The sequence below is a fragment of the Micromonospora sp. NPDC047467 genome, from assembly GCF_040643095.1.
Lineage (GTDB): Bacteria > Actinomycetota > Actinomycetes > Mycobacteriales > Micromonosporaceae > Micromonospora.
Window position 1 is genome coordinate 150,278 of the sequence record NZ_JBEYTO010000009.1, and the last position, 56,280, is coordinate 206,557.

Here is a 56,280-nt window from a genome sequence, read left to right on the forward strand (position 1 = left end):
CGGCGACCACCACACCGCCATCAGCGACTACAAAGAACTCCTCACCGACCGACTCCGCATCTTGGGCCCCAACCACCCTGGCACCCTGACCACCCGCTCCAACATCGCCCATTCCAAAGGCGAAGCCGGCGACCACCACACCGCCATCAGCGACTACAAAGAACTCCTCACCGACCGACTCCGCATCTTGGGCCCCAACCACCCTGGCACCCTGACCACCCGCGCCAACATCGCCTTCTGGAAGGGCAGCACCGGCGACCATCACACCGCCATCAGCGACTACAAAGAACTCCTCACCGACCAACTACGCATCCTCGGCCCCAACCACCCCCACACCTTGACCACCCGCGCCAACATCGCCCGCTGGAAGGGCGAAGCCGGCGACCACCACACCGCCATCACTGAATACGAAGAACTCCTCACCGACCAACTACGCATCCTCGGCCCCAACCACCCCGACACCCTGACGATCCGCGCCAACATCGCCTATTGCAAGGGCAGCACCGGAGACCACCACACCGCCATCACCGACTACGAAAAACTCCTCGCCGACCAACTGCGCATCTCGGCCCCAACCACCCCGGCACCCTCACCACCCGCGGCAATCTGGCGCGAATACTGCTGGGGCGGGGTGCGGTGTTAGCAGCACGAACACAGGCCACGGCAAAGCTCGAAGCAGAGAGACGGCTGTTCGGACAAGGCGACCATCGGACACAGCGAACACAGGAACTACTCAACGAGATCAAGATGCGCATGGGCGGGCGGGTACGCCCGTCAAACAACAAACGAAGAAAGCACTGATAAACACCGATCAGACCGCTTTCCGGCTGTCAGACGAGACGCTTGAGTCGTACCTTCGGGCGCTCGTTTCTCAGGTGACCATGCTTGTGTTGGCGAACCTGCTCATCCCAGACCTCCTGGTCGTAGTCCGGGTCGGGCGGGATCCACTTGTGCGACCCATCGCTGTAGTGGAACTTCTCGTCACCCGCACGGAGGATGCTCACCGCACCCAGCCGAGAAAGCGCCGGTGCAGCGCGCCGGCCGGCACCCAGGTCAGGTCGGCGGAGGCGCGGACCAGTTGCGCACCCATGTAGAGCGCAAGTGACACCGACGCGCCGCCGAACTCCGCGCTGAGTTCCCGGCGTCGCGTTGGGCAGGGCCAGGGCGCGTCGCATCCGCCGCAGCTCCAGATCGGCAGGACCGGGCCGTGGCTGCTCACCGCGAACCTCCGAGCAGCAGCAACGTGAGCAACCGGGCCCGCCGGCTGGTCGTGTTCACCGCTCCTCCTCCCTCGGCCAGTGCCTACGGCTGATCGGGATGCGGTGCCGGACCCGGCAGGGTAGGTCTGCGCCGCATCGGCAGGCGCGGCGCCACTTTCGCCACGACCACACGGGTCGGTGCCGCCGCGCCAGAGTCATCACCACCGCCAGCAGGTACTGGTCGTAGGAGACCTGTCGCTCCTGTTGACCCTGGCCGGCGCTCACCGGGTCGTTCCGTCGGGCACAGGACAGCAGACGGCGCCCCTACGGGCAGGAGTTCGGGCGGTCAGACGCATGCGGGGACTCTGCCGCCGGCCATCGGCCCTCGACCATGTCCACGGATGATGTCACGGCGACATCACTCGTCTCGACCTGCGCACATTCGCACCCATAAGCTGCGGAGTACCCACCTTGGGTAGTCAGTCCGCGACACTGGGAGCTGTCGTGCTGCTCGATCCGCTTCGCATTCCAGACGTCGCCTGGTCCGACCCGGCGGTACGCGACGCCCTGGGCCAGCGCGACGTCGGCGCACTCTTCCGACGAATCGGCCAGTTGTCCGGCGCAAGCCAGACCCGGATCGGCGCTGCCGTGAATTTGGAGCAGGGGTACGTCAGCCGAGTGATGGCGGGCAGGAAGGTCACCTCCATCGACGTGCTGGAGCGCGTCGCCGACGGGCTACGCATGCCCGACGAGGCGCGGATGGCACTCGGCCTGGCACCTAAAGATCACTCATGTCACCTCGACATGGCCTTGCCATCGAGGCAACGGCAGAGTGGCCTGCCAAACAACCGATCCTGGCGCGAGGACGTGCGCGCCGCCGCGCAGCTGTGGGAAGGCGACGTGAACCGTCGAGACGTGATCCGGCAGGTGGCGTTCACCTCCGCTGGCTACACCCTGCCCGCCCTGCGCTGGTTCACCGCACCCGCCACACGGGCAGTTGAACAAGCCGGCTCTCGAACCGTCGGGCAGCCCGACATCGAGACCATCCGCGAAATGACCGCGACCTATCGCCGGCTCGACAATCAGTACGGGGGCGGCCACGCCAGAGCCGCCGTGGTCCGCTACCTCCACCAGGAGGTGACGCCACTTCTGCACAACGGCCGCTACGAGACGTCAACCGGGCAGAAGCTTCTCAGCGCGGTCGCCGAACTGACCCAGCTCGCCGGTTGGCAGGCGTACGACGTCGCCGATCACGGGGTCGCCCAGCTCTACCTGACTCATGCTCTGGACCTGGCCCGGGCGGCAGACGATGCCGGGTTGGGCGCGGAGATCCTGGCCGCCATGAGCCACCAAGCCACCTACCTCGGACACGGCGTCACCGGCATCGACCTCGCCCGCGCCGCCTGGCAGACGGCACATCAGGCCGGGTTCACCGTCTTGGCGGCGGAAGCCTCCGTCATGGAAGCTCACGGGCATGCCGTCCTCAAGGACGAACGGGCATGCGCAACCGCTCTCCACCAAGCGGAGAAGGCGCTCGACCGGGCTGACCGCAGCAGCACGCCACAATGGCTCGGGTACTTTGACGAGGCATATCTGTCGGCCAAGTTCGGTCACTGCTTCAAAGCGCTCGGCAAGCCGGTCCAAGCCGAACGCTTCGCAGCCCGGTCTCTTCGGATGGACGAGCAGTACGTCCGCGGCAAGGCCTTCAACCTCGCGCTCCTTGCCAGCGCCCAGGCACATCAGGGAGACCCGGAGCGTGCCTGCGTCGTCGGGGCCCAAGCGTTGGTCCTGACCTCACGGCTCCAATCAGCCCGGGCCGCCCGCTACGTACGCGACCTACAGATCGAACTCGCACCGCATCGCCGGCAACCCGCCGTACAACAGTTCATCCGCCGGGTCGATACGGTCCTGGGCTCTCGGCGTTGACGCCTACAACTCTCCGCGTGCCTGCCGCGCGACCAGCTCCAGCACCGCGATCACCGTGCCGGCCCCAACGATCTCGCCCCGCGCCACAAGCTCGCGCGCTTCGGCCAGTGAGAACCAGGCGACCCGCTCAGCCTCGTTCACATCGACCGGACCGCCCGTGTGCTCCGCCCTCCGGGAGAGGAAGAGCATGTTCTCGGCGTCCGCGGTGCCCACCCACGGTTGGAACGACAGAAGCGGCTCGACCTGGTGCGGACGCCAGCCGGTCTCCTCCTCCACCTCTCGTACGGCGCACACCTCGGGCAGTTCATGGCCGTCGACGTAGCCACCGGGCAGCTCCCACACCCACCGGTCGAAGACGAAGCGGTGCCGCCGCATCAGCAGCAGCCGCTCCCGCTCGTCGAGCACCGCGACCATGGCCGATCGGGGCGCCCGAATCACGTACTGCTCAAACCGCACTCCGTCGGGCAACTCCACCTCGGCGATACTCAGCCGCGCTCGCCGGGTGTCGTCGACGACCCGCTCGCCGTGGATGGTCCACCGGGTCAGCTCGGTCGGCTGCTCCTCCGTCATCGGCCCAGTATCGACTCTCCGCATCCGTCTCGGTCAGCCGCCACACCTCGAACGCCGAGGCTCGCGGGCACCACGGACAGGGCCGACACCGCCTTTGCTCTGCTTCACTCCACGCACCACCGACCGTCCGGATATCGGACACCGGGTGGTGCGTGGGTGTAAGCAGAGCAAAGGGGGCAGCGAGGGTAGGGCCACCGCCTCGCTGGTCGGCCCGCCACCGTCGACCGTGTTCGGACGTCCGCGCCCTGGATCTGGCCGGCTCAGGGCTGGGGCCGCGTCGGCAGTCGGCCGACACGGCCCCAGACGGGCGTGATCAGGCCGGCGCCCCTACTGGCGTCGCCGGCTCGTCGGACCGGCGCGCCGCCGACCCGTCCTCGTCGTTGTCGTGCTCGTCGAGCATGGTCGCCTCGTCGAACGGGTCGTCGCCGCGCAGCACCCCGACCGCCCGTTCCCGGTCGAACTCCCCGGTCCACGTCCCCACCAGCACCGTCGCCACCGCGTTGCCGGCGAAGTTGGTCAGCGCCCGCGCCTCCGACATGAAGCGGTCGATGCCCACGATCAGCCCGACCCCGTCGACGAGATCCGGGCGGTGCGACTGGAGCCCCCCGGCCAGCGTCGCCAGCCCGGCGCCGGTGACGCCGGCGGCACCCTTGGACGCGATGATCATGAACAGCAGCAGCGAGATCTGCTCGCCGATCGACAGCGGCTTGCCCAGCGCGTCGGCGATGAACAGCGACGCCATCGTCAGGTAGATCGCCGTGCCGTCCAGGTTGAACGAGTACCCCGTCGGGACCGTGATGCCGACGACCGGCTTGCTCACGCCGAAGTGCTCCATCTTGGCGATGAGGCGCGGCAGCGCCGACTCCGACGAGGAGGTCGACAGGATCAGCAGGAACTCCCGGCCCAGGTAGCGCAGCAGCGAGAAGATCGAGATCCGGGCGATGAACCAGAGCAGCGCGCCGAGGACCACCAGCACGAAGATCAGGCAGGTCGCGTAGAAGCCCAGCATGATCTGGGCGAGGCTCTTGAGTGCGTCGACGCCGGTGGCGCCGACCACGGCGGCCATGGCGCCGAACGCGCCGACCGGCGCCAGCCACATGATCATGGCGAGGACCTTGAAGACCACCCGCTGGATGACACCGATGGCGCTGAGCACCGGCTCGCCACGGCGGCCCATGGCCTGGACGGCGAAGCCGACCAGCAGGGCGACCAGCAGCGTCTGGAGCACCTCGCCCTCGGTGAGCGCGGAGAGCAGCGTGGTCGGGATGATCCCGAGCAGGAAGTCCGCCGTACCGCCGGCCTCGTCGCCGGCTGCGGCCTTGCCCGCGCCGGCGAGGTCCTGACCGAGGTCCAGGCCGGAGCCGGGGTGGATGAGGTTGCCGACCACCAGGCCGATGGCGAGCGCGACGGTCGACATGGTCAGGAAGTAGCCGAGGGCGAGGCCGCCGACCTTGCCGACCTTCGCGGCCTGCCGGACGGAGCCGACGCCCAGCACGATCGTGCAGAAGATGACCGGGCTGATCATCATCTTGATCAGGTTGACGAAGCCGGTGCCGATCGGCTTGAGTTCCTTGCCGAATTCGGGGGCGACCAGGCCGACCACGATGCCGGCGAGCACGGCCACGATGACGGCCAGGTAGAGGTAACGGGTACGGTCCCGGCGGACCGGCGGTGCCGGTGTGGTGGTGGAGTCGGTGGTGTTCATGTCGACAATGTGAAGCCCGTCTCACCCGTTGACAGCCTTGCGGTCATTCTGTTCACCGCGAAAACCCGAGGAGGTGGTGGAGGTGACCCGACGTCAGTGGAGCATCGCGGGGCAACTCTTTGCCCTCCAGGCGATGGTGGTGACGCTGCTCGTGCTGGCGGGCGCGGCTGGCGCCTTCTGGCTGGCCCGCAGCGACGCCCGCCAGGCCGCACAGGAGGAGGTGCTCGCGGTGGCGCAGACCGTGGCCCGCTCCCCCGACGTCCGCGCGGCCCTCACGACCGCCGACCCGGCCAGCATCCTCCAGCCGTACGCCGAATCGACCCGGCTGGCGACGGGCACCGACTTCGTCGTGGTGATGGCCCCCGACCGGACCCGCTTCTCGCACCCCACCCGGGAGCTGATCGGCCAGCCGTTCGTCGGGGAGATCGGGCCCGCCCTGGCGGGCCGCCCCTTCACCATCACCAACGTCGGCACGCTCGGCGAGTCGGTGCGCGCGGTCGTTCCGGTGTACGACGACCAGCGGCACATTGTCGGCCTCGTCTCGGTGGGCATCACCACCCGGGCGATCAACCGCAAACTGCTCGGACAACTGCCGGTGTTGCTCGGTGTCGCCGCACCGGCGCTCGCCCTCGCCGCGACCGGCTCCTGGCTGCTCAGCCGCCGTCTGCGCCGCCAGACGCACGGCCTGGGGCCAGCGCAGATGACCAGGATGTACGAGTACTACGACGCGGTCCTGCACTCGGTGCGCGAAGGTCTCGTCGTGCTGACCACCGACCGGCGGGTGGCCCTGGTCAACGACGAGGGGCGCCGGCTGCTGGGCCTCGACGCGGACGTACCCGTGACCGATCAGCCGGTCGCCGGGATCGACCTGCCACCCGCGGTGGCCGAACTGCTCAGCTCCCAGCGCGACGCCCGCGACGAGCCCATCCTCGCCGGTGACCGGGTGCTGGTCGCCAACCAGCGGACCACCCGCTTCGAGGGCGCGGTGCTCGGCACCGTGCTCACCCTGCGCGACCAGACCGAGCTGCGCACCCTGGCCAGCGAGCTGGACTCGGTCCGCGCGCTGACCGAGGCGTTGCAGGCGCAGACCCACGAGTCGGCCAACCGGCTGCACACCGTGCTGACCCTGGTGGAGCTGGGCCGCACCGAGGAGGCCGTCCGGCTCGGCACCCGGGACCTGGCCCTCGCCCAGCAACTGACCGACCGGGTGGTCGGCGCGGTGACCGAGCCGGCGTTGGCCGCGCTCCTGCTCGGCAAGTCGGCGCAGGCCGGCGAACGCGGGGTGGACCTCGTGATCGAGCCGGACTGCCGGCTCGACGACAGCCCACTGCCCACCGGCGACCTGCTCACCGTCGTCGGCAACCTCGTCGACAACGCCCTGGAGGCGGTGGCCGGCACGCCCGCGCCGCGCCGGGTGCGGGTCTTCGTCGGTGAGGTCGACGACGAGTTGGTGGTACGGGTCGCCGACAGCGGCCCCGGGCTGGCCCCCGAGCGGGTCGCGGACGCCTTCCGGCGCGGCTGGTCCACCAAGAAGAGCACCGGCCGGGGCCTCGGTCTGGCGCTGATCGGGCAGGTGGTCCGTCGCCACGGAGGCAGCTCCGAGGTGGGCCGCTCGGCCGACGGCGGCAGCGTGTTCACCGTCCGCCTACCCGTCGTCGGGGCACGCCGATGACCGACATCCGGGTGCTGGTCGTCGAGGACGAGCCGCTGCTGGCCGAGGCGCATTCCGCGTACACCGAGAGGGTTCCCGGTTTTGTGGTGGTCGGGGTGGCGCACACCGCGCGGGCGGCGATGGCGGCGCTGCGCGCGGGCGGCGGCGGCGACGTGGACCTCGTACTCCTCGATTTTCGGCTGCCCGACCTGCACGGCCTCGACGTCTGCCGGGCGCTGCGCGCGGCGGGCAGCAGCGTCGACGTGCTGGCGGTGACGTCCGCGCGGGACCTGGCGGTGGTACGCACCGCGGTGTCCCTCGGGGTGACGCACTACCTGCTCAAGCCGTTCACGTTCGCGGCGTTCCGCGACAAGCTGGAACGCTACGCCGACTACCGTGCCCAGGCGCTCGCCGACGGTGAGGTGGCCGCGCAGCACGAGGTGGACCAGATGTTCGCCACCCTGCGCGGCACCGCCGGGCACAGCCTGCCCAAGGGGCTCGACGCGCACACCCTCGATCGGGTACGCGCCGCCCTGGCCGACGGGACTCGCGGGGCGGGGCTGTCCGCGACCGAGGTGAGCGCGCTGACCGGCATCTCCCGGGTAACGGCCCGCCGCTACCTGGAATACCTGGTGAACGTCGACCGAGCAGCCCGCAGCCCTCGCTACGGCACCCCCGGCCGCCCCGAGGTCGAATACCGACCCCGGTAGCGGAGCTCGACCTCGACAGCCGGCCGCGACGTGCCGTGTATCGATGTCGGAAGTGCGAGAATCGAAGACGACCCGATAAGCAGGAGGCAAGCCGTGACGTCGAGCAACGCCGAGCGGGTGCCCGAATGGCCAACGGCTGAGCACGTGCCAGCCGAGGAGTTGGCCCGTCGTCAGGGCATACGACCGATCGCCTCCGTGGACGACCTGGCCCGTCCGGACCTGTTCGAGTCGGACGACGAGTTGGATGACTTTCTCGCCGATCTGTACACCTCTCGGCGGGCCGGTGCCGTGTGAGCCTCGTCGTCCTGGACACCGACGTGGCATCAGCGATCCTGCGGGGCCGGCTACCTGACCGTCTGCGTGCCCGTCTGACCGGGAAGACCCTGTGCATCACCTTCGTGACACTCGGGGAGCTGACCAAGTGGACGGCGCTGCGCAGTTGGGGGCCACGGAAGCTGGCTGACCTCGCGCAATGGCGGTCCGGGATCGTGCTGCTCCCCTTCGACGAGGCGGTGGCGGTGACCTGGGGGCAACTCCAGGCGCGGGCTCAGCACCGGGGGCGGCCCCGGCCGACAAACGACTCCTGGATCGCGGCGTGCTGCCTGGTCGACCGGCTACCGCTGGCGACGTTCAACGGCAAGGACTACGCCGACTTCGCTGAATATGACGGGCTGCATCTCTTCGACGTCTCCTAGATCCGCGGCGTCGAGCACTCTGTCCGCTGCGGGAACCTGGTGGCGGGGCGAAGATCCGTTGTTAGACTCGGCCGCGTTGGGTGTCAACGAATGACCAGGGAGACCAGACATGGCGGGTGACGACGACATCTCCGGGTGAGACCGGATGTGTTCGGCCACCGTTCGGCGCGTCCGCGCAGCCGCCGTGGCCATGTTGTCGTTCCACCGGTCCCCGTTGTCGTCGGGCGGCTCTGGCGCGCCCACCCCACCTCTGAGGTCACTCGCATGTCTGATGCGTTCATCGTCTGCTCGAACCTGTCCTTCTCCTGGCCGGACGACACCCCGGTCTTCTCGGAGCTGTCCTTCACCGTCCCGGGCGGTCGCACCGGCCTGGTCGCTCCCAACGGCGCCGGCAAGAGCACCCTGCTGCGGCTGATCGGCGGGGAGCTGACGCCCAGCGGCGGCAGCGTCACCGTCGACGGCGTGCTCGGCTACCTCCCGCAGACCCTGCCCCTGGCCGGTGACCTGGCCGTGGCCGAAGTGCTCGGCGTCGCCGAGCGGATCGCGGCCCTGCACGCCATCGAGGGCGGCGACGCCAGCGAACACCACTTCGCCACCATCGGCGACGACTGGGACATCGAGGAGCGCACCCGCGCCGAACTGGACCGTCTCGGCCTGGGCGAACTGTCGCTCGACCGGCGGCTGCACACCCTCAGCGGCGGCCAGGTCGTCTCCCTCGGCCTGGCGGCGCAACTGCTTCGACGCCCGGACGTGCTGCTGCTCGACGAACCCACCAACAACCTGGATCTGGAGGCCCGGCACAACCTCTACGACGTGCTGACCGACTGGAACGGGTGTCTGCTGCTGGTCAGCCACGACCGGGAGTTGCTGGACCGGATGGACCGCATCGCCGAGCTGGACCATGGCGAGATCCACTGGTACGGGGGCAACTTCACCGCGTACACGCAGGCGGTGCAGGCGGCGCGGGAGGTGGCCGAGAGCAACCTGCGCAACGCCGAGCAGGAGGTCAAGCGGGAGAAGCGCGAGATGCAGCAGGCCCGGGAGCGGGCCGACCGGCGGGCCAGCAACGCCTCCAAGAACCTGAAGAACGCCGGCCTGGCCCGGATCGTGGCCGGCGGGCTCAAGCGCAGTGCGCAGGAGTCAGCGGGCAAGGCGCAGGAGACGCACTCGGCCCGACTCGGTCAGGCCAAGTCCCGGCTCGACGAGGCCGGCCGGGCGCTCCGCGAGGAGGACCGGATCGTCGTGGACCTGTCGGACACCACCGTCCCGGGCGGTCGCACGGTCTTCTCCGGTACGGGGATGCGGGCCCGCTTCGACGACCGGGAGTTGTTCGGCGGCGACGGCGCCGACCTGGTGATCCGGGGGCCGGAGCGGATCGCGCTCACCGGGGCGAACGGCGTCGGCAAATCGACCCTGCTGCGCCTCGTCAACGGTGACCTCGAACCCGCCGGGGGCGACATCCGCCGAGCCGACGGGCGGATCGCGTACCTGTCGCAGCGGCTGGACCTGCTGGACCTCGACCGTACGGTGGCGGAGAACTTCGCCGCGTACGCGCCGAGCCTGCCGGACGCCAAGCGGATGAACCTGCTCGCCCGGTTCCTGTTCCGGGGCGCCCGGGTGAACCTGCCCGTCGGGGTCCTCTCCGGCGGCGAACGGCTCCGCGCCACCCTGGCCTGTGTGCTCTGCGCCGAACCGGCGCCACAGCTGCTGCTGCTCGACGAGCCGACCAACAACCTGGACCTGGTCAGCGTCGCCCAGTTGGAGAGCGCGCTGACCGCGTACCAGGGAGCGTTCGTCGTGGTCAGCCACGACGAGCGGTTCCTCGCCGAGATCGGCGTGCAGCGCTGGCTGCGGCTCGCCGACGGCCAACTACGCGAGATCGCGGCCCCCAACCGGGCCTGAGCCGACGGCGTCCTACGGCCCGGTCAGGTCACGTTGGTTGGGCCGAGGACGCTCTTCAGGTCACCCATCAGCGCGGTGGTCGCCGCCACCCGGAACGGGCCTAGCCGCAGGGTGGTGGTGCGACCGCCGTTGAGCAGTTTGACGTGCACCTCGGTGTCGCCGGGGTGCAGCACCAACGTTTCCTTGAGCTTCTCCACCAGCGGTGGCGTGCAGCGGTGCACCGGGATGGTGAGGGTGACCGGTTTGTTGGTGGCGCTGGTGCTGACGTCCGGCATGGACATGTCCATCGCCATGATCCGTGGGGTGTCGTCGCGGCGGTCCACCCGACCCTTGACCACCACGATGGCGTCCTCGGCGATGTACTGCCCGATCACCTCGTAGGTGTTGGGGAAGAACAGCGTCTCCACCCCACCGGCCAGGTCCTCCAGGGTGGCCGAGGCCCAGGCCCGGCCCTGCTTGGTGACCCGCCGCTGCACCCCGGAGAGGATGCCGGCGAGGGTGACGACCGCCCCGTCGGGCACCGCGCCGTCCTCGGCAAGGGAGGCGATGGTGGTGTCGGCCGCCGCGCCGAGGATGTGCTCCAGGCCGAACAGCGGGTGGTCGGAGACGTACAGGCCGAGCATCTCGCGCTCGAAGGCCAACTTGTCGCGCTTGTCCCACTCGCTGTCACCGATGACCGGCATCACCGTCGTGCTGCCCGTGTCGGCGTCACCGAAGCCGGCGCCGAAGAGGTCGTACTGGCCGACCGCCTCCTTGCGCTTCACGTCGGCGTACGCGTCGATGGCGTCCGCGTGCACCGCGAGCAGGCCCTTGCGCGGATGCTCCATCGAGTCGAACGCGCCCGCCTTGATCAGCGATTCAATGGTCTTCTTGTTGCAGACCACCGCGTCCACCTTGGACAGGAAGTCGTAGAAGTCGGTGTAGTCGCCCTTCTCCTGGCGGCACCGCATGATCGAGGCGACCACGTTCGCGCCGACGTTGCGCACCGCCGCCAGGCCGAAGCGGATGTCCTTGCCGACCGGCGTGAACGGCCCGGCCGACGTGTTCACATCCGGCGGCAGCACCTGGATGCGCATCCGGCGACACTCGGACAGGTAGAGCGCCATCTTGTCCTTGTCGTCACCGACGGAGGTCAACAGCCCGGCCATGTACTCGGCCGGGTAGTGCGCCTTGAGGTACGCCGTCCAGTAGGAGACCAGGCCGTACGCGGCGGAGTGCGCCTTGTTGAAGGCGTACCCGGCGAACGGCACGAGGACGTCCCACACCGCCTGGATCGCCTCGTCGGAGTAGCCGCGTTCGCGGCAGCCGTCCCGGAACGGGATGAACTCCTTGTCGAGGATCTCCTTCTTCTTCTTACCCATCGCCCGGCGCAGCAGGTCCGCCTGGCCGAGCGTGTAGCCGGCGAGGATCTGCGCGGCGCGCTGCACCTGCTCCTGGTAGACGATCAGGCCGTGGGTGGGTGCCAGGATCTCCCGCAGCGGCTCCTCCAGCTCCGGGTGGATCGGCGTGATCTCCTGGAGGTTGTTCTTGCGCAGCGCGTAGTTGGTGTGCGAGTCGACGCCCATCGGGCCGGGTCGGTACAGCGCCAGGACGGCGGAGATGTCCTCGAAGTTGTCCGGCTTCATCAACCGCAGCAGCGACCGCATCGGCCCACCGTCGAGCTGGAACACACCGAGGGTGTCACCCCGGGCCAGCAGCTCGTACGCGGCCTTGTCGTCCAGCGGCAAGCCGAGCAGGTCGAGCTTCGTACCGTGGTTGAGCTCGATGTTCTTGACCGCGTCGTCGATGATCGTCAGGTTGCGCAGGCCGAGGAAGTCCATCTTCAACAGGCCGAGCGACTCGCAGGTCGGGTAGTCGAACTGCGTGATGATCGCCCCGTCGGCGTCGCGGCGCATCAACGGGATGTGCTCGATGATCGGTTCGGCGGACATGATGACGCCGGCGGCGTGCACACCTGTCTGCCGGATCAGCCCCTCGATGCCCTTGGCTGTGTCGATCACCTTGCGGACGTCCGGGTCGGAGTCGTACAGGCCACGGATCTCGCCGGCCTCGGCGTAGCGGGGGTGCTTCGGGTCGAAGATGCCGGTGAGCGGGATGTCCTTGCCCATCACGGCCGGCGGCATCGCCTTGGTGATCCGGTCGCCGACCGCGTACGGGAACCCGAGGACCCGGGCCGAGTCCTTGATCGCGGCCTTCGCCTTGATCGTGCCGAAGGTGGCGATCTGGGCGACCTTGTCCTCACCCCACTTGTCGGTGACGTACTTGATCACCTCGCCGCGCCGACGCTCGTCGAAGTCGATGTCGACATCCGGCATCGACACCCGCTCGGGGTTGAGGAACCGCTCGAAGATCAGGCCGTGCAGGATCGGGTCCAGGTCGGTGATGCCCAACGCGTACGCGACAAGCGAGCCGGCGGCGGAACCACGACCCGGGCCCACCGAGATGCCCTGGCTCTTGGCCCACTGGATGAAGTCGGCGACCACGAGGAAGTACGACGGGAAGCCCATCTGGTTGATGACGCCCAGCTCGTACTCGGCCTGGACGACGTGCCCCTCCGGGATGCCGTTCGGGTAGCGGCGGGCCAGCCCGGCAAAGGTCTCCTTGCGGAACCAGGACTCCTCGGTCTCGCCGTCGGGCACCGGGAAGCGCGGCATCAGGTTGTGGAACTCGAACATGCCCTTCGGGTCGACCTTCTCGGCGACCAGCAGGGTGTTGCGGCAGCCCTGCTGCCACAGCTCCGACGAGTCCACCGCGCGCATCTGGTCGGCGCTCTTGACGAAGTAGCCACCGCCCTCGAAGCGGAACCGGTTCGGGTCGTCGATGTTGCTGCCGGTCTGCACGCAGAGCAGCACGTCGTGCGCCGTGGCCTGCGCCTCGTGGGTGTAGTGCGAGTCGTTGGTGACCACCGGCGGGATGTCGAGCTTGCGGGCGATCTCGGTGAGCCCCTCACGGACCCGGCTCTCGATCGAGAGGCCGTGATCCATGATCTCCAGGAAGTAGTTGTCCTTGCCGAAGATGTCCTGGTAGCTCGCGGCGACCTTGAGCGCCTCGTCGAACTGACCCAGCCGCAACCGGGTCTGCACGGCGCCGGAGGGACAGCCGGTGGTGGCCATGATGCCCTCGGCGTGCTCGGCGATCAGCTCCATGTCCATCCGGGGCCACTTGACGTAGTGGCCCTCCATTGACGCGCGCGAGTTGAGGGTGAACAGGTTCTTCAGGCCCTGCGCGTTCTTCGCCCACATGGTCTTGTGGGTGATCGCGCCGTTACCGGAGACGTCGTCGCTCTTCTGCTCCGGCCGACCCCACTTGACCCGCGCCTTGTGATAGCGCGACTCCGGCGCCACGTACGCCTCGACGCCCAGGATCGGGGTGATCCCGGCGGCCATCGCCTGGTTGTAGAAGTCGTTCGCGCCGTGCATGTTGCCGTGGTCGGTGATCGCCACCGCCGGCATGCCGAGCCGGTTGGCCTCGGCGAACAGGTCCTTGAGCCGGGCCGCCCCGTCGAGCATCGAATACTCGGTGTGCACATGCAGATGCGCGAACGAATCGGCCATGTGTGGCGCCCCCCGGCGTTGTGGATCTTGTTGGTCGGAGCCGACCGGCACCTACCCTACCGAGGTGATCTCGACGGCTCCACCGTCCGCGCCGAGGGTGGTCCGTGTCTCCCCCACAGCTAGTCTCGGGAGATGGCGAGGTACTACGACGTGCACCCGGAGAACCCGCAGCCCCGGATCATCGGCCAGGTCGCCGACCTGATACGCGGCGGCGGGCTGGTCGCCTATCCGACGGACTCCTGCTACGCGCTCGGCATCCAGCTGGGCAACCAGGACGGGCTGGACCGGATCCGGCAGATCCGTCACCTCGACGACCGGCACCACTTCACCCTCGTCTGCCGGGACTTCGCGCAGCTCGGCCAGTTCGTGCAGATCAGCAACTCGGTCTTTCGCCTGGTGAAGGCGTCCGCCCCGGGCAGCTACACCTTCATCCTGCCGGCCACCCGCGAGGTGCCGCGCCGGATGCTGCATCCCCGTAAGCGCACCGTCGGTGTTCGCGTACCCCGGCACACGGTGACCCAGGCGCTGCTGGCCGAGCTGGGTGAGCCGCTGGTGTCGAGCACCCTGACCCTGCCCGGCGACGAGGAGCCGATGACCCAGGGCTGGGAGATCAAGGAACGGCTCGACCACCAAGTCGACGCGGTCCTCGACGCTGGCGAGTGCGGCAAGGACCCGACGACGGTCATCGACCTGTCCGGGTCGGAGCCGGAGATCCTGCGCCGGGGCGCGGGAGACGTGTCCCGCTTCGAGTAGCGCGCCCGCGCACACACCTCCACCAACCCGCTCCCGGCACCGGCCGGAGCCGGGTCACTGCCGCGCGCCCTTTGCTCTGCTTCAACCGGCGCACCAGGGACGGCGCTTACCTGTTGCGTGGGTTGAAGCAGAGCAAAGGGCGACCACCACACCAGCCGACCAGGGATCCCCCGCGAGCCGCCGAGCCGGCACAACGTTATTGGCGTAGACAACAGTGTGTGGCACACAGTATGGTGTGACACATGGTTAGCGAGGACGTTCTACGGACGCACCTACAGGAGTTGCGTCGAGGCACCGTCGTGGTGGCCAGCCTGGTCGCGCTGCGCCGACCCGACTACGGCTACGCACTGCTGCAACGGCTCACCGACCACGGCTTCCCGGTGGACGCCAACACGCTCTACCCGCTGCTGCGCCGCCTGGAGGACCAGGGCCTGCTGACCAGCGAGTGGAACACCGAGGAGAGCCGGCCGCGCAAGTTCTACCGGACCAGCGACGAGGGCGAGTCGATGCTGAGCCGGCTCCTGGACGACCTCGCCGCCGTACAGACCTCCATCACCGGGCTGATCCAAGGAGTGGACCGATGAACACCCTGACCGACCGTTATCTCGCCGCCACCCTGCGATCAGTGCCCGCCCAGCGCCGCGGCGAGATCGCCACGGAGCTGCGCGCCTCGATCCAGGACATGATCGAGGACCGGACCAGCGGCGGCGAGGACGCCACCGCCGCCGAGCGGGCGGTGCTCACCGAGCTGGGCAACCCGGACCTGCTGGCCGCCCAGTACGCCGACCGTCGGCTCCAGCTCATCGGCCCGACCTACTACCTCGTCTGGCTGCGGCTGCTGAAGCTGCTGCTCAGCTTCATCCCGGCGCTCGTCGGCGCGATCGTCGCCATCGTCGAGGTGGCCGAAGGCAAGGGTTTCGGGGCCATCGGGAGCGGCATCGGCACCGCCATAGAGGTTGCCGTGCAGATCGCCTTCTGGCTCACCCTGACCTTCGCGCTCATCGACCGCTTCCAACCCGCCGCCGACCTGCCCGACTGGAACGTCGACCAACTGCCCGACGTCCCCGCCCACAAGGACGTCTCCCTCACCGACACCGTCGCCGCGGTGGCCATGCTGGTGTTGACCATCGGCTACCTGCCCTTCCAGCATTACCGGTCCTGGGTGAACGGCACCGACGGCGAGAACATCCCGATCCTCGACCCGGCTCTGTGGTCGTTCTGGCTGCCGGCGCTGATCGCGGTGCTGGTCGCCAGCCTGGTGTTCGAAATCGTCAAGTACCGGATCGGGCGCTGGAACTGGGCCCTGTTCGGGGTGAAGGCCCTGATCAACGTCGCGTTCACGGTGCCGGTGATCTGGTTGGCGCTCTCCGACCGGCTGCTCAACCCGGCCCTGGCCGACCGCCTGAGCTGGCTGGCCGAGCCGGAGAACACGAACATCCTCGGCGCTGTCATCGCGATAGGCTCGGCGGTGGTGCTGGTCTGGGACCTGATCGACACCGCCATCAAGACCCGCCGCCAGACGGCGTGAGCTGATCCGGACACGGCGGCCCGGCGCGGACTCCGCGCCGGGCCGCCGCGCGCCGACGCGAAGGAGCCACAGCACACAGGCCTGACCAGGTCACCTTCGCCCTGTCCGGTTAGCGGACGCGGCGGGTGACGTGGCATCGTTCCCGGATGACCGTGGCACAGCGTGACGGGTGGCGCCGCCCGGGTCCGACGCCGGAGCAGCGCCGGATCGACCTCTGGATCGGGCTGGGCGTGACCCTGCTGGCCCTGGTGAGTCTCACCCTGGCCCGCAGCACCGGGGCGTTCCTGCTGGGCCCGCCACCGTCCGGGCCGGAGCAGTTGCTCTGGACCGTCGCGGTGACCCTGCCGCTGATCTGGCGGCGACGTTGGCCGGCCACCACCCTGCTGGTCGTCTCGGTGGCGTTCATCGCGGCGCAGGCCCGGTCGGCGCCGGAGACCCAGCTCTCCTCGTGGGCGCTGTTCTGCGCCCTCTACACCGTCGGCGCCTGGGGACAGGATCGCCGGCTGGCCCGCCGGCTGCGCATCGGTGTGATCGTCACGATGTTCGCCTGGCTGGGCGTCTACTACGCGGTCAGCATCGAGCACATCCCACCCGGCGCCTTCGCCAACGCCGTCGGGCCGGTGCCACCGCTGCTCGCCGCGATGGTCACCGGAGTCCTGATCAACGGCTTGTACTTCGGTTTCGCGTACTTCTTCGGGGAGACCTCCTGGGTGGCCGCGCGGCGCGAACACGAGGTACGCGCCCAGGCCGAGGAGCTACGCCGGTCGCAGGCCGAGTCCCGCGAGCGGGCGGTCTTCGGCGAACGGGTACGCATCGCCCGGGAGCTGCACGACGTGGTCGCGCACCACGTGTCGGTGATGGGGGTGCAGGCGTCCGCCTGCCGCCGGGTGTTCGACCGCGACCCGGGCAAGGCCCGCACGGCACTCACCGCCATCGAGCAGAGCGCCCGCACCGCCGTCGACGAGCTGCGCCGGATGCTCGGCGTGCTGCGCGCCCCCGACGGAGCCACCGACTCCCCACCGCCGTCCGCCGGGACCATCGAACGCATCGACGAGCTGATCGAACGGGCCCGCGCCGCCGGCCTCACGGCCACCATCGGGGTGTACGGCGAGCCGGTTCCGCTTCCCGCGTCGGTGTCGCAGACCGCGTACCGGGTGGTGCAGGAGGCGGTGACCAACACGCTGAAGCACGCCGGCGCCGGTCTGCTGGACGTACGGATCCGTTACCTGGCACGGGAGGTCGAGTTGGACGTGAGCGACGACGGACACGGCGGGGGCCAGTTCCCCACCGACGGGCTCGGCCTGATCGGCATGCGGGAACGCGTCGCCGCCCAGGACGGCGTCCTGGAGGCCGGGCGGCGCTCCAGCGGCGGCTGGCGGGTCCGCGCCCGACTCCCCCTGCCCCCGGGCAACGAGCCGGACGTGACGCGAACCGACGCCGGGTCCACACCCCAGGAGGACGTGCCGAGCCGGGGCGAGAACGCGCCTGCCCGGGCCCGGGCAGGCGCGGGCGCGACGCCGACCCAGCGCGGGAAGCCGTCGACCCGAGACGGGGCGGCGGCCGGTGCGGGATGGTCGGCGTGAGCACCTCGGTGGCGGGTGACGCCGTGCCGAGCGCCGACGAGCGGATCCGGGTGCTGCTCGCCGACGACCAGCACCTCGTACGCACCGGCTTCCGGGTCATCCTCGAGGTGGAGGACGACATTGAGGTGGTCGGCGAGGCGGCCGACGGCGGTCGTGCCGTCACCATGGCCCGCGCCACCCAGCCCGACGTGGTGCTGATGGACGTGGAGATGCCCGTCATGGACGGGCTGGAGGCCACCGGAGAGATCACCGGTGCCGGGCCCGGCGCGCCGGCGGTGCTCATCCTCACCACCTTCGACCGCGACGACTACCTCTTCGCGGCGCTGCGAGCCGGGGCCAGTGGCTTCCTGCTCAAGAACGGCACACCCGAGGAGTTGGTCGACGCGATCCGGGTGCTCGCCCGGGGAGACGCCCTACTCGCTCCGGAGATCACCCGGCGGGTGATCTCGACGTTCGCCCGTCCCGGCGATCCGGCGGGCACCGCCCACCTCGGGCCGGGCGCCGAGGTCGCGCTGGGTGAGCTGACGCCGCGCGAGCGGGAGGTGCTGGTGCTGCTCGCCGCCGGGTCGAGCAACGCGGAGATCGCCGTGAGCATGCACCTGGGCGAGGCGACGGTGAAGACGCACGTGAGCCGCGTACTGGCCAAACTCGGCCTGCGCGACCGGGTGCAGGCGGTGGTGTTCGCGTACGAGAACGGGGTGGTCCGACCCGGCGGGTGACCGGCATCCGTCGCAAGGGGGACCGACCGGTTCCGCCGCCGGGTGGACGGCGCGCCGACGTACTGGATCTAGCGTGGGTGCGTGACCAGAACGCTCCGCCTGGACGGCGTCGAACGCAGCTTCGGCGACCGGCAGGTACTCACGAACGTGTCCTTTGATGTGGTCGCCGGCCGGATGACCGGCTTCGTGGGCGCCAACGGCGCCGGCAAGACCACCACCATGCGGATCATCCTGGGTGTGCTCGCCCCGGACGCCGGCGAGGTGAGCTGGGGCGGCGCGCGGCTCACTCGACAGGACCGCAGCCGCTTCGGCTACATGCCGGAGGAGCGTGGCCTCTATCCCAAGATGACCACGCGGGAGCAGGTGACGTACCTGGGCCGGCTGCACGGCCTGGACGCCCCCGCCGCCCGGCGCGCCACCGACGACCTGCTGGAACGGGTCGGGCTCGGCGAACGCGGCGACGACCTGCTGGAGACGCTGTCACTGGGCAACCAGCAGCGGGCCCAGATCGCCGCCGCGCTGGTGCACGACCCCGAGGTGCTGGTGCTCGACGAGCCGTTCTCCGGCCTCGACCCCCTCGCCGTCGAGACGGTCGTGGGGGTGCTGCGCGAGCGCGCCGCCGCCGGAGTGCCAGTGCTCTTCTCCAGCCACCAACTGGACGTGGTGGAGCGGCTCTGCGACGACCTGGTGATCATCGGGGACGGGGTGATCCGCGCCGCCGGCAGCCGCGAACAGCTGCGCGAGTCGTACACCTCGCCCCGCTTTGAACTGGTGGTGGAGACCGACGCCGGCTGGGTCCGCGACCAGCCCGGCGTCACCCTGGTCGAGCTGGACGGCCCGCGGGCGGTCTTCGACCTACCGGTCGGCGCCGACGAGCAGCCCGTGCTGCGCGCGGCCCTGGCCCGCGGCCCGGTGCGCGCCTTCCGCCCGGTCAGCCCCTCGCTCACCGAGATCTTCCGAGAGGTCACCCAGTGAACGTCTCCCAGGCCACCCGGCTGGTCGCCGAACGCGAGATCCGGGTCAAGCTGCGCGACCGTACCTTCCTGTTCGGCACGCTCTTCTTCCTGCTGATCGCGGCGGCGGGCACGATCCTGCCGCCGCTGCTGTCCGGCGGCCCGGAGAGTGTCGCCGTCACCCAGGAGGCCGCCGGTCCGCTGCGGGACGCCGGCCTCGACGTCCGCGTGGTGGCCGACGACCGCGCCGCCGAGCAGGCCGTCCGCGACGGCGACGTGGACGCCGCGGTGGTCGCCGGCCCGAAGGTGCTCGCCATGGACGACATCCCCAACGACGTGGTCCGGGCGTTGAGCAGCGCGCCGCCGGTGCAGCTGCTCGACCCCGACGCGGTCGATCCGGTGGTCGCGTTCCTGGTGCCGTTCATCTTCGCGTTCGTCTTCTTCATCACCTCGCAGACGTTCGGCCTGCAGATCGCGCAGAGCGTCACCGAGGAGAAGCAGACCCGGATCGTGGAGATCCTGGTCGCGGCGGTGCCGGTGCGGGCGTTGCTGGCCGGAAAGGTGCTCGCCGGGAGCATCCTGGCGCTCGGGCAGATCGTGCTGATCGGCCTCGTGGCCGTCATCGGCATGCAGATCGGCGACAGCGGCGACCTGCTCACCCTGCTCGCCCCGGCGATCGGCTGGTTCGTGCCGTTCTTCCTGCTCGGTTTCGTGCTGCTGGCCGCGATGTGGGCGGCGGCCGGAGCGCTTGTCAACCGGCAGGAGGACATCGCCGGGGTGTCGACGCCGGTGCAGCTCGCCGTCATGCTGCCGTTCTTCGCGGTGATCTTCCTGAACGACAACGCGACCGCGATGCGGGTGCTGTCGTACCTGCCGGTCTCGTCGCCCACGGCGATGCCGCTGCGGCTCTTCACCGGCGACGCGGCAGGCTGGGAGCCGATCGTGTCGCTGGCCATCCTGCTGCTCGCCGCCGGCGTGTTCGTGGTCGCCGGCGCCCGGATCTACGAGGGTTCGCTGCTGCGGACCAACGGCCGGACCTCCCTGCGCGCCGCCTGGCGGGAGCGGGAGACGATCGGCTGAGCCGAGCGGTCACCCCGTCCGGGCGTCGGTGTCCTGATCGGACGCCGACGCCCGGATGTTCCAGCCTTGATCGGCGGGCTGCTCAGCGGGCGGGCGGGACCTCGTCCCAGCCGGCGGGCAGCGGGGGCGCCGACCAGGCCGGGTCGGGCTGCCACCGCGCCCACGCCGGGTCCCACCAGCGCTCGCCCGCGTCGAGCAGAGCCGCGATCCGGTCACCCTCGGCCTGGATGGCGTCCGCCATGCCGGGGTAGCGCCCCTCGACGAGGCGCTGGGCGAACAGCTCCACGTCCTTCCAGACGTACCGGTCGGCGTCCGCGCCCCACCACAGGTCCAGCTCGTGGTCGAGGGTGTCCACCCCGATCGGCGTACGCCGGAACGGGTCCTGGAGGTTGAAGTACCAGCCGGCGAAGTCACGCCCCGGCCCGGTCCAGAACACGTCGATCGAGTGCGCCTCGCCGGGGCGGTGCAGCATCAGCTTGCCGTGCCCCGACCAGGAGCGGTGCCCGGCGACCTCCCACGGGTGCCGCCCGCAGGGAAAGACGCCGGTCCGCGGGAAGCCGAACTCGGCCCCCGGCGGGAGGTAGAGGGCGAGCAGGTCGGGCGAGTCCTCGACGCAGATCGTCGGACAGCCGAACCACACCTCACCGCGCAGAACCTCACGCCGAACAACGGTGTCGCCCCGCGCAAACCCCACCCCGCCCTCCCCTCCCCTCCCCTCTCGACCGTCCCCGCGCGCACCCCACAAACCACGCCGCGATCTTGCACTTTGTGCCGCCGAAATGTCGTCTAAACGCCGTTTCGCCGGGGCAGAAAGTGCAAGATCGCGGCGCGGGTTGGGGCGGAGAGCAGGGGCGGCGCGGGATTAGGCGTCTACTGCGGCCATCACGTCATCGGAGACGTCGAAGTTCGCGTAGACGTTCTGCACGTCGTCGCAGTCTTCCAGGACGTCGATCAGCTTGAAGATCTTGCGAGCGCCCTCCTCGTCCAGCGGCACGTTCATGCTGGGGATGAGGGCGGACTCGGCCGACTCGTACTCGATACCGGCGTCCTGCAGCGCGGTACGCACCGGGATCAGGTCGGTCGGCTCGGAGACGACCTCGAAGGCCTCGCCCAGGTCGTTGACCTCCTCGGCGCCGGCGTCGAGGACCGCCATCATCACGTCGTCCTCGGTCGTGTCGCCCTTGGGGACGATCACCACGCCCTTGCGGGAGAACATGTACGACACCGAGCCCGCGTCGGCCAGCGAGCCGCCGTTGCGGGTCAGCGCCGTCCGCACCTCGGTGGCCGCCCGGTTCCGGTTGTCCGTGAGGCACTCGATCAGCATGGCGACGCCGTTCGGGCCGTACCCCTCGTACATGATGGTCTGCCAGTCGGCGCCGCCGGCCTCCAGGCCGGAGCCGCGCTTGACGGCGCGCTCGATGTTGTCGTTCGGCACCGAACTCTTCTTCGCCTTCTGGATGGCGTCGAAGAGCGTCGGGTTACCGGAGGGGTCGCCGCCGCCGGTCCGTGCGGCCACCTCGACGTTCTTGATCAGCTTGGCGAACATCTTGCCGCGCTTGGCGTCGATGACGGCCTTCTTGTGCTTGGTCGTCGCCCACTTTGAGTGGCCGGACATCTTCTACCTCCGTCTGTCATTGCACGCCTGCGTCGACTGCCGCACCGATCCGCGCCGCATCCGGTGATCCGGCGGCCGGTCGGCCCTGCGGGGAGATGCCGCGCCGGGCGACGGCCCTGCCGAACCGCGGCAATCTTACCGACGTGACACCCCGGCATGTCACACCCGGGACCTGCCCGGGGTGCCGTCGCGGCGTCGGATCACCCAGAAATCGACGGTCGGAGGGCGCGAACCACGCCCCGGCGGCGCGGGGCCGCCGCTCAGGTGGCGGCCCGCACCAGCTCCACGAAGTACGCGTGCACGCGCAGGTCACCGGTCAGCTCGGGGTGGAAGGAGGTGGCCAGCAGGTTGCCCTGGCGGACCGCGACGATCCGGTCGGCGGCCGGGCCACCGGTCACCGTCCCGATCACCTCGACGCCGGCACCGACCCGCTCCACCCATGGGGCGCGGATGAAGACCGCGTGGAACGGCTGCCCCGGCACTCCGGTGATCTCCACCGGCGCCTCGAACGAGTCGACCTGCCGGCCGAACGCGTTGCGCCGGACCGTCATGTCGATGCCGGAGAAGCCCCGCTGGTCGGGGCGACCGTCGAGCACCTCGGTCGCCAGCATGATCATGCCGGCGCAGGAGCCGTACACCGGCATGCCGTCGGCGATCCGCTTGTCGATCGGCTCGCGCAGCTCGAAGATGTCGGCGAGTTTGCTGATGGTGGTGGACTCGCCGCCGGGGATCACCAGCCCGTCCACCTCGTCCAGCTCGCGGGCACGACGCACCGGGCGGGCGTCCGCGCCGGCCTCGACGAGCGCGGCGACGTGCTCGCGCACGTCGCCCTGCAGGGCGAGCACACCGATGACGGGTACGTCGCTCATGTCACAGTTCCTCTCGTCGACCTGTCGCGGACGCCGGGCGGACGCACTCGCGCCCGCCCGAGCGTCTGAAACGGCGGCCTGCTCACCAACCGCGCTCGGCCAGGCGGTGCGGCTGCGGGATCTCGTCGACGTTGATACCGACCATCGCCTCACCGAGGCCACGGGAGACCTTCGCCAGCACGTCCGGGTCGTCGTGGAAGGTGGTGGCCTTGACGATCGCGGCGGCCCGCTGCGCCGGGTTGCCGGCCTTGAAGATGCCGGAGCCGACGAAGACACCCTCCGCGCCGAGCTGCATCATCATCGCCGCGTCGGCCGGGGTGGCGATCCCGCCGGCGGTGAACAGCACCACCGGCAGCTTGCCGCTGTCGGCGACCTCCTTGACCAGCTCGTACGGGGCCTGCAGCTCCTTGGCCGCGACGAAGAGCTCGTCGGTGGGCAGCGACTGGAGCCGGCGGATCTCCTGGCGGATCTTGCGCATGTGGGTGGTGGCGTTGGAGACGTCACCGGTGCCCGCCTCACCCTTGGAGCGGATCATGGCCGCGCCCTCGGTGATCCGGCGCAGCGCCTCGCCCAGGTTGGTCGCACCGCAGACGAAGGGGACCGTGAACGCCCACTTGTCGATGTGGTTCGCGTAGTCCGCCGGGGTCAGCACCTCGGACTCGTCGACGTAGTCGACGCCGAGCGACTGGAGGATCTGCGCCTCCACGAAGTGACCGATGCGGGCTTTGGCCATCACCGGGATGGAGACCGCCTCGATGATCCCGTCGATCATGTCGGGGTCGCTCATCCGGGACACCCCGCCCTGGGCGCGGATGTCGGCGGGCACCCGCTCCAGCGCCATGACGGCGACGGCGCCGGCGTCCTCAGCGATCTTGGCCTGTTCGGCGTTGACCACATCCATGATCACGCCGCCCTTGAGCATCTCGGCCATGCCGCGCTTCACGCGGGCCGTGCCGACGACGGGGGCGGTACCGGTACCGGTTGTCGAGGCGGTGGTGTCGGACACGGGGCATCGCTCCTTGGACGTGCTCTGGGGAGGTGGCAGCGAAATGCTACGTCCGGTGCAACGCCACTCCGACAGCCAATTCGACCCCCGGTGGCCTGCCCTGTGGCCGTCGTCACCAGCCGGCCGGTGGGTGCCGGTCAGCCGGTGGGGACGTCCGCCGGCGCGACCAGTGTCGGGTCGTCGATGTCGAAGTAGCGCGGCCAGTCCCGACCCCGCCCCATCCGCAACAACCGCACCAGCGGCCGGCTGCGTGCCGACCGGGCGTCCCGCACCAGGTCGGTGTGGACCTGCCGGGACAGCGCGAGTCGGCGGCTCGCCGCGATCACCGCCGTGCAGTCCGGGTCGGCCGGGTCCAGCTGCACCGAGCGCAGCTGACGGGTCAGATCGTTCTCCGCCGCCTCCCGCTCGTCGGGGTGCGCGTCCAGCGCGATCCGGGCCGCCGCGTACAGCTCGACGCCGAAGCGCCGCTCCGCCAACACGGCGGCGGCCGCCGCCCGGCGCAACAGGTGGGCGTCGAGGGCCCGCGCCGCCAGCTCCGCGCGGCCCTGCAGCCGCTCGACCCGGCCGGCGGTCCAGATGAGGTACGCCGCGACCAGCCCCACGACCACACTCGCGGCCACCACCCACCACATGTGCGGCATCGTCGTGCTGCTCCGTTTCTCCTCCGACTGTGCGCGTTCTCGCCGGTCACCCTGTCACCAGCCGCGCCATCCGTCACATCGGCTCAGCCCAGCCCCACCCATTCCTGGTCGATGACCCGTCCGTCGGTTGCCTCGATCGCCGCTGCGTATACCTCCAGAACACGGCGAGCAACCACCGGCCAGTCATAATTCGCCACCACCTGATCGCCGCAGGCGCTCAACACGGCCCGGCCGTCCGGATCGTCCAGTAATTCGGACAGGGCGTCGCGCAGCCCCGCCGCGTCGCCGGTGGGAAAGAGCCGCCCGGCCCGCCCGCCGTCGAGCACCCGACGGAACGCGTCCAGGTCGCTCGCGACGACCGTGGTCCCCGCGGCCAGCGCCTCGGTCAGGATCATCCCGAACGACTCGCCACCCGTGTTCGGCGCGACATACAGGTGCACACTGCGCAGCATCCGCGCCTTGTCCGGCTCCGACACCAGACCGAGGAAGGTCACCCGGTCGTGCAGCGCCGACGGAAACTGGTCAAACAGGTCGTCCGGGTCACCCGGCCCCGCGACCAGCAGCCGCAGCCCCGGACGGGTCTCGGCCATCGACACGAAAGCGTCCCGCAGCACCGGGAACCCCTTCCGCGCCTCCGTGAAGCGGCCCAGGAACCCCAACGTGCCGCCGGAGCCCGCAGCGCACTCCCCCGGCCACCCGGGCAACGGCTCGGCGTCGGCGAACTTGACCACCGCCACCCCGTTGGGGATCTCCACCGCGCCGCCGTCCATGTGCTCGACCTGCACCTTGCGGGCCAACGCGCTCACCGCGATCCGGGCGGTGATCCGCTCCAGCACGATCTGCAGCACACCCTGCGCGGCGGCCAACACCCGCGACCGCGTCATCGCGGTGTGGAACGTCGCCACCACCGGCCCACGGGCGGACAGCACCGCCAACAGCGACAGGCTCAACGTGAGCGGCTCGTGCACGTGCAGCACGTCGAAGTCACCGTTGGTGATCCACCGCCGGACCCGGGCCGTGGAGACCGGGCCGAACGCGATCCGGGCCACCGACCCGTTGTACGGCAGCGGCACCGCCCGACCGGCGGAGACCACGTACTCCGGCAGCGGTGAATCCTCGTCGGCCGGCGCGAGCACGCTGACCTCGTGACCCAGGGCGATCAACGCCTCCGCGAGGTCCATGACGTGGTTCTGCACCCCGCCGGGAACATCGAAGGAGTACGGGCAGACGATGCCGATCCGCATACGTCAGCGCCCCTCGTCCGCGACAGCGGGGCTCCGCTGCGCTGCACTCCTCACGCGCACCGAGCCCACCCCCTTCAGGACCGGCCCGAGGCCGGTGCGGACAGCGCCGCGCCCCCCGACCCTCGCTGGTCGAGCCACATCCGCTGCAACATGTGCCAGTCTTGCGGATGCCGGGCGATACCCGCCGCCAGACGGTCCGCGATCATCTGGGTCAGCGACCGCACCCGCTGGTCCAGGGGCCCCACCTCGGGCCCCGGCACCGGCAGCGGGCCGGCGAGCGCGGCATGCGCGGTGTCCGGCTCGAACCACATCGACGCCACGTAGAGCGGCGCGCCGGTGTGCAGCGCGAGCAACGCCGGCCCGGCCGGCATGCGCGTCTTCGCGCCGAAGAAGTCCACCTCCACGCCACGGGCCGACAGGTCCCGGTCGGCCAGCAGCGGCACGATCGCCCCCGCGCGCAGCCGGTCCAGCAACACGTCGAACGCCGGACGTGGCCCACCGTGCGTCGGCAGGATCTCCATCCCCAGACCCTCACGGAACGCCACGAACCGCTCGTAGACGCCCTCCGGCTTGAGCCGCTCGGCGACCGTGGTGATCGGCCAGCCCGTGGCCGCCACCCAGGCGCCCGCCGCGTCCCAGTTACCGGCGTGCGGCAGGGCCACCACCGCACCCCGTCCGGCGGCCACGTCGGCGGCGAGCAACTCCGCGCCGTCGAGGCGGAAGCCCTCCAGGATCTGCGCCCGGCTCAACGCGGGCAGCCGGAACGCCTCCATCCAATACCTGGCGTACGAGCGCAGACCGCGCTTGACCAGGTCGTCCAGTTCGGCCTCGGGCAGCTCCGGGCCGACCACCCGACGCAGGTTCGCACGCAGTCGAGCCGTACCCCCGCCGGCCCGGCGGTGCGCGCGGTCCGCGCCCGCCTGGAACGCCGCCGCCACCAGCGGCCGGGGCAGCGCGCGGACCAGCCGCCAGCCGGCGACGTACCCCAGCTCGGTCAGGTTCACGCGGCCCGGCCGCCGGTCGTCCGGCGCGGCGTCGCCAGCGCGCGACCCACGCTCGACACGTCCGGTCGTCGCGTCTCCCGCCTGGCCCCGCTCACGCCTGGCCGTCCGGCTGGAGCTGCTGGGCCTGGCGGTAGACGTGCGCCATCCGCTGCCCCACCGTGAAGATCGAGATGGCGGCGAGCAGCCAGAGCGCGATCTCCAGCGCCGGCTTCACGCCGACGCCGGTGAGGATGCCGCCGACCCCGACGATCAGCAGCCGCTCGGTGCGCTCGGCGATGCCCACGTTGCAGGTCATGCCGAGCCCTTCGGCGCGGGCCTTCACGTAGGAGACCAGCCCACCGGCGGCCAGGCAGAGCAGCGCGGCCGCCACCCCGGAGTGGTTACCCTGGGTGGCCAGCCAGTACGCGACAGCGCCGAAGACGGCACTGTCGGCGACCCGGTCCATGCTTGAGTCGAGGAACGCCCCGAACTTGGTGGAGCCACCGCTCATCCGGGCCATCGTCCCGTCGAGCAGGTCGGTGAGCGCGAACAGGGTGACGATCAACGCGCCCGCGACCAGATGGCCGCGGGCACCGAAGCCGAGCGCGCCGACGAGCACACCAACGGTGCCCGCGACGGTGACGGCATTGGGGGTGACGCCCGCGCGCAGCAGGGCGCGGGCGATCGGCTCGACGACGCGGGTCATCCCCGCGCGGGCCGACACTTGGAAGATCTTCGCCATGGCGGTCCCCACGATAACGGTCCGCCCAGCTCCGGCGGAACGGCCGGTCCCTCCGACCCGCCGGGGGCAGGCTTGTGCCTGTCCGGCAACGGGTGTGAGATCGAGGCGAGAGGTGAGCCAGCTCACCCATCCACCCGTCCCGTTCCCGCTGTGCAGCAGACCACCGGAGGATATCGCCGCGCACTCGCCCCGGGCCGCTTCCCGTCGCGCGGCGGTCGCCACCACCACCGGCTGAGGGAGGTGCGCCACCATGGCGCAGAAAAGTCAGGAAAAGGGTCCCGCCGGCGGCGCGTCGGCGGTGACCGAGCCCGACCGGGTTCGCAACGTGGTGCTCGTCGGGCACTCCGGAGCGGGCAAGACGACGCTGGTCGAGGCGCTGCTCGCCGCGACCGGCACGATCGGCCGGGCCGGCAGCGTGGTCGACGGCACCACGGTCGGCGACCACGACCCGGCGGCCGTACGCCAGCAGCGCTCGGTGAGTCTGTCCTGCGCGCCCCTGCTGCACAACGGCATCAAGGTCAATCTGCTGGACACCCCCGGGTACGCCGACTTCGTCGGTGAGCTGCGCGCCGGCCTGCGGGCCGCCGACGCCGCGCTCTTCGTCGTGTCGGCGGCCGGCGGGATGGACGCGGCCACCGTGGCGCTGTGGGAGGAGTGCGCGGCGGTCGACATGCCCCGCGCCGTCGCGGTGGCCCGACTGGACCAGCCCCGCGCCGACGTCGACGAGACCGTGGCGCTGTGCCAGCGACTCTTCGGCGACAACGTGATGCCGCTCTACCTGCCGATGCTCGGCGACGACGGGGTCTCCACCGCCGGGCTGCTCGGGCTGATCACCCGCCGGGTCTTCGACTACACCGGCGGGCTGCCCGCCGACGTCCGCGACCCGGACCCGGAGCACCAGCGGGCCATCGACGAGTCCCGCGACGAACTGATCGAGGGGATCATCGCCGAGAGCGAGGACGAGACGCTCATGGACCGCTACCTCGGCGGCGAGGAGATCGACACCGAGGTGCTCATCGAAGACCTGGAGAAGGCCGTCGCCCGGGGCCACTTCTACCCGGTGGTGCCGGTCTGCGCCGCGACCGGCGTCGGCCTGGACGCGCTGCTGGAGGTGCTGACCGCCGCGTTCCCGTCACCGCTGGAGCACGAGCTGCCCGCAGTGACAGGCGTGGACGGCTCACCCCGCCCGCCACTGACCTGCGACCCGGACGGACCGCTCGTCGCCGAGGTGGTCAAGACCACAGTCGACCGGCACGTCGGCCGCGTCTCCCTGGTCCGGGTCTTCTCCGGCACGCTGCGCCCCGACCTGACGATGCACGTCTCCGGGCACGGCATGGCCGAACGCGGGCACCCCGACCACGACGCCGACGAGCGCGTCGGGCACATCTACACCCCGCTCGGCGCCACCCTGCGTGAGGTGCCGCTCTGCGTGGCCGGCGACATCTGCGCGATCACCAAGTCGGGCAGCGCCGAAACCGGCGACACCATCTCGGCCAAGGACAACCCGCTGCTGATCGCCCCCTGGGAGATGCCCGAGCCGCTGCTGCCGGTGGCGATCGTCGCCCGCAGCCGCGCCGACGAGGACGCGCTGGCCCGCAACCTGGCCCGGCTCGTCGCCGGCGACCCCACCCTGCGTCTGGAGCGCAACCCGGAGACCCACCAGCTGGTCCTCTGGTGCATGGGCGAGGCGCACGCCGACGTGGTGCTCGACCGACTGCGCGCCGGTGGCGTCGAGCTGGACACCGAGCCGGTCAAGGTGTCGCTGCGCGAGACCCTTACCGCGCCGGCCAGGGGGCACGGCCGGCACGTCAAGCAGTCCGGCGGCCACGGCCAGTACGCGGTCTGCGACATCGAGGTCGAGCCCCTGCCGCGCGGCAGCGGCTTCGAGTTCGTCGACCGGGTCGTCGGCGGCGCCGTGCCGCACACCTACATCCCGTCGGTGGAGAAGGGCGTACGCGCCCAACTGGACCGCGGCCTGGTCGCCGGGCACCCCGTGGTGGACCTGCGGGTGACCCTCGTCGACGGCAAGGCGCACAGCGTCGACTCCTCCGACGCGGCCTTCCAGACCGCCGGCGCGCTGGCCCTGCGCGACGCCGCCGAACGCGGTCAGCCGACACTGCTCGAACCCATCGACGAGGTGACCATCCGAGTGCCGGACGGCTCGGTGGGCGCCGTCCTGGGCGACCTGTCCAGCCGACGCGGCCGGGTGCTCGGCACCGAACCGGACCCGGAGGTCGAGGGCCGCTCTCTGGTCCGCGCCGAGGTACCCGCCCTTGAACTGCTCCGCTACGCCGTCGAGCTGCGCTCGTTGACCGCCGGCACCGGCACCTTCCGCCGCCACTTCGTCCGCCACGACCCCATGCCCACTCACCTGGCCGACCAGGCCCGCAAAGAACAAACCCCCTAACGGGCCCTCCTCCGCAGCCCCGCCCTCACCCCGCCCGGCCACGCCATGCGCCCGGCCCCGCCATGCGCGCGGCGCGACACGCCCCGCCCCGCCATGCGCACGGCACGGCACGGCACGGCACGGCGATCTTGCACTTACTGTCGCCAAGATGTCGCAATTACGGGCATTAGTCGCGGCAGGAAGTGCAAGATCGGCGGGACGGGGGCGGGGCGGAGCGGGGTCAAGCCTGCCCCTGCCCCTGCCCCTGCCCCTGCCCCTGCCCCTGCCCCTGCCGATCATGGAGTTGTGGTGGGCAGGATAACCACGTTCACCCGATTTGTGAGGCACCACAACTCCATGATCGACACGGGGCGGGGACACTCTGGGCTGGCAGCGGGGCGAAGACCGCGCGCGGGGACGGCGGGGCGAAGACGGCGGGGCGAAGACCGCGCGCGGCGACAGCCGGGCGAAGACCGCGCGCGGCGACAGCAGGGCGAAGACCGCGCGTGGGGACAGCGGGGCGAGGACCGCGCGCGGGGGCGGTGGGGGTGGCTCGGCGGGGGGTGGGGTCGGGAGTTACGGGTGGGTTGTGGGGTGGGTGGGGCGGGGCCAGTGAGGGCGGTCGGCGTCGCGGAGGGCGGCGGTACGCAGGGCGGCGAGCTGACGTTCCACCTCGACGAACTGGTCTGCCGGCAGGGGACCTCGGTGCAGTGCTGCGGCGTTCTCCTCGACCTGGCTGACCGTACGACAGCCGGGGATCGGGATGGTGCGTCCGCTGCGCGCCCAGATCCAGCCCAGCGCGCCCTGCGCGAGGGTGCGCCCGTCGGCGGTGAGCGCGGCGCGGACCGCGCCGACCCGGCGCAGCCACTCCGGTGCCGGGCGGCCACCGCGGAACCACTCCAGCCAGCCGGGGGCCAGCCCGCGTACGTCGTCGCGGGGCAGCGTGGAGGCGGCCGTGTACTTGCCGGTGAGCAGGCCCATCCCCAGCGGCCCCTGGTTGATGCTGGCCAGGTCGTACTTGTCGCAGACGGCGAGCAGTTCGGGGGTGTCGCGCAGCACCGACAGGTTGTGCTGCACGGCGGTGGCGCCGGGGGCGGCGTGCCCGAACGCGGTGGCCCGGTCGGGGCGGTCGGTGCTCCACCCGTACGCCCGGATCAGGCCCTCGGTGATCAGGTCCTCGCAGGTGCCGATCAGCGCCTCCGCCCGGGGCACCGGCAGGTCGGCCAGGTGCAGCTGGTAGAGGTCGATCCGGTCGGTACGCAGCCGGCGTAGCGAGGCGGTCACGGCTCGCCGCAGGTACGCCGGTGACGCGTCGTCCCCGGTCGCCTGGCGGGTCACCTCGTCGAAGGTGTAGCCCCACTTGGTGGCGATCACGGCTTCGTCGCGGCGGCCCGCGAGCGCCCGGCCGAGCACCCGTTCGCTGTGCCCGGCCCCGTACGTGTCGGCGGTGTCGAAGAGGGTCACGCCCAGGTCGAGGGCCCGGCGTACCGCCCGCACCGACTCGTCATCGTCGACGGCGCCCCAGCCCAGCGGCTGTGTCCCCTCCGCCCAGGGACCGCCGATCGCCCAGCACCCCATGCCGAGGGCGCTGACCTCGATGCCGCTGCGCCCCAACATCCGCGTCGTGACTGCCATCGGCCGATCGTGCCACCTCGGAGGGGTCGGGGCGTAGCAGATCCCGCGTGCGAATCGTGGGTGCGCGTCCACCGGTTCGGTGCGGCATGATCGGCCGCATGCGGAGGCTGGGTGTGGATATCGGCGGCGTGATCATCCAGCCGTCGGACGAGGACGCCGACACGTCCTTCTTCGGCGCGCACTACCTGCGTACCCCGGTGGTCGACGGGGCGTTCGACGCGCTCGCGGCGCTCGGGCCGGCGTTCGACGAGGTGCACCTGGTGTCCAAGTGCGGCGAGGCCACCGAACGGCGGACCCGCGGCTGGCTGGCCCACCACGATTTTCCGGCGCGCACCGGGATCCCCGCCGACCGGGTGCACTTCTGCCGGACCCGGCCGGCCAAGGCGCCGATCGCCCTGCGGCTCGGGCTGACCCACTTCGTGGACGACAGGCTGGAGGTGCTCGGCTACCTCGACTCGGTGCCGTACCGCTTCCTGTTCCGGCCGCGCCCGGCGGAGGTCGCCGCGCACGCGGCGCTGCTGCCCCGCGTACACCGGGTGGAGAGCTGGCCGGAGTTGACCCCGCTGCTGCGCGCCGACTAGCCCGACCGGCGCGGACGTCGCGCACCAGCGACGGCCAGGACGGCCAGCGGACCAGCGACGGTCAGGACGGCCAGGCGCGGGCGAGCAGGTCGCGGGTGTCGCCGAGCAGTTGCGGCAGCACCTTGGTGCGGCCGATCACCGGCATGAAGTTCGCGTCGCCGCCCCAGCGCGGGACGACGTGCTGGTGCAGGTGCGCGGCGATGCCGGCGCCGGCCACCCCGCCCTGGTTCATCCCCAGGTTGAAGCCGTGCGCGTTGCTCACCTTGCGGATCACCCGCATCGCCGTCTGGGTGTACGACGCCAGCTCGGTGGTCTCCGGCACGTCCAGGTCGGTGTAGTCGGCGACGTGCCGGTAGGGGCAGACCAGCAGGTGCCCCGGGTTGTACGGGTAGAGGTTGAGCACCACGAAGACGTGCTCGCCGCGGGCCACCACCAGGCTCTCCTCCGGTGGCAGTCCCGGGGCCAGGCAGAACGGGCAGCCGGTCGGCTTCTCGTAACCCTCGGCGGGGCGGTCCTCGCCGGAGATGTAGGTCATCCGGTGTGGTGTCCAGAGCCGATCCAGGCCGTCCGCCATGCCACCGCTGTCCGTGTGCCGCTCCGCCCCTGTCACGAGCCGATCCTACGGAGCCGCGCGGACGGGCCGCGACACCCTCCGCCCGGGAAAACTCCTTGCTGCAAGTTCTTGACGGATCGATGTCCGAACCTGAAAATTCCATGCATCCACGTACTTCCATTTACTGATGGAGAGCTACATGATCCGACGGCTCGGCAGAATCCTCGCGGCACTCGCGCTGACCGCCGCCACCACCATGACCGGCGTCACTCTCACCGCCAGCGCGGCGCAGGCGGACGGCTGCTACACCTGGGGTCGCGCCCTGTCCCAGGGGATGTCCGGCGAGGACGTCCGGCAGCTCCAGATCCGGGTCGCGGGCTACCCCGGCTACGCCGCAGTGCTCACTATCGACGGCGCGTACGGCCCGGCCACCCGCTCCGCGGTGATCCGCTTCCAGCAGGCGTACGGGCTGTCCGCCGACGGGGTGGCCGGCGCACAGACCTTCAACCGCCTCTACGCCCTGCAGGACGACGACTGCACGCCGGCCAACTTCAGCTACGCCGAGCTGAACAACTGCAACAGCACCTGGGCTGGCGGCGCGGTCGCGGCGAGCACCGCGCGGTTCAACGCGCTCGTCTCGATGTGGAAGCTCCAGGCCCTACGGCACGCCCTCGGGGACGTGAACATCGTGATCAGCAGCGGCTTCCGCAGCGCCGCCTGCAACAACGCGGTCGGCGGGGCATCGAACAGCCGGCACATGTACGGCGACGGAGTGGACCTGGTCGGCTCCCCGTCGTTCTGCCGGCTGGCCCAGCAGGCCCGCTACCACGGCTTCGGGCAGATCCTCGGCCCCGGCTACCCGGCCCACAACGACCACACCCACGTGGCGGCCGTCGGAGGCTGGTCAGCGCCGAACTGCGGCGTCTGACAGCCACCCCGCCCGCGCCGCCGCGCCGGCCATGATCGTGCTCGAACATGGATGTAGTGGCCTCCCAGCACGGGGAGGCCACTACATCCTGGATCGAGCACGATCATGAACGCGGCCGGAGCGACCGCGGCGCGTTACTCCGCGGCGGCGGACGGGCCGATGTTCGTGCGGGAGGACACCACGTCGAGCACGTGGGTCACCGCCTCGGCGATCGGCACCCCGTTGCGCTGGGAGCCGTCGCGGTAGCGGAACGACACCGTCCCGGCGGCCACGTCGTCGTCGCCGGCGATCACCATGAACGGGATCTTCTGCTGCTGAGCGGTGCGGATCTTCTTCTGCATCCGGTCGTCACCCGCGTCCACCTGGGCCCGGATCCCCTCGGCGCGCAGGGCCGCGACGAAGCCGTGCAGGTAGTCGGTGTGGTCCTCGCGGATCGGGATGCCCACCACCTGCACCGGGGCCAGCCACGCCGGGAACGCCCCCGCGTAGTGCTCGGTGAGCACCCCGAAGAACCGCTCGATCGAGCCGAACAGCGCCCGGTGGATCATGACGGGCCGCTGCCGGCTGCCGTCGGCGGCCTGGTATTCCAAGCTGAACCGCTCCGGCTGGTTGAAGTCGACCTGGATGGTGGACATCTGCCAGGTGCGGCCGATCGCGTCGCGCGCCTGCACCGAGATCTTCGGCCCGTAGAACGCCGCACCGCCCGGGTCGGGCACCAGGTCCAGGCCGGAGGTCGCGGCGGCGGTCCGCAGCGCCTCGGTCGCCTCCGCCCAGTCCTCGTCGGCGCCGATGAACTTGGGCGAGTCGTCCCGGGTCGACAGCTCCAGGTAGAAGTCGTCCAGCCCGTAGTCACGCAGCAGGTCCAGCACGAAGCTGAGCAGCGTGGACAGCTCACCGGCCATCTGCTCACGGGTGCAGTAGATGTGCGAGTCGTCCTGGGTGAGGCCACGAACCCGGGTCAGACCGTGCACCACGCCGGACTTCTCGTACCGGTAGACCGTGCCGAACTCGAACATCCGCAGCGGCAGCTCCCGGTACGACCGCCCGCGCGACCTGAAGATCAGGTTGTGCATCGGGCAGTTCATCGCCTTGAGGTAGTACTCCGCGCCTTCGAGCTGCATGGGCGGGAACATGGTGTCCGCGTAGTACGGCAGGTGACCGGAGGTCTGGAACAGCTGCGCCTTGGAGATGTGCGGGGAGTTGACGAACTCGTACCCCGCCTGCTCGTGCCGTTGGCGGGAGTAGTTCTCCATCTCCCGACGGATGATCCCGCCCTTGGGGTGGAAGACCGCGAGGCCGGAGCCGATCTCGTCGGGGAAGCTGAACAGGTCCAGGTCCGCGCCGAGCTTGCGGTGGTCGCGCCGGGCGGCCTCCTCCAACAGCTTCAGGTACGCCTTGAGCTCGTCGCGGGTCGGCCACGCGGTGCCGTACACCCGCTGCAGTTGGGGGTTCTTCTCCGACCCGCGCCAGTACGCGGCGGCCGAGCGCATCAGCTTGAACGCGCCGATCAGCCGAGTGGTGGGCAGGTGTGGGCCCCGGCACAGGTCCGACCAGCAGACCTTGTCCTCCTTGGCATCGACGTTGTCGTAGATCGTCAGCTCGCCGCCGCCGACCTCCATCACCTCGTCGGTGTCCAGGCCCTCGCCCTTGACCTCGATCAGCTCCAGCTTGAACGGCTCGTCGGCCAGCTCGGCGCGAGCCTCGTCGAGGCTGCCGAAGCGACGCCGGCGGAACCGCTGCCCGGACTTGATGATCTCCTGCATGCGCTTCTCGAGCTTGCCGAGATCGTCGGGCTGGAACGGCTTGTCGACGTCGAAGTCGTAGTAGAAGCCGTTCTCGATCGGCGGCCCGATGCCCAGCTTGGCCTCGGGGAAGATGTCCTGCACGGCCTGCGCGAGCACGTGCGCGGTGGAGTGACGCAGCACGTTGAGCCCGTCGGGCGAATCCAGGCTGACCGGCTCGACGACGGTCTCCTCGGCCGGCGCCCAGTCCAGGTCACGCAGCTGACCCTCCGGGTCGCGGACCACGACGATCGCCTTGGGGCCGTTCGCGGGCAGTCCGGCCGCGGCCACCGCGTCGGCCGCCGTCGTCCCGGCGGCGACGACGACAGGGTCGGCCACGGCGGGGGTACGGGGTGCGGACACGGTGACTCCTTCAGGTGGTACGAAACGGGGCCGTCCTCGGCTCCTGCCGATGCTATCGGTCCACCCACCCCCGCCAGGGAAGGGCACCTTCCTAACGGCCGCCGTTGAACCTTTCGCGCCTCGGAACCGAACTACCAGGTGTGGCCGGAACCGGTGCCGGCCGCGTCGACACGGATGGGGGCACGAGATGGCGAGCACGCACGGCGGTGACCGGCGGCGGATCGCGGCGGTGACCGCGCTGACCGCCGCCGGTCTGCTGCTCGGATGGCCCGGCACGGCGCACGCCGCGGACGTGACGACCACCCCGACCGAGGCCCGGCAGGGCGACGCGGTACGGCTGGAGTTCAGCGTGCCCGAGGAGCGGGCCGGCACCACGACCCGCCAGATCGAGGTCCGGTTGCCGGCCGACGCGCCGGTGGCCGAGGTCTACCCGATGTCGGTCGACGGCTGGGCACCCAAGATCAGCTCCCGTACCCTCGACAAGCCGGTCGCCGGAATGCACGCCCCCGGGGTGACGACCGTGACCACCGCGGTGACCTGGGTCCGCGTCGGCGAGAGCGCGCCCGGCCCGGCCCGGCTGGCGTTGTCCATGGGCCCGCTGCCGCAGGCCGAGCGGCTCGCCTTCGAGGTCGTCCAGACGTACGCCGACGGCACGGTGGTTCGCTGGGCGGACGCCGACGGCGCGCACCGCGCCCCGGTGCTCACCCTGCTGCCGGCAGCCGCCGGTGCCGCCGGACCGGTCGGGCACGGCGGCCACGGCGCCCCGGCAGCCGGCGCGGCGACCGGCCCCGACGCTGGCGCGAACGGTGGTGCTGGTCGTGACGGTGGTGCTGGTCGTGACGGTGGTGCTGGTGCCGACGGGTCGGCGGTGGCCGGGGCGGGCGCTGGCGGCGAGGAGTCCGGCAGCGCCGACGCCATGTTGGCCGCCGGCCTGTTGGCGGGGCTGGGCGGCGGTGCGGCGATCGGCTGGCTGGTCAGCCGGTTGCGCCGGCGCGACCCGGCCGAGGACGCCGCGCTCGCCGAGGTGACCGGCGGTGCGGACGAGCCTGCGACGCCGGCCGACCGGACGGAGGCCGACCCGACGCCGGCCGTTTCCACGAAGGCGACACCGGCACCGGCGGCGTCTGACGCCTCGGCATCAGCCGAGGCGGAGCCTGCGTCCGTCGGCGACCCGGTGCGCACCGGCTGAGCGACCATCATCAACTCCAGCTCGCCGATATGGCGGCATCCCTCGCCCGGGACACCGCCATATCGCCGATACTGAGTTGATCATCGTCAGGGTGCCCAGGCCGGTAGCGGCTCGCGCGCGGCCAACCACGGCTCGGGCACTCCGCCGGGCGTGCCGACACCGGTGTACGCGGCCACCACCGCGCCGGCGATGGCGGCCGTGGTGTCCACGTCCCCGCCGGCCCGCACGCACGTCTGGATCGCCGCCGGATAGTCGTCGAGGTGCGTGGCGGCAACCCAGAGGGTGAACCCGACGGTGTCCTGGGCGGTTACCCGGGAGCCGTTGCCGAGCGCCGCCACCACCCGGGGCAGCGGCCGGCCGAGCAGCCCGATCGCCCGGTGCACGCCGCGGTGCACCTCGGTCCCCGGCTCGATCGCGGCGGCGATCCCGGCGAGCAGCCGGTCCGGGGCCGGCCGATGTCCGTCGAGGCGGGCCCCGGCGGCGAGCGCGGCGGCGACCGCCACGGCGACCGCGCCAGCGATCCCCTCGGGATGCGCGTGGGTCACCTCGGCCGAGGCTCGAGCCTGCGCGGCGGCACGGGCGGTGGAGTCGGCGAAGTACGCGCCCAGCGGGCCGACCCGCATCGCCGCGCCGTTGCCGCAGGAGCCCTGCCCGTCGAAGGCGAACGCGGCGGCCACCGGCCACGGGGTGCCGGTGCGGATCAACCGCAGGATCAGCATCGCGCCGGCGCCGTAGCCCCGCTGGGCGCCACAGCGCTCGGCGAACGCCAGCGCCAGCCGGTCCCGGTCGATGTCGCCGGACGCGGCCAGTTCGGCGACCACCGAGCAGGCCATCTCGGTGTCGTCGGTCCACTCCCAGGGCGCCGGGGGCAGGGTCGCCTCGGTGAGGTGCTCCGGCGCCGGCCCCGACAGGAAGAACTGCGCGCCGAGCGCGTCGCCGGTGGAGAGGCCGGCGAGGCTGTCCCGGGCGAGCGCCATGCGGGCGTCGGCAAAGAGAGTGAAGGACATCGTCGTACCAGCTTGCCCGGTTCCCAGGTACGTCGCAACGCGATCAACTTGCCAGGCCAAGTACGGTCTTGTCGTGGCCTCCGTGCTCCTGGTCGAAGACGATCACGTCGTACGCGGCGCGATGCTGCGCTCCCTCGCGGACCGAGGGCACGCGGTGCACGCCGTGGGCACCGCCCTGGACGCGTTGCGCCGGGTCGCCGCGGAGACACCCGACCTGGTGGTGTTGGATCTCGGTCTGCCCGACCTGGACGGCTCGGACGCGCTGCGGATGCTGCGCGGCATCACCGACGTCCCGATCATCATCGCCACGGCCCGGGACGACGAGCAGTCGGTGGTCAAGCTGCTGCGCGCCGGGGCCGACGACTACATGGTCAAGCCGTTCACGGGCGCGCACCTGGACGCTCGGATCACCACGGTGCTGCGTCGGGCCGGGCGGGCCAGCCGGACGGTGCAGCCCGCCGTGCACACCGTCGGCGGGCTGCGGGTGGACGTCGGTGAGCGCAGCGCCGTCCTCGACGGGGAGCCGCTGGCGCTGACCCGCAAGGAATTCGACCTGCTGGCGTATCTCGCCGCACGACCCGGGCGGGTAGTGTCCCGCCGGGAGCTCTTGGAGGAGGTATGGCGGCAGCCATCGGTCGGCGAGGATCAGACCATCGACGTTCACCTGTACTGGCTCCGTCGAAAGATGGGCGAGTCCGCGGCGAAGCCGCGCTACCTGCGCACCGTGCGGGGGGTCGGGTTCCGGCTGGTGGCACCGGACTGAGGACGGCGCTGGCCCTGCTCACGGCCGGCATGTGCAGCCTCGTCGCGCTCGCCTTCCTGATTCCACTCGGGCTGAGTCTGCGCGAGCAGACCCGGGACGAGGCGATCGCCGACGCGGCTCGTCGTAGCGCCCTGGTGACCGGGGCGCTCGCGGTGAGCACCGAGCCGGCGGTGGTCGAGCGGGCCGTGGTCGCCAGCGGTGCGGGCACGTCCGACCCGCCGGTGGTGCACGGGCTGGGGCTGGACGAGTCCGCCGGCCGCGCCAGTGGCAGTGACCTGGCCCAGGCCCGCGCCGACCGACGCTCGCTGGTCGTCGACGTCGAGGGCGGGGTGGTCCGGCTCGACCCGGTGGTCCTGGGCGACCAGACGGCAGTCGTCGAGGTTTTCGTACCGGATTCGAGGCTGGGTGAGGGCGCCGGCGGCAGGTGGCTGCTGTTGTTCGCGGTCGGCGCGGCGATGGTGGGCGCGGCGGTGCTGGTGGTCGACCGGGTCGCCGCCCGCGCGGTGGACTCGACCCGAGGTCTGGTGAAGGCGGCCCTGTCGATCGGTGACGGCGACCTGGGGGTACGCGTCGAGCCGACCGGTCCCCGCGAGCTGGCCGAGGCCGGGTACGCGTTCAACCGGATGGCCGACCGGCTGGACGCGGCCCGCACCGACGAGCGGGAGCTGGTGGCGGACCTGTCGCACCGGCTGCGTACCCCGTTGACCGTGCTGCGGCTGGACGCGGAGGCGTTGGAGTCCGACGACACCAGCGTGGGTTCGTTCAGCCAGGCGGAGCTGGACCGGCTCCGGGGCATCCGGCGGATCCGGCAGGCGATCGTCACCCTGGAGGGTGAGATCGACGTGCTGATCAAGACCACCCGCAAGGCGGTGGCACACGAGGCCGGGCCGGCGATGTGTGACGTCAGCGAGGTGGTCCGGGACCGGATGGTCTTCTGGGCCGCGCTGGCCGGCGACCAGAACCGGCCGCACCGGGTGATCGGCGCGCAGCTGCGCATCCCGGCTCCGGTGCCGCGCGCCGAGCTGGCCGCCGCGCTGGACGCGGTGATCGGCAACGTCTTCCGCTACACCCCGCAGGGGACGGCGTTCGAGGTGGCCGTGTCCCGCCGCGACGGGTACGTGGCGATCCGGGTCGACGACGCCGGCCCCGGCATCGCCAACCCGGATCGGGCGCTGCGCCGGGGCACCAGCGACCAGGGCTCGACCGGGCTCGGCCTGGACATCGCCAAGCGGGTGTCGTTGCAGGCGAACGGGTCGGTGAGCATCGACCGGGCGCGGCTGGGCGGTGCCAGCGTGGTGATGCTGCTCGCCGACCCGGAGGCGACGCCCCGGCAGGTCAACCGGTTCGGCCTGGTGGGTCGGATGGCGCGCGACGCCCGGGACCAGAAGACCAGCGGTCGGCGCTGGCCCCGCCAGCGCCCCACCGACAACTGAGCGGCTGAGCCGCCCCGACGGGCGGCCGCCAGGGGCGCGGGCTGTGGGCCGGCGCAAGTCTTCCTTAGATCGCGGTTAACGACCGCGATGAAGCGGTCGCGGGCTGCCAGGATCAAGGCACGAACCCACCAGTTCCACCGGCCAGCGCACCGCGCATCAACCGGCCGGTGGAGCCGTGCGCGCGGCGGGAGCCCAGGTCCCCCCACACCCACACTCCCGCCGCGCGCCCTGCTCCCCACCCCGATCCCGGCCCGCCGGCCCGGCCCTCGCAAGGGTCGCCCGAGGCTCAGCCAGCGGCGGCCGACCGAGGCTCCACCGAGCAGCGGCCGATCCCGGCTCAGCCGGCGGTGGCGAGGTGGGCGTCGATCTCGGCGATGATCCGCTGCTTGCCGGCGGGGTCGAGGAACGACGCGGTCACCGCGTTGCGGGCCAGCCCGGCCAGCTCCCGCGGCCCCGCCCCGAGCAGTCGGCCCGCCACCGCGTACTCGTCGTTGAGGGTGGTGCCGAACATCGGCGGGTCGTCGGAGTTGATGGTGACCAGCAGCCCGGCCTCGACCAGTCGGGGCAGCGGGTGCTCGTCGAGGGTCGCCACGGCACGGGTCCGTACGTTGGACGTCGGGCAGATCTCCATCCCGATCTGCCGCTCGGCCAGGTACGTGAGCAGTTCCGGGTCCTGTGCGGCGGAAATGCCGTGCCCGATCCGTTCGGCGCCCAGCTCGCGCAGCGCGTCCCAGACCGTCTGCGGGCCGGTGGTCTCGCCCGCGTGCGGCACCGAGCGGAGCCCGGCCGCGCGGGCCTGGTCGAAGTAGGGCCGGAACTGCGGCCGGGGTACGCCGATCTCCGGGCCGCCCAGACCGAAGCTGATCAGCCCGTCCGGGCGTTGGTCGAGCGCGATGCGCAGCGTCTCCTCGGCGGCGGGCAGTCCCGCCTCACCGGGAATGTCGAAGCACCAGCGCAGGTCGAGGCCGAAGTCGGCGGCAGCGCGCTTGCGGGCGTCCTCGATCGCCTCGCAGAACGCCGGCGCGGGGATGCCCCGGCGTACGTGCGAGTAGGGGGTGATGGTCAGCTCCGCGTACCGGACCTGCTGGCGAGCCAGCTCCCGGGCCACCTCGTGGGTGAGGATCCAGACGTCCTCCGGGTCCCGGATGAGGTCGACCACGCTCAGGTAGACCTCGATGAAGTGCGCGAAGTCGCGGAACTCGAAGTATTCGGCGAGGGCGTCCGGGTCGGCCGGCACCGGTGAGCGTCCCTCGTGCCGGGCGGCCAACTCGGCGACGATCCGGGGCGAGGCGGAGCCGACGTGGTGCACGTGCAGCTCCACCTTGGGCAGGCCGGCGATGAAGGTGGACAGGTCGGTCACGGATTCTCCTGGGCACGGTCGCCGGTGTGGGCGACGACGAAGACACGACGGAACGGGAAGTACACCTGACCCTGCCGCACCGGGTACGCGGCGGCGAGCCGTACCCCCAGCTCGGCCCGGAAGGCCGACCAGCCGGCGGCGTCCAGCGCGGCCCGGACCGGGCGCAGCGCGGTGCCCTCCATCCAGGCCAGCACCGGGTGGTCGGCGGCGGGAGAGGCCGGCAGCAGGTGCACGTAGGTAGTTTCCCAGGCGTCCACCGCGCAGCCGGCGGCGGTCAGCAGTTGCGCGTAGTCGGCCGGGTCGTCGACGGGGTCGGCGCGCAGCAGCGGGGTCAGCTCGGCGCGCCAGTCGGGGCGGTCGGCGACCTCGCGCAGCGCCCGGTGGGAGGGTGCGTCGAAGTTGCCGGGGACCTGCATGGCGAGCCAGGCGCCGACGGGCAGGTCGGCTGTCCAGCGCCGCAGCAGCTCCTGATGGCCGGGCACCCACTGCAGCGCCGCGTTGGTGACGACCACGTCCTCGTCACCGGTCGGCCGCCAGTCGCGCAGGTCGGCGACGGCGAACTCGGCCGGGGTCGGCAGGGCGTTGGCCCGGTCGATCATCTCGGGCGAGGAGTCGAGGCCGAGGACCCGGGCGGCGGGCCAGCGTTCGGCGAGGGTGGCGGTGAGCTGGCCGGGGCCGCAGCCGAGGTCGACCACCGTGCGGGGCCGGGCGGCCGGGATCCGGGCCACCAGGTCGTGGAACGGCCGGGAGCGCTCGTCGCCGTAGCGCAGGTACGTCGTCGGATCCCACATCATCGCCTCCCAAACCGTACGTCCGTCTTGTTTACGATATGACTCGCGTGGCAGGCCGGCAACCCGATCACTAGGCTCAGGGCATGGAACAGCGCAACTTCACCCGGCTCGGCCGGACCGTCGGAGTGGTCGGCCTCGGCGCCTGGCAGCTCGGCGCGGACTGGGGCACCGTCAGCGAGGCCGACGCCATGGCGGTGCTGACGGCCGCCGTCGACGACGGGGTCACCTTCCTGGACACCGCCGACGTGTACGGCGACGGCCGCAGCGAGCAGCTCATCGGTCGCTTCCTGCGCTCCCGCCCCGACGCCGGCCTGACCGTGGCCACCAAGATGGGCCGGCGGGTCGAGCAGCGGCCCGAGGCGTACACCCTGGCCAACTTCCGGCAGTGGACCGACCGGTCCCGGGCCAACCTCGGGGTGGACACCCTGGACCTGGTCCAGCTGCACTGCCCGCCCACCGCCGTCTTCGCCGACGACGCGGTCTTCGACGCCCTGGACACCCTCGTCGCCGAGAAGGCCATCGCCGGGTACGGCGTCAGCGTGGAGACCTGCGACCAGGCGCTCACCGCCATCGCCCGGCCCGGCGTGGCGAGTGTCCAGATCATCCTCAACGCGGTCCGGCACAAGCCGCTGGAGCAGGTGCTGCCGGCGGCCGCGCGGGCCGGGGTCGGCATCATCGCCCGGGTGCCGCTGGCCAGTGGCCTGCTCTCCGGCCGGTACGACGAGCACACCGAGTTCCCGGCCGACGACCACCGCAACTTCAACCGGCACGGCGCGGCGTTCGACGTCGGCGAGACGTTCTCCGGTGTCGACTACACGCAGGGCCTGGCCGCCGTGCGCCGGCTCGCGCCGCTGGTCGACGCCGACCGCACGATGGCGCAGTTCGCGCTGCGCTGGGTTCTGGACCAGGCCGGCGTCACCGTCGTCATCCCCGGCGCCCGCGACGCCGAGCAGGCCCGGCGCAACGCGGCCGCTGCCGACCTGCTGCCCCTCACGGCCGCGCAACTGGCCGGGGTACGCGAGGTCTACGACGAGCTGATCCGCCCGCAGGTGCACGACCGGTGGTGAACCGCGCACCCGGGATGCTCGCGTCGGGTCAGGTGAGCGGCCATGCTGGGTCAGCGGGGTCGGGCTCGGCCCGATCCGGCCCGAAGGAGGCGTGATGAGGGGCTGGCTGATGCTCACCCTCGGCCTGCTCGCGCTGGTCATCGGTGCAGTGTGGACGGTGCAGGGCCTCGGGTACGTCAGCGGCAGCGTGATGACCGACGAGCCGTTCTGGGCCGTGCTCGGGCCGATCGTGGCCCTGGTGGGGCTGGTGACGCTCTGGCTGGGCCTGCGCTCCCGGCGTCGCTGACCGGTCGGGCTCGCCGCCGTCCACAGTGTCGCGAAATGACCGGCCATCGGCTGGCCCGGGGGTTGACCGGTCGCCGCTGGACGTGAAAAGCCCCGCATCCCGGGCGGGATGCGGGGCTGCACAACGACCCTGCTCGGATCGTCCCGGTTGCCGGTGGGGGCCGGCCACCTTGGTCAGAGCGGACGGACCTGCTCCGCCTGCGGGCCCTTCTGACCCTGGGCGATCTCGAACTCCACCCGCTGGTTCTCCTCCAGCGTGCGGTAGCCGCTGGTCTGGATGGCCGAGAAGTGGACGAACACGTCAGCACCCCCGCCGTCGACGGTGATGAAGCCGAAGCCCTTGTCAGCGTTGAACCACTTCACGGTTCCCTGCGCCATGTGTATCTCCTTCTAAAACTGGCGGCCGTGCACGCCGTGCGGCCGATTGGCCGTTTTCGAGCAGCGGCGTCTGAGGCGGCCCCCGCGAAGGAGACTTCTCTCAACCCACGCCATCTCGCAACAGCGTGGAAAGCAAATCACGTACGCAAAAAGTCTGCACGACCTGTCCGACGAATTTCTCCGACATGTGACCTGACGGATGCCTCACCTCGCTGGGCGGTCCGCAAGGGCATGCGAAAGGCCCCCTTCCCGCCGTTGCGGAAAGGGGGCCTTGGAGTCGTTGCCGGTCAACGGGCGGACACTGCGCCGGGTGTGGCGGCTGTCAGTCCGGCCATCGGCCGGTCATGCGGCGGACGCCCACCGCCCCGCCCCGGTCCACGGCGGCCCGGACGACCGCGAAGATGGCCCCCTGCAACGCCGCGGCGGCCAGGACCTCGCCCCAGCGACGGTCCTCGTCGGTCGCGTTGGGCGCCTCGCCGTCGCCTGCGGTGATCTTCCAGACCTGCCGGAAGATCGAGCCGGCCACCGCACCCGCGGCGATCCCCAACAGCACGCCGACCGGCCGATACGCGGCCCTGCCGATGCTCCTGCTCACCTACGCCTCCCACGCACGATCATCAGCACGACCACGGTCGCCACCGCGCCGGCGGCGATCGCCGCCCACGGCAGCGGGTTGCGTCGCACCAGCTCGCCCTTCTGCTGCGCCTGTGCGCGCACCAGCCCACCCTTGTCGTACGCCTGGGCGCGTGCCATCCCCGCACCACGCGCGGCCTGCCCCCGAACCCGGGCCACGGTCTGCGCCGCCTGCTCGCGCATGCGTTCCCGCGCCTGCTCGGCGGACTCCTTCAGTCGGGCCTTGACGTCCGCCCTGGCGGCCAACGCCTCCATCGTCTCGCCCAGCTCGACCCGGGTGCGGCGGATCTCCTCACGGAGCGCCTCCGTGTCACCCGTCCCGTTACCCGTCATGCCCGTCCCCTGTCCTTCACCGCGGCGGCGACGGTGTCCACATCAGCCCGCAGACTGCGGACCGTGGCCGCCGGCACCGGTGGGACCGCACGGCTGACCTGCTTCTTGCCCAGCAGGGCGAGGATGCCGGCCACCAGGAAGAGCGCCACCGCCACGATCAGCGCGGCGGCCCAGGCGGGCAGCACCAGGTCGAGCAGCAGAATCGCCGTGACGACCAACGCGCCCAGGCCGTAGAACGCCAGTGCGCCGCCGCCGCCGAACAGGCCGATTCCGATGCCGGCGTGCTTGCCCTTCTGGGTCAACTCCGCCCGGGCCAGCGTCAGTTCGTCCCGCACCAGGCGGGAAACCTGCTCGGCGGCCCGCTGCACCAACTCGGCGGTGGAGGGCTCGCTCCCGTTCCGGGATGTGCGGGCATTCGCCACGTCAGCCATGCTGTCCTCCTTTCCTCATCACCGCGCTGTATGCCCGGAGTCGTCGCTCGTCAATCCTAGAGCGCTCTGACCCGGTCACCGTTCTGGTTGTCCGGCTCGCCGCGCCGCCAATCCGCGGTCACCCCGACCGCGCAAAAGACACCCGGCAGCAGATCCCCACCCCAAGCCCAACCAAACCTCCCACCCACCCCCATCCCCGCCCACCAAGTTCCCACCCGCTCCCACACCGTTCTCACACCGTTGATCATGAAGTTAGTGACGCGACACGCCGGCAGGGCCGTCGCTAACTTCATGATCAACCGGGGGGTGGGGGTGGGCCGGGGGGTGTGGGCCGGGGGTGGGTGGGTCAGCGGGGGGTGGGTTGTTCTTCGGGGCCCACGAAGGCTTCGCTGCGGGCGTCGCCGTCGTCGCTGCCGCCGAAGACCCGGGCGTCGTCGGGCGCCTCGGTGTCGGTCGCGCGGCGGGCCGGGCGGCGCGGCTGCACCCACTGCCAGGGCAGGTTGCTGCTGGCGTCGCCCAACTCGGTGCGTATCCGGGGCATCGCGGTGGGGCGGTTGTCGCGGATCCAGGCCACCAGGTGCTCGCGGACCAGGCAGCGCAGGTCCCACAGGCTGCCCGCGTCGGCGGCGCTGACCAACGCCCGCAGTTTCACCATCCCGCCGGTGGCGTCGGTGACCTGCAGGACGCAGACCCGACCGTCCCACAGCTCGGTGCCCTCGACCAGGCGCCGCAGTTCCTCCCGCATGACCTGCACGGGCACCGCCCAGTCGACGTCGAACTCGGCGGTGCCGAGCACCGCCGCCTCGGTCCGGGTCCAGTTCTGGAAGGGCTTGCTGGTGAAGTACGAGGTGGGCAGGATCAACCGCCGGTCGTCCCAGATCTGGACCACCACGTAGCTGAGGGTCAGCTCCTCGACCCGGCCCCACTCCCCCTCCACGACCACCACGTCGTCGAGGCGCACCGCATCGCTGAAGGCGAGTTGCAGCCCGGCGAAGACGTTGCCAAGCAGGCTCTGCGCGGCCAGCGCGGCGACCACACCGACCACACCGGCGGAGGTCAGCACGCCGGCCCCGATGCCACGCACGCTGGGGAACGTCATCAGCATGACGCCGACGGTCAGGATGACGATCACCGCGATGGTCAGCCGCCGCAGCATCACCACCTGGGTACGCACCCGTCGGGCGTGGCGGTTGTCCGGCACGTCGACCCGGAACCGGGCCAGCGCGGTGTCCTCCACGACCACCAGCAGCGACGCCACGAGCCAGGCCGCGCTGGCGATCACGCAGAGCACCAGCAGGTGCAGCAGGATCTTGCGCCAGGGGGTGCCGACCGCGTACCCGGTGCTGAATCGGACGCCGAGCTGCACCGCGAAGACCGTCGCCGCGACCTGGAACGGACGGTGCGCGTGGTCGGTCAGCTCGGTGAGCAGCAGCGACCGGCGGCCGAACCGCCGGATGAGCCGGTGGGTGACCACGGCCAGAAAGAGGGCGACCGCCGCCGCGACGAGCGCGGCGACGGCCGTTTCGACATAACTCTGCACGACTTCGGTGCTTCCCTTCGACCAGGCGTCGGGCACTTCGGGCAAAAGCCCAACAGTGCCCGACGTCCTCGGAATCGACCAGCTCAGACCTTGCGGTACCGGGACTGGAGGAAGCAGTAGACGCCGAAGGCGGCGATACCCAGGGCGACGAGGGCCAGCAGGAACGTGCCGTAGGACTGCTCGCGCAGCGTGTGCAGCGCGGCGTCCAGACCGCGTGCCTTCTCCGGGTCGTAGTTGACCGCCGCCGTGATGATCAGCAGGCCGGAGATCCCGAACGCGACGCCCTTGGCCGTGTATCCGGCGATGCCGAGGCGACGGGCCAACTGGCGGGTCTTCGGGCTCATCTCGCCGGTCTTCAGGTGCCTTTCGAACTTCTTGCGGATGCCGTAGATCACCAGGCCGACACCGAGCGCGGCGAGACCCAGCCCGGCCAGACCGACGAGCCAGCGACCACCGGTGGAGGTCATCAGCTGGCCGGTCAGCGCCTCCTGCTTGTCGGCGCTGTTCGAGTCGGCGTCGGAGAAGACCTTGAACGCGGTCCAGGCGAAGTAGAGGTAGACGATGGTCCGCCCGGCCGAGGCGACCCGCTCCATGACCCGTTCCCTGCCCCGCTCGGCGCGGTGCCCGACCGCCGCCTCCAGTGCCTGCCAGATCGCCATGGCGAGCAGACCGACAGCGATGGCGATGACGAGGAACTTGCCCAGCGGCTGCTGGGAGAGCGTCCGCATTGCACCGGACTGGTCGCCGTCCTCGGACGGCGAGCCGAACGCGATCTGCAACGCCAGCCAGGCGAAGAGCAGGTGGACGATGCCGTAGCCGATGAAACCGGCACGGGCGAGGAGTTCCAGCCACCTGCTGTCCGCCGTGCGGGAGGCGGTGGCTTCGGCGTTACGAGTAAGTGACATGGCGCCACAATCTCCGATTGCGAAGATTCTCAAACGTCGGCCACCGCCGCCCGCCCCAGGTCAGTTGCCCGGGTTACGCGAGACGCGGATCTTGACCTGTTGGTCGGTGACGCTGTCGAGGGTGACCGCGAAGCCTCCGGCCTCGGTGGCCTGCTGGCCGGTGGTGAGGGTGAGCTGCTCGCCGGCGACCTCGACGGTCACCTGGTCCCCCTCCGCACCGACGAGCTTGGCCTCGACGCCCAGGATGGTGGTCCTCGCGTCGACACCCCGATCGAAGGTGACTGTGCAGGCGTCCAGCCCGCAGTCGGTGGAGGCGCCCTGGGAGCTGCAGCCTGCGAGCACGGCGAGGCCGAGCGCCAGGCCGGCGAACAGACCGGCGGCGCGGCGGACGGGGGGCAGCGAAATGGTGGCGGATCGATTCGTCACCTCGCCAAGAGTACGAGACGTCGGCGAACCCTCCGCCCAACGCCGATCACCTCGGCGTTAGGGCACCGGCTAGGGTCCGGGACATGCCGTTCGACATCGCCCGCACACGGGCCGCCTACCCCGCCCTGACCGAGGGTTTCGTCCACTTCGACGGTGCCGGGGGCACCCAGACCGCGGCCGGTGTGATCGACGCGGTCACCGACGCCATGCGCACGGCCGTCGGCAACCGCAGCGCCGCCTCCGTTCCGGGCCGCCGCTCCCTGGACATGGTGGCCGCCGCCCGCTCGGCGGTGGCCGACCTGCTCGGCGCCGACCCGGCCGGGGTGGTGCTCGGCCCGAGCGCGACCGCGTTGACGTACACCCTGGCCCGTACGCTCGGGGCGGGCTGGCGCCCGGGCGACGAGGTGGTGGTCTCCCGGCTCGACCACGACTCGAACGTGCGCCCGTGGGTGCAGGCCGCCGAGGCGGCCGGCGCGACGGTGCGCTGGGCCGAGTTCGACCGGCACACGGGCGAGTTGCCCGCCGGGCAGTACGCCGACCTGGTCGGTGAGCGGACCCGCCTGGTGGCGGTGACCGCCGGCAGCAACGCCATCGGCACCGTGCCGGACGTGCCGGCGATCGCCAAGACGGCGCACGCGGTCGGTGCGCTGGTCTACGTCGACGGCGTGCACGCCGTGCCGCACGGGCCGACGGACCTGGCGTCGCTCGGCGCCGACGTGCTGGTCACCAGCGCGTACAAGTGGTCCGGGCCACACCTGGCGGCGATGGTGGCGGCCGACCCGGGCCGCTGGGCGGCGCTGCGTCCGGCGAAGTTGATCCCGTCCTCCGACACGGCGCCGGACCGCTTCGAGTACGGCACCCCGAGCTTCCCGCTGCTGGCTGGCGTGACCGCCGCGGTGGATCACCTGGCCGGGCTCGACCCGGACGCGGTCGGGGACCGGCGGGCGCGGCTGCGGGCCGGGCTGGCCGCCGCGCAGGCGCACGAGGAGGCGCTGCTGGACCGGCTGCTCACCGGGCTCGCCGAGCGGCCCGCGATCACCGTCTACGGCACCCCGGCGCGGCGCTGCCCGACGGTCTCCTTCCGGGTCGCCGGAATGTCGCCGGAGGCCACCCAGGAGGCGCTGGGCGCCGCCGGGTTCTGCCTGTCGTCCGGCGACTACTACGCCTACGAGTACTTCCAGGCGATGGGGCTGCGCGACAGCGGCGGCGCGGTGCGGGCCAGCATCTACCACTACAACACGGCGGACGAGGTGGACCGGTTGCTCACCGAACTGGACACGGTGGCCGACGGCGGAGAGAGAATGGCCAGGTGAGCACCCTCGTCGAGGACAACCCCGCCAAGAACCGCTTCGAAATCCTGGTCGACGACGCGCTGGCCGGTTTCACCGCGTACGTGCCCCGCGGGGAGGTGCTGGTCTTCACGCACACCGAGGTGGACCGGAGCTTCCAGGGCAAGGGCGTCGGTGGCGCGCTGATCCGGGGCACCCTGGACCAGGTCCGTGCCCGTGGCGGCCGGGTGGTCCCGCAGTGCCCGTTCGTGGCCGCGTTCATCGACCAGCACCCCGAGTACGCGGACCTGGTCGCCGAGCAGCTGTGACGCGCGGCTGGCCGGCCGTGCGGGCTGACCGGCGCCGAGCCGAGCGGGTCAGTGCAGCCGGCCGGTCAGCACCTCGGCGGCGGCCTGTCCGCTGGCCCGCGTCCCGCTGTGGGTGGCCAGGTGCACCGCTCCGGTGACCAGCTCGGGCACGCCCAGCTCGACCACTATCGCGTCCGGTCGGGCGGCCAGCGCTCGTCGCACGGCGGCGCGCATCCAGTCGTGCCGGTGCAGGTCGCGGACCACCAGCACCAGCGGGCGGTCGCCGGCCTCGGCGCCCGGATCCGCCGGCACGTCGGGCTCGGCGTAGCGGACCGTCGTCGTGCCGGGCAGCAGGCCGCCCAGCGGCTCGCCGATGCCCCACGGCGTCTCCGCCCCGATGGCGATGTTGCGCGGCGGCTCGAACTCGACCACGTACGCCGCGCGGGTCAGCGGCAGCGTGGCCCTGCCGGCCGGGGCGGTGCTGACGCGTACGGCTCGGCGGGCGGCGACCAGCCCGACATCGGTGACGCCCCGCGCCGCGCCGGGGTTCGCGCCGCGTGCGGCGACGGTCCAGGCCGCGAGCTGCCCGACCCGCTTGGCGGCTTCGGCGAGGCGTTCCTCGGGCAGTTCGCCCGCGATGACCGCGGCCACGATGGCGTCGCGCAGCTCGCGGGCCGACTGCTCGTCGGCCCGTTCGCCGCCGATGCAGATCGCGTCGGCCCCGGCGGCGAGCGCGCGGACCGCCGCGCCGGCGAAGCCGTACCGGTCGGCGACCGCGCGCATCTCCACCGCGTCGGTCACCACCACGCCGGAGAAGCCCATCTCGTCGCGGAGCAGCCCGCCCAGGATGCGCTGGCTCAGCGTGGCCGGCAGGTGCGGGTCGAGGGCGGGCACCAGCAGGTGGCCGGTCATCACCGCCTGCACCCCGGCGGCCACGGCGGCCCGGAACGGGGCCAGCTCGCAGGCGTCGAGCCGGTCCCGGCCGGCGGTGATCCGGGGCAGGTCGTGGTGCGAGTCGACGCGGGTGTCGCCGTGCCCGGGGAAGTGCTTGGCGCAGGCGGCCACGCCACCGGCCTGGAGGCCGCGGACCCAGGCGGCGGTGTGCCGCGCGACAAGCGCCGGGTCGGCACCGAACGAGCGGACGCCGATCACCGGGTTCTCCGGATTGGAGTTGACGTCGGCGTCCGGGGCGTAGTTGAGGGTGACCCCCGCCTCGGCCAGTTCGACGCCGAGGTCCCGGGCGACGGCCTCGGTCAGCGCCGGGTCGTCGACCGCGCCGAGGGCGAAGTTGCCCGGCCTGGAGCTGCCGTGTACCGACTCGATCCGGGTGACGTCGCCGGCCTCCTCGTCGATCGCCACGATGACGTCCGGCCGCTCGGCGCGCAGCGTCGCGGTCAGCGCCGCCACCTGGGCGGGGTCGACGACGTTGCGGGCGAAGAGTACCACCGAGCCGAGGCCCTCGCCGAGCCAGCGGCACACCCACGGTGGCGGGGTGGTGCCGACGAAGCCGGGTTGCAGGACGGCGGCGGCCAGCTCCGGAAGGTGCCCGGTCGGCGCGGTCACGCCGCCCCCTCCTGGCGCTCCGCGTCGGTCGCCGGTGCCGGCGCGGTTGCGTCGACCCGCTGGTTGCGCTCGCTCATGCGGCTCCCGTACCCCATCTCTCGCGCGCCCTCGGCGCACCGCCACCGGCAGGCGGTGCTGCCATGGTCACACCGAGCGATGAAATAGTCAATAAACCTTACAGTTGCCTGACAGCGCGGTCCCCGGGAGAGTGCGGGGATGGAACCCGCCCTGCTGGCCGACGCGACGAGCCCGGCCGACATCCCCGGCGTACGCCTGCTCGGCCTGGTGGTCGGCGCCCTGCTGCTGCTCGCTGCGATCCGGGCGATGTTCGGCCGGCGCTGAACGCGGCCCGCACACCGGAGCCGGGGTGTGGCCGACGGCGACCGGGGTACGGCTGTCCCCATCAGCAGGTCCGCGTGCCGAAGGGGAAGCGATGAAGATCGGTTATTTCCTGTCCAGTGAGGAGTTCACGCCAGCAGAACTGGTGGAGCAGGCACGCGGCGCCGAACGGGCCGGGTTCGAGGCGCTGTGGATCTCCGACCACTACCACCCGTGGGTGGACGCACAGGGCCAGAGCCCGTTCGTCTGGTCGATGATCGGCGCGCTCAGCCAGGTGTGTTCGCTGCCGGTGACCACGGCGGTGACGTGCCCGACCGTGCGGATCCACCCGGCCGTGATCGCCCAGGCGGCGGCGACCAGCGCGGTGCTGCACGGCGGGCGGTTCGTGCTCGGCGTCGGCACCGGAGAGGCGCTCAACGAGCACATCTTCGGCGACGCCTGGCCGCAGGCCGACGTCCGGCTGGAGATGCTGGAGGAGGCCGTCGAGGTGATGCGCGAGCTGTGGGGCGGCGGCTTCGTCAACCACCATGGCACGCACTACACCGTCGAGCACGCCCGCATCTACACGCTGCCCGACACTCCCCCGCCGATCTACGTCTCCGGGTTCGGCCCGAAGGCCATCGACCTGGCCGCCCGGATCGGCGACGGCTACGTGAGCACCATGCCCGACGGCGAGATGGTCCGGCGCTTCCGCGAGAACGGCGGCGGCGACAAGCCGTGCCAGGCCGGCTTCAAGGCGGCGTACGCGGCCAGCGAGGAGGAGGGCCTGCGGATCGCGTACGAGCGCTGGCCCAACGCGGGGGTGCCCGGTGAGCTGTCCCAGGTGCTGCCCTCGCCGCGGCACTTCGAGCAGGCCGCCCAACTGGTCACGCCGGAGATGGTGAAGAAGGCGTTCGTCTGCGGCGACAGCGCCGACGCGCACCTGGAGATGATCGACCAGTACGCCAAGGCCGGCTTCGACGAGGTGTACGTGGCCAACACCGGCCCGCACTACCAGGGCCTTTTCGACCTGTACCAGCGTGAGGTCCTGCCCCGCCTGCGCTGAGCCCCGCACCAACGAGCCCATGATCGTCCGAACGTGTTTCGGCGGTCATGGGCTCGGGTACCTCCGGCCCTCGATGAAACTGTCCACGCATTCGATGACGTTGCGCCGCGCGGCCCGGAGCCTCTTCGGCTGGAAGGCGCTGCGGCCCAACCAACTGGCCGCCATGCGCGCGGTCATGAAGCGACGCGACGCCCTGGTGGTGTTGCCCACCGGCGCCGGCAAGTCGGCCATCTACCAGATCCCGGCCAGCCTGATCCCTGGGCCGACCGTCGTGATCTCTCCGCTGCTGGCCCTGCAACAGGACCAGATCGCGGCCCTCAACGAACGCCAGCGCCCCGAGCTGCGGGCGGTACGGATCAGCTCGAACGAGTCGCCCAGCCAGCAGGCCGAGGCGATCGCCGAGATCCGTACGGGCCGCGCGGAGTTCCTGTTCATCACCCCGGAGCAGCTCAGCAACCCGGACCGGATGGCCGAGGTCGCCGCGCTCAAGCCCGCGCTGGTGGCGATCGACGAGGCGCACTGCATCTCGGCCTGGGGGCACGACTTCCGCCCCGACTACCTGGCGCTCGGGCACCTCATCGAGGGCATCGGCCGGCCGCCGGTGGTCGCGTTGACCGCCACCGCCTCCCCACCTGTACGCGACGACATCATCGCCCGACTGCGGCTGCGCGAGCCGGAGGTCGTGGTGTCCGGGTTGGACCGGCCGAACCTGTTCCTGGAGGTGGCGCACTGCCCCACCGAGGACTATCGGTGGCGGCGGCTGGTCGCGCTGCTGCGGGACGACGAGCGGCCGGGGATCATCTATGTGCCGACCCGCCGGTCGGCCGAGGAGCTGGCCTCCCGGTTGACCGACGCGGGTTTCCCGGCGCAGTTCTACCACGGTGGAATGGCGGCCGGAGCGCGCAACGAGCTGCACGAGGCGTTCCTCGCCGACCAGGTGCCGATCATGGTGGCCACCTCGGCGTTCGGCATGGGCATCGACAAGCCGAACATCGCCTGGGTGGTGCACATGGCGCTGCCCGATTCGCCGGACAGCTACTTCCAGGAGATCGGCCGCGCCGGGCGCGACGGGCAGCCGGCCCGGGTGCTGCTGCTCTGGCAGGCCGAGGACGTGGGCCTGCAACGCTTTTTCAGCGGCGGTCTGCCGGACGAGAACGAGCTGCGGGACCTGGCCGCGCTGCTGCGCCGCAAGCCGGCCACCAAGACCGAGCTGCGCGAGGTCACCGGACTCGGGCCGCGCAAGCTGGGCCAGTACCTCTCCCTGTTGGAGCAGGTCGGCGCGGCCGAGCCACGCGCCCGCCAGCGCATCGGCGCACCCCGCTACGCCCCCACCCCGGCCGACGCCGCCGCAGCGGCGCTGGCCGAGGCGGAGCGGCAGCAGACGGTCACCCGTTCCCGCACCGACATGATGCGGGCCTTCGCCGAGACCACCGCCTGCCGGGGGCAGACCCTGCTGGCCTACTTCGGCGAGCAGATGACCAAGGTCTGCGCGCACTGCGACAACTGCCACAACGGCACCAGCGCGGCCGACCAGGGCGCGGTCGGGCCGTTCCCGGTGCACAGCCAGGTGCGCCACCCGGAGTGGGGGCGCGGCATGGTGCTCTCCTACGAGGACGACAAGATGACGGTTCTCTTCGACGAGGTCGGGTACAAGACGCTGTCGGTGCGCGTGGTGTCCGAGCAGGGTCTGCTGACGCTGGACTAGCCTGACCCGGCCAACCGATTGACCAGAGCAGAGCAGGGTGGAAGGGGCGTTGCCGTGATCGAGCAGCCGGCGTACACCGGTTTCGGTTTCTCCGACGGGGAGTGGGGGCTGCTGGTCGGCCTGCCGCAGTCGGTGCTGACCGCGGCGAGCGCCGCCGAGTCCGACGGCACCCGCCGGACCATGGCGGAGAACGCGGCCGGGTTGGAGACGATCGCCGCCGGCCGGGAGTCGGCCAGCCCGCTGGTCGCCGCCGTGGCCGGCGAGATCGTGACCCGGGTCGGCGACCCGGAGACCGGCGAGGAGTTGCCGACCATCGCGCCCGCCGACCCGCGCGCGATGATCGACGACGTGTTGGTGCGGGCCGGCGAGGCGTCCGCGCTGCTGGCGGCGCGGGTCGACGAGGGTGCGGCCGGCGCGTACCGGCACTGGCTGGTGCAGATCGCCGAGCAGGTGGTCGGCGCCGCGTCCAGCGGTGGGCTGCTCGGCCTCGGCGGCGAGACGGTCAGCGACTCGGAGCGGCGCTTCCGCGACCGGCTCGCGCAGGTGCTCAACGACTGAGCGGCGACAACGAGGTATCAGTCGGACCGGTCGGCTCGGCGGCCACCGCCGCGGGGTCGACCGGCCGGACGCCACGGAGCGCGACCAGCGCGGTGACCGCGCCCGCCAGCATCGCCACCGTGGCGGCGATCGCGGCGAGGTGCAGCCCGTCGGTGAACGCGACCCGGGCGGCGTGCAGCACCGCGTCGGCCAGATCCGCCGGCAGCTCCCGCGCCACCGCGAGCGCTCCGCCCAGGGTCTCTCCTGCCGCGTCGCCGGCCTCCACGGGCAACCCGGCCGGCAGGCCGTCGAGGATCTCGCGGCGGTACACGGCCGCGCCGACGCTGCCGAGGATCGCCATCCCCAACGCGCCGCCCAGCTCGCTGCTGGACTCGGTCAGCGCCGACGCCACCCCGGCCTGCTCGGGCGGCGCCGCGCCGAGCACCAACTCCGTGACGAGTGACATCACCATCACCAGGCCACCCGCGTAGACGCTGGCGCCGACGAGCAGCAGCCAGAGCGGCGTCTCAGGGGTGACCCGGGTCAGCACCACGAAGCCGAGCGCGGCGACCCCGAAGCCGGCCCCGATCAGGTACGCCCGCTCGACGCGCTGGGCGAGCGCGGCGGCGGCCGGCGCGATCGCACCCACCGCGAGCGACGGCACCAGGCTCCACAGTGCCGCCCTCAGCGGGCTCAGGCCGAGCACCAACTGGAGGTGCTGGGTGGTGAAGATGGCGAAGCCGACCAGGGCGAACATCGCCAGCAGGTTGACCGCGAGCGACCCGGCGAAGCCGCGGCGGCGAAACAGCGCCAGGTCGATCATCGGGTACGCCCGGGTCCGCTGCCGGTGCAGGAAGAGCGCACCGACCAGCAGACCGGCGACGATGGCCAGCACCCGCGCCGCGTTGACGCCGTCGCGGGCCATCTCCTTGATCCCGTAGATCACCGGTAGCAGCGCGGCGAGTGACAGCACCGCGCTGAGCAGGTCGAACCGCCCGGCCAACCGGTTGCGGAACTCGGGCACCAGGACCGGGGCGAGCAGGAGGAGCAGCAGCATCGCCGGGATGTTGATCAGGAAGATGGAGCCCCACCAGAAGTGCTCCAGCAGGACGCCGCTGA

At 71.5% G+C, this 56,280-nt stretch carries 55 protein-coding genes and 1 pseudogene (1 of these 56 running past the window's edge); 28 read left to right on the forward strand and 28 right to left on the reverse strand.

Annotated features, from left to right (window positions below; genetic code table 11):
• On the forward strand, positions 1–643 hold a 643-nt coding region (locus ABZ780_RS24435), incomplete at its 5' end, for a tetratricopeptide repeat protein (protein ID WP_357487601.1).
• Between the two features lie 187 nt (positions 644–830).
• Here ABZ780_RS24435 and ABZ780_RS24440 read toward each other — a convergent pair.
• Both ABZ780_RS24440 and ABZ780_RS24445 read right to left on the reverse strand, forming a co-directional pair.
• A complete protein-coding gene (locus ABZ780_RS24440) occupies positions 831–1,004 on the reverse strand; it encodes a hypothetical protein (RefSeq protein ID WP_357487602.1) in 174 nt (57 codons plus the stop codon).
• Positions 1,001–1,219: a hypothetical protein gene (locus ABZ780_RS24445; RefSeq protein WP_357487603.1), complete on the reverse strand. Its 219-nt coding sequence runs from the start codon at positions 1,217–1,219 to the stop codon at positions 1,001–1,003. Before ABZ780_RS24445 ends, ABZ780_RS24440 begins: the two co-directional genes overlap by 4 nt.
• A 484-nt stretch (positions 1,220–1,703) precedes the next feature.
• Between ABZ780_RS24445 and ABZ780_RS24450 the strand changes: the two genes are divergently transcribed.
• Positions 1,704–3,125 carry a helix-turn-helix domain-containing protein gene (locus ABZ780_RS24450; protein ID WP_357487604.1) on the forward strand — a complete coding sequence of 474 codons (1,422 nt, stop codon included), beginning with the start codon at positions 1,704–1,706 and terminating at the stop codon, positions 3,123–3,125.
• Between the two features lie 3 nt (positions 3,126–3,128).
• Here the strand turns inward: ABZ780_RS24450 and ABZ780_RS24455 are convergent, their stop codons facing one another.
• Both ABZ780_RS24455 and ABZ780_RS24460 read right to left on the reverse strand, forming a co-directional pair.
• Positions 3,129–3,695 (reverse strand): NUDIX hydrolase, encoded by a 567-nt coding sequence (locus ABZ780_RS24455; protein WP_357487605.1) that lies wholly within the window; start codon positions 3,693–3,695, stop codon positions 3,129–3,131.
• A gap of 313 nt (positions 3,696–4,008) precedes the next feature.
• Positions 4,009–5,400, reverse strand: a complete 1,392-nt coding sequence (locus ABZ780_RS24460; RefSeq protein ID WP_357487606.1) for a cation:dicarboxylase symporter family transporter — start codon at positions 5,398–5,400, stop codon at positions 4,009–4,011.
• Between the two features lie 82 nt (positions 5,401–5,482).
• Between ABZ780_RS24460 and ABZ780_RS24465 the strand changes: the two genes are divergently transcribed.
• The 5 genes from ABZ780_RS24465 to abc-f all read left to right on the forward strand — a co-directional run bounded on the left by ABZ780_RS24465 (position 5,483) and on the right by abc-f (position 10,358).
• On the forward strand, positions 5,483–7,072 hold the full coding sequence (locus ABZ780_RS24465; protein ID WP_357487607.1) for a sensor histidine kinase: 1,590 nt from the start codon (positions 5,483–5,485) through the stop codon (positions 7,070–7,072).
• Positions 7,069–7,761 (forward strand): response regulator, encoded by a 693-nt coding sequence (locus ABZ780_RS24470; RefSeq protein ID WP_357487608.1) that lies wholly within the window; start codon positions 7,069–7,071, stop codon positions 7,759–7,761. Before ABZ780_RS24465 ends, ABZ780_RS24470 begins: the two co-directional genes overlap by 4 nt.
• Positions 7,762–7,854: 93 nt before the next feature.
• Entirely contained in the window at positions 7,855–8,055 is a 201-nt protein-coding gene (locus ABZ780_RS24475) for a hypothetical protein (protein ID WP_357487609.1), read from the forward strand.
• A complete protein-coding gene (locus ABZ780_RS24480; protein ID WP_357006368.1) occupies positions 8,052–8,456 on the forward strand; it encodes a type II toxin-antitoxin system VapC family toxin in 405 nt (134 codons plus the stop codon). The genes ABZ780_RS24475 and ABZ780_RS24480 overlap by 4 nt, the downstream gene beginning before the upstream one ends.
• A gap of 264 nt (positions 8,457–8,720) precedes the next feature.
• The gene (abc-f, locus tag ABZ780_RS24485; protein WP_357487610.1) at positions 8,721–10,358 is read left to right on the forward strand and encodes a ribosomal protection-like ABC-F family protein; all 1,638 of its coding nucleotides are present in this window, start codon (positions 8,721–8,723) and stop codon (positions 10,356–10,358) included.
• 23 nt (positions 10,359–10,381) lie between these two features.
• Here the strand turns inward: abc-f and dnaE are convergent, their stop codons facing one another.
• On the reverse strand, positions 10,382–13,912 hold the full coding sequence (gene dnaE / locus ABZ780_RS24490) for a DNA polymerase III subunit alpha (RefSeq protein ID WP_357487611.1): 3,531 nt from the start codon (positions 13,910–13,912) through the stop codon (positions 10,382–10,384).
• Positions 13,913–14,044: 132 nt separating this feature from the next.
• Between dnaE and ABZ780_RS24495 the strand changes: the two genes are divergently transcribed.
• The 7 genes and pseudogenes from ABZ780_RS24495 to ABZ780_RS24525 all read left to right on the forward strand — a co-directional run bounded on the left by ABZ780_RS24495 (position 14,045) and on the right by ABZ780_RS24525 (position 20,528).
• Positions 14,045–14,665: an L-threonylcarbamoyladenylate synthase gene (locus ABZ780_RS24495; RefSeq protein WP_357487612.1), complete on the forward strand. Its 621-nt coding sequence runs from the start codon at positions 14,045–14,047 to the stop codon at positions 14,663–14,665.
• Between the two features lie 242 nt (positions 14,666–14,907).
• Complete coding sequence (locus tag ABZ780_RS24500) at positions 14,908–15,249, forward strand: PadR family transcriptional regulator (RefSeq protein ID WP_110564981.1); 342 nt, start codon at positions 14,908–14,910, stop codon at positions 15,247–15,249.
• Positions 15,246–16,193 carry a permease prefix domain 1-containing protein gene (locus ABZ780_RS24505; protein WP_357487613.1) on the forward strand — a complete coding sequence of 316 codons (948 nt, stop codon included), beginning with the start codon at positions 15,246–15,248 and terminating at the stop codon, positions 16,191–16,193. The genes ABZ780_RS24500 and ABZ780_RS24505 overlap by 4 nt, the downstream gene beginning before the upstream one ends.
• A 146-nt stretch (positions 16,194–16,339) precedes the next feature.
• A pseudogene (locus ABZ780_RS24510) lies at positions 16,340–17,593 on the forward strand (sensor histidine kinase); the annotation flags it as partial.
• A 206-nt stretch (positions 17,594–17,799) separates the two neighbouring features.
• Complete coding sequence (locus ABZ780_RS24515; protein ID WP_357487672.1) at positions 17,800–18,495, forward strand: response regulator transcription factor; 696 nt, start codon at positions 17,800–17,802, stop codon at positions 18,493–18,495.
• An 81-nt stretch (positions 18,496–18,576) separates the two neighbouring features.
• Complete coding sequence (locus ABZ780_RS24520) at positions 18,577–19,470, forward strand: ATP-binding cassette domain-containing protein (RefSeq protein WP_357487614.1); 894 nt, start codon at positions 18,577–18,579, stop codon at positions 19,468–19,470.
• Positions 19,467–20,528 carry an ABC transporter permease gene (locus ABZ780_RS24525; protein WP_357487615.1) on the forward strand — a complete coding sequence of 354 codons (1,062 nt, stop codon included), beginning with the start codon at positions 19,467–19,469 and terminating at the stop codon, positions 20,526–20,528. Before ABZ780_RS24520 ends, ABZ780_RS24525 begins: the two co-directional genes overlap by 4 nt.
• 82 nt (positions 20,529–20,610) lie before the next feature.
• Here ABZ780_RS24525 and ABZ780_RS24530 read toward each other — a convergent pair whose 3' ends face one another.
• The 8 genes from ABZ780_RS24530 to pgsA all read right to left on the reverse strand — a co-directional run bounded on the left by ABZ780_RS24530 (position 20,611) and on the right by pgsA (position 27,628).
• Entirely contained in the window at positions 20,611–21,222 is a 612-nt protein-coding gene (locus ABZ780_RS24530) for a DUF402 domain-containing protein (RefSeq protein WP_357487616.1), read from the reverse strand.
• Between the two features lie 168 nt (positions 21,223–21,390).
• On the reverse strand, positions 21,391–22,143 hold the full coding sequence (locus ABZ780_RS24535; RefSeq protein ID WP_357006340.1) for a YebC/PmpR family DNA-binding transcriptional regulator: 753 nt from the start codon (positions 22,141–22,143) through the stop codon (positions 21,391–21,393).
• A gap of 260 nt (positions 22,144–22,403) precedes the next feature.
• Positions 22,404–23,012, reverse strand: a complete 609-nt coding sequence (gene pdxT, locus ABZ780_RS24540) for a pyridoxal 5'-phosphate synthase glutaminase subunit PdxT (RefSeq protein ID WP_357487617.1) — start codon at positions 23,010–23,012, stop codon at positions 22,404–22,406.
• 82 nt (positions 23,013–23,094) lie between these two features.
• Positions 23,095–24,018, reverse strand: a complete 924-nt coding sequence (gene pdxS / locus ABZ780_RS24545; protein ID WP_357006334.1) for a pyridoxal 5'-phosphate synthase lyase subunit PdxS — start codon at positions 24,016–24,018, stop codon at positions 23,095–23,097.
• Positions 24,019–24,155: 137 nt separating this feature from the next.
• Positions 24,156–24,659, reverse strand: coding sequence for a hypothetical protein (locus ABZ780_RS24550; RefSeq protein WP_357006332.1), 504 nt, complete (start codon positions 24,657–24,659; stop codon positions 24,156–24,158).
• Between the two features lie 83 nt (positions 24,660–24,742).
• Positions 24,743–25,903: a glycosyltransferase family 4 protein gene (locus tag ABZ780_RS24555; protein WP_357487618.1), complete on the reverse strand. Its 1,161-nt coding sequence runs from the start codon at positions 25,901–25,903 to the stop codon at positions 24,743–24,745.
• A gap of 74 nt (positions 25,904–25,977) precedes the next feature.
• Entirely contained in the window at positions 25,978–26,907 is a 930-nt protein-coding gene (locus ABZ780_RS24560) for a phosphatidylinositol mannoside acyltransferase (RefSeq protein ID WP_357487619.1), read from the reverse strand.
• Positions 26,908–26,998: 91 nt separating this feature from the next.
• The gene (gene pgsA, locus ABZ780_RS24565) at positions 26,999–27,628 is read right to left on the reverse strand and encodes a phosphatidylinositol phosphate synthase (RefSeq protein WP_357006326.1); all 630 of its coding nucleotides are present in this window, start codon (positions 27,626–27,628) and stop codon (positions 26,999–27,001) included.
• Between the two features lie 250 nt (positions 27,629–27,878).
• Here pgsA and ABZ780_RS24570 point away from each other — a divergent pair, with 250 nt between their 5' ends.
• Positions 27,879–30,035, forward strand: a complete 2,157-nt coding sequence (locus ABZ780_RS24570) for an elongation factor G-like protein EF-G2 (RefSeq protein WP_357487620.1) — start codon at positions 27,879–27,881, stop codon at positions 30,033–30,035.
• A gap of 555 nt (positions 30,036–30,590) precedes the next feature.
• On the opposite strand, the gene ABZ780_RS24575 is transcribed toward ABZ780_RS24570, so the two are convergent.
• Positions 30,591–31,649, reverse strand: coding sequence for an aldo/keto reductase (locus tag ABZ780_RS24575; protein ID WP_357487621.1), 1,059 nt, complete (start codon positions 31,647–31,649; stop codon positions 30,591–30,593).
• Positions 31,650–31,747: 98 nt separating this feature from the next.
• On the opposite strand from ABZ780_RS24575, the gene ABZ780_RS24580 reads away from it, so the two are divergent.
• On the forward strand, positions 31,748–32,230 hold the full coding sequence (locus ABZ780_RS24580; RefSeq protein ID WP_357006320.1) for a hypothetical protein: 483 nt from the start codon (positions 31,748–31,750) through the stop codon (positions 32,228–32,230).
• Positions 32,231–32,291: 61 nt separating this feature from the next.
• Here ABZ780_RS24580 and ABZ780_RS24585 read toward each other — a convergent pair whose 3' ends face one another.
• Positions 32,292–32,804 (reverse strand): HIT domain-containing protein, encoded by a 513-nt coding sequence (locus ABZ780_RS24585; RefSeq protein WP_357006817.1) that lies wholly within the window; start codon positions 32,802–32,804, stop codon positions 32,292–32,294.
• Between the two features lie 166 nt (positions 32,805–32,970).
• Here ABZ780_RS24585 and ABZ780_RS24590 point away from each other — a divergent pair, with 166 nt between their 5' ends.
• Positions 32,971–33,711 (forward strand): D-Ala-D-Ala carboxypeptidase family metallohydrolase, encoded by a 741-nt coding sequence (locus tag ABZ780_RS24590; protein WP_357006317.1) that lies wholly within the window; start codon positions 32,971–32,973, stop codon positions 33,709–33,711.
• 134 nt (positions 33,712–33,845) lie between these two features.
• On the opposite strand, the gene thrS is transcribed toward ABZ780_RS24590, so the two are convergent.
• Entirely contained in the window at positions 33,846–35,855 is a 2,010-nt protein-coding gene (thrS, locus tag ABZ780_RS24595; protein ID WP_357487622.1) for a threonine--tRNA ligase, read from the reverse strand.
• Between the two features lie 187 nt (positions 35,856–36,042).
• Between thrS and ABZ780_RS24600 the strand changes: the two genes are divergently transcribed.
• Positions 36,043–37,044, forward strand: a complete 1,002-nt coding sequence (locus tag ABZ780_RS24600) for a DUF1775 domain-containing protein (protein ID WP_357487623.1) — start codon at positions 36,043–36,045, stop codon at positions 37,042–37,044.
• 86 nt (positions 37,045–37,130) lie between these two features.
• Here ABZ780_RS24600 and ABZ780_RS24605 read toward each other — a convergent pair whose 3' ends face one another.
• Positions 37,131–38,051, reverse strand: coding sequence for an ADP-ribosylglycohydrolase family protein (locus ABZ780_RS24605; RefSeq protein WP_357487624.1), 921 nt, complete (start codon positions 38,049–38,051; stop codon positions 37,131–37,133).
• A gap of 73 nt (positions 38,052–38,124) precedes the next feature.
• On the opposite strand from ABZ780_RS24605, the gene ABZ780_RS24610 reads away from it, so the two are divergent.
• Both ABZ780_RS24610 and ABZ780_RS24615 read left to right on the forward strand, forming a co-directional pair.
• On the forward strand, positions 38,125–38,814 hold the full coding sequence (locus ABZ780_RS24610) for a response regulator transcription factor (protein ID WP_357006306.1): 690 nt from the start codon (positions 38,125–38,127) through the stop codon (positions 38,812–38,814).
• A gap of 29 nt (positions 38,815–38,843) precedes the next feature.
• The gene (locus tag ABZ780_RS24615; RefSeq protein ID WP_357487625.1) at positions 38,844–40,247 is read left to right on the forward strand and encodes a HAMP domain-containing sensor histidine kinase; all 1,404 of its coding nucleotides are present in this window, start codon (positions 38,844–38,846) and stop codon (positions 40,245–40,247) included.
• Between the two features lie 337 nt (positions 40,248–40,584).
• On the opposite strand, the gene ABZ780_RS24620 is transcribed toward ABZ780_RS24615, so the two are convergent.
• Positions 40,585–41,607 (reverse strand): adenosine deaminase, encoded by a 1,023-nt coding sequence (locus tag ABZ780_RS24620; RefSeq protein ID WP_357006302.1) that lies wholly within the window; start codon positions 41,605–41,607, stop codon positions 40,585–40,587.
• Positions 41,604–42,398 (reverse strand): trans-aconitate 2-methyltransferase, encoded by a 795-nt coding sequence (locus tag ABZ780_RS24625; protein WP_357487626.1) that lies wholly within the window; start codon positions 42,396–42,398, stop codon positions 41,604–41,606. Before ABZ780_RS24625 ends, ABZ780_RS24620 begins: the two co-directional genes overlap by 4 nt.
• A gap of 83 nt (positions 42,399–42,481) precedes the next feature.
• On the opposite strand from ABZ780_RS24625, the gene ABZ780_RS24630 reads away from it, so the two are divergent.
• Together ABZ780_RS24630 and ABZ780_RS24635 are read left to right on the forward strand one after the other, a co-directional pair.
• A complete protein-coding gene (locus ABZ780_RS24630) occupies positions 42,482–43,465 on the forward strand; it encodes an aldo/keto reductase (protein ID WP_357487627.1) in 984 nt (327 codons plus the stop codon).
• 94 nt (positions 43,466–43,559) lie between these two features.
• Entirely contained in the window at positions 43,560–43,751 is a 192-nt protein-coding gene (locus ABZ780_RS24635) for a hypothetical protein (RefSeq protein ID WP_357487628.1), read from the forward strand.
• A 173-nt stretch (positions 43,752–43,924) separates the two neighbouring features.
• Here the strand turns inward: ABZ780_RS24635 and ABZ780_RS24640 are convergent, their stop codons facing one another.
• The 7 genes from ABZ780_RS24640 to ABZ780_RS24670 all read right to left on the reverse strand — a co-directional run bounded on the left by ABZ780_RS24640 (position 43,925) and on the right by ABZ780_RS24670 (position 48,396).
• Positions 43,925–44,128: a cold-shock protein gene (locus ABZ780_RS24640; RefSeq protein ID WP_011905669.1), complete on the reverse strand. Its 204-nt coding sequence runs from the start codon at positions 44,126–44,128 to the stop codon at positions 43,925–43,927.
• Positions 44,129–44,450: 322 nt separating this feature from the next.
• Positions 44,451–44,723: a DUF4235 domain-containing protein gene (locus ABZ780_RS24645; RefSeq protein WP_357006291.1), complete on the reverse strand. Its 273-nt coding sequence runs from the start codon at positions 44,721–44,723 to the stop codon at positions 44,451–44,453.
• The gene (locus tag ABZ780_RS24650; RefSeq protein WP_357006288.1) at positions 44,720–45,094 is read right to left on the reverse strand and encodes a DUF3618 domain-containing protein; all 375 of its coding nucleotides are present in this window, start codon (positions 45,092–45,094) and stop codon (positions 44,720–44,722) included. Before ABZ780_RS24650 ends, ABZ780_RS24645 begins: the two co-directional genes overlap by 4 nt.
• Positions 45,091–45,525 carry a phage holin family protein gene (locus ABZ780_RS24655; RefSeq protein ID WP_357006286.1) on the reverse strand — a complete coding sequence of 145 codons (435 nt, stop codon included), beginning with the start codon at positions 45,523–45,525 and terminating at the stop codon, positions 45,091–45,093. Before ABZ780_RS24655 ends, ABZ780_RS24650 begins: the two co-directional genes overlap by 4 nt.
• A gap of 346 nt (positions 45,526–45,871) precedes the next feature.
• A complete protein-coding gene (locus ABZ780_RS24660) occupies positions 45,872–47,065 on the reverse strand; it encodes a mechanosensitive ion channel family protein (RefSeq protein WP_357006283.1) in 1,194 nt (397 codons plus the stop codon).
• 83 nt (positions 47,066–47,148) lie between these two features.
• Complete coding sequence (locus tag ABZ780_RS24665; protein ID WP_357487629.1) at positions 47,149–47,970, reverse strand: DUF1206 domain-containing protein; 822 nt, start codon at positions 47,968–47,970, stop codon at positions 47,149–47,151.
• Between the two features lie 60 nt (positions 47,971–48,030).
• Positions 48,031–48,396: a hypothetical protein gene (locus tag ABZ780_RS24670; protein ID WP_357006279.1), complete on the reverse strand. Its 366-nt coding sequence runs from the start codon at positions 48,394–48,396 to the stop codon at positions 48,031–48,033.
• A gap of 83 nt (positions 48,397–48,479) precedes the next feature.
• Here ABZ780_RS24670 and ABZ780_RS24675 point away from each other — a divergent pair, with 83 nt between their 5' ends.
• A complete protein-coding gene (locus ABZ780_RS24675; protein ID WP_357487630.1) occupies positions 48,480–49,709 on the forward strand; it encodes a cysteine desulfurase-like protein in 1,230 nt (409 codons plus the stop codon).
• Positions 49,706–49,993 carry a GNAT family N-acetyltransferase gene (locus tag ABZ780_RS24680; RefSeq protein WP_357006275.1) on the forward strand — a complete coding sequence of 96 codons (288 nt, stop codon included), beginning with the start codon at positions 49,706–49,708 and terminating at the stop codon, positions 49,991–49,993. Before ABZ780_RS24675 ends, ABZ780_RS24680 begins: the two co-directional genes overlap by 4 nt.
• Before the next feature lie 48 nt (positions 49,994–50,041).
• Here ABZ780_RS24680 and ABZ780_RS24685 read toward each other — a convergent pair whose 3' ends face one another.
• Positions 50,042–51,535, reverse strand: a complete 1,494-nt coding sequence (locus ABZ780_RS24685; protein ID WP_357487631.1) for a glycoside hydrolase family 3 N-terminal domain-containing protein — start codon at positions 51,533–51,535, stop codon at positions 50,042–50,044.
• 216 nt (positions 51,536–51,751) lie between these two features.
• On the opposite strand from ABZ780_RS24685, the gene ABZ780_RS24690 reads away from it, so the two are divergent.
• The 4 genes from ABZ780_RS24690 (at position 51,752) to ABZ780_RS24705 (ending at position 55,182) form a co-directional block, all read left to right on the forward strand.
• Positions 51,752–51,877: a hypothetical protein gene (locus ABZ780_RS24690; RefSeq protein WP_357006270.1), complete on the forward strand. Its 126-nt coding sequence runs from the start codon at positions 51,752–51,754 to the stop codon at positions 51,875–51,877.
• Positions 51,878–51,968: 91 nt separating this feature from the next.
• A complete protein-coding gene (locus tag ABZ780_RS24695) occupies positions 51,969–52,919 on the forward strand; it encodes a TIGR03557 family F420-dependent LLM class oxidoreductase (protein ID WP_357487632.1) in 951 nt (316 codons plus the stop codon).
• A 73-nt stretch (positions 52,920–52,992) separates the two neighbouring features.
• Positions 52,993–54,624 carry a RecQ family ATP-dependent DNA helicase gene (locus ABZ780_RS24700; protein ID WP_357487633.1) on the forward strand — a complete coding sequence of 544 codons (1,632 nt, stop codon included), beginning with the start codon at positions 52,993–52,995 and terminating at the stop codon, positions 54,622–54,624.
• Between the two features lie 54 nt (positions 54,625–54,678).
• On the forward strand, positions 54,679–55,182 hold the full coding sequence (locus ABZ780_RS24705; protein ID WP_357006263.1) for a hypothetical protein: 504 nt from the start codon (positions 54,679–54,681) through the stop codon (positions 55,180–55,182).
• On the opposite strand, the gene ABZ780_RS24710 is transcribed toward ABZ780_RS24705, so the two are convergent.
• Positions 55,172–56,280 carry the 3' portion of an MFS transporter gene (locus ABZ780_RS24710; RefSeq protein ID WP_357487634.1) on the reverse strand. Its footprint extends 481 nt past the window's final position, so only the last 1,109 of its 1,590 coding nucleotides appear in the window; the start codon falls outside the window, past its right edge; its stop codon occupies positions 55,172–55,174. The genes ABZ780_RS24705 and ABZ780_RS24710 overlap by 11 nt on opposite strands.

Bases quoted from the DNA above. Each gene is read 5' to 3' on its own strand.
- ABZ780_RS24550 (WP_357006332.1), bottom strand. From the start codon at position 24,659: ATGCCGCACATGTGGTGGGTGGTGGCCGCGAGTGTGGTCGTGGGGCTG.
- ABZ780_RS24655 (WP_357006286.1), bottom strand. From the start codon at position 45,525: ATGGCTGACGTGGCGAATGCCCGCACATCCCGGAACGGGAGCGAGCCC.
- ABZ780_RS24695 (WP_357487632.1), top strand. From the start codon at position 51,969: ATGAAGATCGGTTATTTCCTGTCCAGTGAGGAGTTCACGCCAGCAGAA.
- ABZ780_RS24590 (WP_357006317.1), top strand. From the start codon at position 32,971: ATGGAGAGCTACATGATCCGACGGCTCGGCAGAATCCTCGCGGCACTC.
- ABZ780_RS24585 (WP_357006817.1), bottom strand. From the start codon at position 32,804: ATGGCGGACGGCCTGGATCGGCTCTGGACACCACACCGGATGACCTAC.
- abc-f (WP_357487610.1), top strand. From the start codon at position 8,721: ATGTCTGATGCGTTCATCGTCTGCTCGAACCTGTCCTTCTCCTGGCCG.
- ABZ780_RS24470 (WP_357487608.1), top strand. From the start codon at position 7,069: ATGACCGACATCCGGGTGCTGGTCGTCGAGGACGAGCCGCTGCTGGCC.
- ABZ780_RS24690 (WP_357006270.1), top strand. From the start codon at position 51,752: ATGGAACCCGCCCTGCTGGCCGACGCGACGAGCCCGGCCGACATCCCC.
- ABZ780_RS24500 (WP_110564981.1), top strand. From the start codon at position 14,908: ATGGTTAGCGAGGACGTTCTACGGACGCACCTACAGGAGTTGCGTCGA.
- ABZ780_RS24580 (WP_357006320.1), top strand. From the start codon at position 31,748: ATGCGGAGGCTGGGTGTGGATATCGGCGGCGTGATCATCCAGCCGTCG.
- ABZ780_RS24575 (WP_357487621.1), bottom strand. From the start codon at position 31,649: ATGGCAGTCACGACGCGGATGTTGGGGCGCAGCGGCATCGAGGTCAGC.
- pdxT (WP_357487617.1), bottom strand. From the start codon at position 23,012: ATGAGCGACGTACCCGTCATCGGTGTGCTCGCCCTGCAGGGCGACGTG.
- ABZ780_RS24625 (WP_357487626.1), bottom strand. From the start codon at position 42,398: ATGTGGGATCCGACGACGTACCTGCGCTACGGCGACGAGCGCTCCCGG.
- ABZ780_RS24495 (WP_357487612.1), top strand. From the start codon at position 14,045: ATGGCGAGGTACTACGACGTGCACCCGGAGAACCCGCAGCCCCGGATC.
- ABZ780_RS24700 (WP_357487633.1), top strand. From the start codon at position 52,993: ATGAAACTGTCCACGCATTCGATGACGTTGCGCCGCGCGGCCCGGAGC.
- ABZ780_RS24630 (WP_357487627.1), top strand. From the start codon at position 42,482: ATGGAACAGCGCAACTTCACCCGGCTCGGCCGGACCGTCGGAGTGGTC.
- ABZ780_RS24650 (WP_357006288.1), bottom strand. From the start codon at position 45,094: ATGACGGGTAACGGGACGGGTGACACGGAGGCGCTCCGTGAGGAGATC.
- pgsA (WP_357006326.1), bottom strand. From the start codon at position 27,628: ATGGCGAAGATCTTCCAAGTGTCGGCCCGCGCGGGGATGACCCGCGTC.
- ABZ780_RS24615 (WP_357487625.1), top strand. From the start codon at position 38,844: ATGTGCAGCCTCGTCGCGCTCGCCTTCCTGATTCCACTCGGGCTGAGT.
- ABZ780_RS24665 (WP_357487629.1), bottom strand. From the start codon at position 47,970: ATGTCACTTACTCGTAACGCCGAAGCCACCGCCTCCCGCACGGCGGAC.
- ABZ780_RS24675 (WP_357487630.1), top strand. From the start codon at position 48,480: ATGCCGTTCGACATCGCCCGCACACGGGCCGCCTACCCCGCCCTGACC.
- ABZ780_RS24605 (WP_357487624.1), bottom strand. From the start codon at position 38,051: ATGTCCTTCACTCTCTTTGCCGACGCCCGCATGGCGCTCGCCCGGGAC.
- ABZ780_RS24570 (WP_357487620.1), top strand. From the start codon at position 27,879: ATGGCGCAGAAAAGTCAGGAAAAGGGTCCCGCCGGCGGCGCGTCGGCG.
- ABZ780_RS24640 (WP_011905669.1), bottom strand. From the start codon at position 44,128: ATGGCGCAGGGAACCGTGAAGTGGTTCAACGCTGACAAGGGCTTCGGC.
- ABZ780_RS24505 (WP_357487613.1), top strand. From the start codon at position 15,246: ATGAACACCCTGACCGACCGTTATCTCGCCGCCACCCTGCGATCAGTG.
- ABZ780_RS24455 (WP_357487605.1), bottom strand. From the start codon at position 3,695: ATGACGGAGGAGCAGCCGACCGAGCTGACCCGGTGGACCATCCACGGC.
- dnaE (WP_357487611.1), bottom strand. From the start codon at position 13,912: ATGGCCGATTCGTTCGCGCATCTGCATGTGCACACCGAGTATTCGATG.
- ABZ780_RS24600 (WP_357487623.1), top strand. From the start codon at position 36,043: ATGGCGAGCACGCACGGCGGTGACCGGCGGCGGATCGCGGCGGTGACC.
- ABZ780_RS24635 (WP_357487628.1), top strand. From the start codon at position 43,560: ATGAGGGGCTGGCTGATGCTCACCCTCGGCCTGCTCGCGCTGGTCATC.
- ABZ780_RS24555 (WP_357487618.1), bottom strand. From the start codon at position 25,903: ATGCGGATCGGCATCGTCTGCCCGTACTCCTTCGATGTTCCCGGCGGG.
- ABZ780_RS24535 (WP_357006340.1), bottom strand. From the start codon at position 22,143: ATGTCCGGCCACTCAAAGTGGGCGACGACCAAGCACAAGAAGGCCGTC.
- ABZ780_RS24460 (WP_357487606.1), bottom strand. From the start codon at position 5,400: ATGAACACCACCGACTCCACCACCACACCGGCACCGCCGGTCCGCCGG.